General features: G+C 71.2%; 48 protein-coding genes and 1 riboswitch (1 of these 49 running past the window's edge). Of the genes, 20 read left to right on the top strand and 28 right to left on the bottom strand.

The features are described from left to right. Positions 1-513: 513 nt before the first annotated feature. The 3 genes from ACFO60_RS30270 to ACFO60_RS30280 all read right to left on the bottom strand — a co-directional run bounded on the left by ACFO60_RS30270 (position 514) and on the right by ACFO60_RS30280 (position 3,091). Positions 514-759, bottom strand: a complete 246-nt coding sequence (locus ACFO60_RS30270; RefSeq protein ID WP_380846952.1) for a hypothetical protein — start codon at positions 757-759, stop codon at positions 514-516. A gap of 361 nt (positions 760-1,120) precedes the next feature. After that, a complete protein-coding gene (locus tag ACFO60_RS30275) occupies positions 1,121-2,599 on the bottom strand; it encodes a phage major capsid protein (RefSeq protein WP_380846955.1) in 1,479 nt (492 codons plus the stop codon). Positions 2,600-2,848: 249 nt separating this feature from the next. Continuing rightward, positions 2,849-3,091 carry a GntR family transcriptional regulator gene (locus ACFO60_RS30280; RefSeq protein WP_380846958.1) on the bottom strand — a complete coding sequence of 81 codons (243 nt, stop codon included), beginning with the start codon at positions 3,089-3,091 and terminating at the stop codon, positions 2,849-2,851. A 94-nt stretch (positions 3,092-3,185) separates the two neighbouring features. Between ACFO60_RS30280 and ACFO60_RS30285 the strand changes: the two genes are divergently transcribed. Beyond that, positions 3,186-3,482 (top strand): hypothetical protein, encoded by a 297-nt coding sequence (locus ACFO60_RS30285; RefSeq protein ID WP_380846961.1) that lies wholly within the window; start codon positions 3,186-3,188, stop codon positions 3,480-3,482. 80 nt (positions 3,483-3,562) lie between these two features. Here the strand turns inward: ACFO60_RS30285 and ACFO60_RS30290 are convergent, their stop codons facing one another. Beyond that, positions 3,563-3,796: a hypothetical protein gene (locus tag ACFO60_RS30290; RefSeq protein WP_380846963.1), complete on the bottom strand. Its 234-nt coding sequence runs from the start codon at positions 3,794-3,796 to the stop codon at positions 3,563-3,565. A 30-nt stretch (positions 3,797-3,826) separates the two neighbouring features. Continuing rightward, positions 3,827-3,984, bottom strand: a riboswitch (cyclic di-AMP (ydaO/yuaA leader). Between the two features lie 202 nt (positions 3,985-4,186). On the opposite strand from ACFO60_RS30290, the gene ACFO60_RS30295 reads away from it, so the two are divergent. The 8 genes from ACFO60_RS30295 (at position 4,187) to ACFO60_RS30330 (ending at position 12,741) form a co-directional block, all read left to right on the top strand. Continuing rightward, positions 4,187-6,187 (top strand): PspC domain-containing protein, encoded by a 2,001-nt coding sequence (locus tag ACFO60_RS30295; RefSeq protein ID WP_380846966.1) that lies wholly within the window; start codon positions 4,187-4,189, stop codon positions 6,185-6,187. After that, on the top strand, positions 6,174-6,353 hold the full coding sequence (locus ACFO60_RS30300; RefSeq protein ID WP_380846969.1) for a hypothetical protein: 180 nt from the start codon (positions 6,174-6,176) through the stop codon (positions 6,351-6,353). Before ACFO60_RS30295 ends, ACFO60_RS30300 begins: the two co-directional genes overlap by 14 nt. A 375-nt stretch (positions 6,354-6,728) precedes the next feature. Further along, entirely contained in the window at positions 6,729-7,172 is a 444-nt protein-coding gene (locus ACFO60_RS30305) for a VOC family protein (protein WP_380846972.1), read from the top strand. Beyond that, complete coding sequence (locus ACFO60_RS30310) at positions 7,173-8,147, top strand: pyridoxamine 5'-phosphate oxidase family protein (protein ID WP_380846975.1); 975 nt, start codon at positions 7,173-7,175, stop codon at positions 8,145-8,147. Beyond that, positions 8,144-8,596: a nuclear transport factor 2 family protein gene (locus tag ACFO60_RS30315; protein WP_380846978.1), complete on the top strand. Its 453-nt coding sequence runs from the start codon at positions 8,144-8,146 to the stop codon at positions 8,594-8,596. The genes ACFO60_RS30310 and ACFO60_RS30315 overlap by 4 nt, the downstream gene beginning before the upstream one ends. Before the next feature lie 262 nt (positions 8,597-8,858). After that, positions 8,859-9,347: a (2Fe-2S)-binding protein gene (locus tag ACFO60_RS30320; protein WP_380846981.1), complete on the top strand. Its 489-nt coding sequence runs from the start codon at positions 8,859-8,861 to the stop codon at positions 9,345-9,347. A 50-nt stretch (positions 9,348-9,397) separates the two neighbouring features. Further along, positions 9,398-11,749, top strand: a complete 2,352-nt coding sequence (locus tag ACFO60_RS30325; protein ID WP_380847238.1) for a xanthine dehydrogenase family protein molybdopterin-binding subunit — start codon at positions 9,398-9,400, stop codon at positions 11,747-11,749. Further along, the gene (locus tag ACFO60_RS30330) at positions 11,746-12,741 is read left to right on the top strand and encodes an FAD binding domain-containing protein (protein WP_380846984.1); all 996 of its coding nucleotides are present in this window, start codon (positions 11,746-11,748) and stop codon (positions 12,739-12,741) included. The genes ACFO60_RS30325 and ACFO60_RS30330 overlap by 4 nt, the downstream gene beginning before the upstream one ends. A 160-nt stretch (positions 12,742-12,901) precedes the next feature. On the opposite strand, the gene ACFO60_RS30335 is transcribed toward ACFO60_RS30330, so the two are convergent. From ACFO60_RS30335 to ACFO60_RS30375, 9 genes are all read right to left on the bottom strand, one after another. Further along, positions 12,902-13,456: an RBBP9/YdeN family alpha/beta hydrolase gene (locus ACFO60_RS30335; protein ID WP_380846991.1), complete on the bottom strand. Its 555-nt coding sequence runs from the start codon at positions 13,454-13,456 to the stop codon at positions 12,902-12,904. Positions 13,457-13,459: 3 nt separating this feature from the next. Continuing rightward, on the bottom strand, positions 13,460-15,178 hold the full coding sequence (gene cmlS, locus ACFO60_RS30340; RefSeq protein ID WP_380846994.1) for a chloramphenicol-biosynthetic FADH2-dependent halogenase CmlS: 1,719 nt from the start codon (positions 15,176-15,178) through the stop codon (positions 13,460-13,462). A gap of 8 nt (positions 15,179-15,186) precedes the next feature. Continuing rightward, positions 15,187-15,831 carry an LbetaH domain-containing protein gene (locus ACFO60_RS30345; RefSeq protein WP_380846997.1) on the bottom strand — a complete coding sequence of 215 codons (645 nt, stop codon included), beginning with the start codon at positions 15,829-15,831 and terminating at the stop codon, positions 15,187-15,189. Continuing rightward, positions 15,828-17,189: a long-chain fatty acid--CoA ligase gene (locus ACFO60_RS30350; protein WP_380847000.1), complete on the bottom strand. Its 1,362-nt coding sequence runs from the start codon at positions 17,187-17,189 to the stop codon at positions 15,828-15,830. The genes ACFO60_RS30345 and ACFO60_RS30350 overlap by 4 nt, the downstream gene beginning before the upstream one ends. Continuing rightward, positions 17,190-17,876 (bottom strand): SDR family NAD(P)-dependent oxidoreductase, encoded by a 687-nt coding sequence (locus ACFO60_RS30355; RefSeq protein WP_380847003.1) that lies wholly within the window; start codon positions 17,874-17,876, stop codon positions 17,190-17,192. A gap of 75 nt (positions 17,877-17,951) precedes the next feature. Then, the gene (locus ACFO60_RS30360; protein ID WP_380847006.1) at positions 17,952-18,302 is read right to left on the bottom strand and encodes a hypothetical protein; all 351 of its coding nucleotides are present in this window, start codon (positions 18,300-18,302) and stop codon (positions 17,952-17,954) included. 79 nt (positions 18,303-18,381) lie between these two features. Continuing rightward, complete coding sequence (locus ACFO60_RS30365) at positions 18,382-19,662, bottom strand: MFS transporter (protein WP_380847009.1); 1,281 nt, start codon at positions 19,660-19,662, stop codon at positions 18,382-18,384. Beyond that, a complete protein-coding gene (locus ACFO60_RS30370) occupies positions 19,659-22,151 on the bottom strand; it encodes an ATP-grasp domain-containing protein (RefSeq protein WP_380847012.1) in 2,493 nt (830 codons plus the stop codon). The genes ACFO60_RS30365 and ACFO60_RS30370 overlap by 4 nt, the downstream gene beginning before the upstream one ends. 85 nt (positions 22,152-22,236) lie before the next feature. Then, the gene (locus tag ACFO60_RS30375; protein ID WP_380847015.1) at positions 22,237-23,583 is read right to left on the bottom strand and encodes a condensation domain-containing protein; all 1,347 of its coding nucleotides are present in this window, start codon (positions 23,581-23,583) and stop codon (positions 22,237-22,239) included. Positions 23,584-24,209: 626 nt separating this feature from the next. Here ACFO60_RS30375 and ACFO60_RS30380 point away from each other — a divergent pair. Continuing rightward, entirely contained in the window at positions 24,210-24,491 is a 282-nt protein-coding gene (locus tag ACFO60_RS30380) for a hypothetical protein (protein ID WP_380847018.1), read from the top strand. 327 nt (positions 24,492-24,818) lie between these two features. On the opposite strand, the gene ACFO60_RS30385 is transcribed toward ACFO60_RS30380, so the two are convergent. Continuing rightward, a complete protein-coding gene (locus ACFO60_RS30385; RefSeq protein WP_380847021.1) occupies positions 24,819-25,763 on the bottom strand; it encodes a hypothetical protein in 945 nt (314 codons plus the stop codon). Positions 25,764-26,166: 403 nt separating this feature from the next. On the opposite strand from ACFO60_RS30385, the gene ACFO60_RS30390 reads away from it, so the two are divergent. After that, entirely contained in the window at positions 26,167-27,207 is a 1,041-nt protein-coding gene (locus tag ACFO60_RS30390) for an SRPBCC domain-containing protein (protein WP_380847024.1), read from the top strand. A gap of 30 nt (positions 27,208-27,237) precedes the next feature. Here ACFO60_RS30390 and ACFO60_RS30395 read toward each other — a convergent pair whose 3' ends face one another. Further along, positions 27,238-28,920, bottom strand: coding sequence for an alkaline phosphatase D family protein (locus tag ACFO60_RS30395; RefSeq protein WP_380847027.1), 1,683 nt, complete (start codon positions 28,918-28,920; stop codon positions 27,238-27,240). Positions 28,921-29,200: 280 nt separating this feature from the next. On the opposite strand from ACFO60_RS30395, the gene ACFO60_RS30400 reads away from it, so the two are divergent. Both ACFO60_RS30400 and ACFO60_RS30405 read left to right on the top strand, forming a co-directional pair. Further along, positions 29,201-31,912, top strand: a complete 2,712-nt coding sequence (locus tag ACFO60_RS30400; RefSeq protein WP_380847030.1) for a bifunctional glycosyltransferase/CDP-glycerol:glycerophosphate glycerophosphotransferase — start codon at positions 29,201-29,203, stop codon at positions 31,910-31,912. Next, positions 31,909-32,985 (top strand): glycosyltransferase, encoded by a 1,077-nt coding sequence (locus tag ACFO60_RS30405; protein ID WP_380847033.1) that lies wholly within the window; start codon positions 31,909-31,911, stop codon positions 32,983-32,985. The genes ACFO60_RS30400 and ACFO60_RS30405 overlap by 4 nt, the downstream gene beginning before the upstream one ends. Before the next feature lie 66 nt (positions 32,986-33,051). Here the strand turns inward: ACFO60_RS30405 and ACFO60_RS30410 are convergent, their stop codons facing one another. Together ACFO60_RS30410 and ACFO60_RS30415 are read right to left on the bottom strand one after the other, a co-directional pair. After that, positions 33,052-34,098, bottom strand: coding sequence for a sulfotransferase family protein (locus ACFO60_RS30410; RefSeq protein WP_380847036.1), 1,047 nt, complete (start codon positions 34,096-34,098; stop codon positions 33,052-33,054). Positions 34,099-34,101: 3 nt separating this feature from the next. Next, positions 34,102-35,448 carry a CDP-alcohol phosphatidyltransferase family protein gene (locus ACFO60_RS30415; RefSeq protein ID WP_380847039.1) on the bottom strand — a complete coding sequence of 449 codons (1,347 nt, stop codon included), beginning with the start codon at positions 35,446-35,448 and terminating at the stop codon, positions 34,102-34,104. A 260-nt stretch (positions 35,449-35,708) separates the two neighbouring features. On the opposite strand from ACFO60_RS30415, the gene ACFO60_RS30420 reads away from it, so the two are divergent. Then, positions 35,709-36,524: a polysaccharide deacetylase family protein gene (locus tag ACFO60_RS30420; protein WP_380847042.1), complete on the top strand. Its 816-nt coding sequence runs from the start codon at positions 35,709-35,711 to the stop codon at positions 36,522-36,524. Between the two features lie 102 nt (positions 36,525-36,626). Then, a complete protein-coding gene (locus ACFO60_RS30425; RefSeq protein ID WP_380847045.1) occupies positions 36,627-36,857 on the top strand; it encodes a DUF397 domain-containing protein in 231 nt (76 codons plus the stop codon). Between the two features lie 3 nt (positions 36,858-36,860). Here the strand turns inward: ACFO60_RS30425 and ACFO60_RS30430 are convergent, their stop codons facing one another. The 4 genes from ACFO60_RS30430 to guaA all read right to left on the bottom strand — a co-directional run bounded on the left by ACFO60_RS30430 (position 36,861) and on the right by guaA (position 41,649). Beyond that, complete coding sequence (locus tag ACFO60_RS30430) at positions 36,861-37,382, bottom strand: GDYXXLXY domain-containing protein (protein WP_380847048.1); 522 nt, start codon at positions 37,380-37,382, stop codon at positions 36,861-36,863. Continuing rightward, a complete protein-coding gene (locus ACFO60_RS30435) occupies positions 37,379-38,698 on the bottom strand; it encodes a DUF2157 domain-containing protein (RefSeq protein ID WP_380847051.1) in 1,320 nt (439 codons plus the stop codon). The genes ACFO60_RS30430 and ACFO60_RS30435 overlap by 4 nt, the downstream gene beginning before the upstream one ends. A 29-nt stretch (positions 38,699-38,727) precedes the next feature. Then, positions 38,728-39,978 carry an acyltransferase family protein gene (locus tag ACFO60_RS30440; protein WP_380847054.1) on the bottom strand — a complete coding sequence of 417 codons (1,251 nt, stop codon included), beginning with the start codon at positions 39,976-39,978 and terminating at the stop codon, positions 38,728-38,730. Between the two features lie 105 nt (positions 39,979-40,083). Further along, complete coding sequence (guaA, locus tag ACFO60_RS30445) at positions 40,084-41,649, bottom strand: glutamine-hydrolyzing GMP synthase (protein ID WP_380847057.1); 1,566 nt, start codon at positions 41,647-41,649, stop codon at positions 40,084-40,086. A 95-nt stretch (positions 41,650-41,744) separates the two neighbouring features. Between guaA and ACFO60_RS30450 the strand changes: the two genes are divergently transcribed. Further along, on the top strand, positions 41,745-44,006 hold the full coding sequence (locus ACFO60_RS30450; RefSeq protein ID WP_380847060.1) for a beta-propeller domain-containing protein: 2,262 nt from the start codon (positions 41,745-41,747) through the stop codon (positions 44,004-44,006). A gap of 37 nt (positions 44,007-44,043) precedes the next feature. Here the strand turns inward: ACFO60_RS30450 and ACFO60_RS30455 are convergent, their stop codons facing one another. Next, positions 44,044-45,780 (bottom strand): glycerol-3-phosphate dehydrogenase/oxidase, encoded by a 1,737-nt coding sequence (locus tag ACFO60_RS30455; RefSeq protein ID WP_380847241.1) that lies wholly within the window; start codon positions 45,778-45,780, stop codon positions 44,044-44,046. Between the two features lie 698 nt (positions 45,781-46,478). On the opposite strand from ACFO60_RS30455, the gene ACFO60_RS30460 reads away from it, so the two are divergent. Together ACFO60_RS30460 and nagA are read left to right on the top strand one after the other, a co-directional pair. Next, the gene (locus ACFO60_RS30460) at positions 46,479-47,615 is read left to right on the top strand and encodes an SIS domain-containing protein (protein ID WP_380847063.1); all 1,137 of its coding nucleotides are present in this window, start codon (positions 46,479-46,481) and stop codon (positions 47,613-47,615) included. Next, a complete protein-coding gene (gene nagA / locus ACFO60_RS30465) occupies positions 47,612-48,748 on the top strand; it encodes an N-acetylglucosamine-6-phosphate deacetylase (RefSeq protein ID WP_380847066.1) in 1,137 nt (378 codons plus the stop codon). The genes ACFO60_RS30460 and nagA overlap by 4 nt, the downstream gene beginning before the upstream one ends. Positions 48,749-48,956: 208 nt before the next feature. Here nagA and ACFO60_RS30470 read toward each other — a convergent pair whose 3' ends face one another. Next, positions 48,957-50,075: a GuaB3 family IMP dehydrogenase-related protein gene (locus ACFO60_RS30470; protein WP_380847069.1), complete on the bottom strand. Its 1,119-nt coding sequence runs from the start codon at positions 50,073-50,075 to the stop codon at positions 48,957-48,959. A 207-nt stretch (positions 50,076-50,282) separates the two neighbouring features. Beyond that, positions 50,283-51,761, bottom strand: coding sequence for an IMP dehydrogenase (gene guaB / locus ACFO60_RS30475; protein ID WP_380847072.1), 1,479 nt, complete (start codon positions 51,759-51,761; stop codon positions 50,283-50,285). Between the two features lie 603 nt (positions 51,762-52,364). Here guaB and ACFO60_RS30480 point away from each other — a divergent pair. After that, a complete protein-coding gene (locus ACFO60_RS30480; RefSeq protein WP_380847075.1) occupies positions 52,365-52,742 on the top strand; it encodes a DUF5319 domain-containing protein in 378 nt (125 codons plus the stop codon). Here ACFO60_RS30480 and ACFO60_RS30485 read toward each other — a convergent pair. The 4 genes from ACFO60_RS30485 to groES all read right to left on the bottom strand — a co-directional run bounded on the left by ACFO60_RS30485 (position 52,703) and on the right by groES (position 55,880). Next, on the bottom strand, positions 52,703-52,909 hold the full coding sequence (locus ACFO60_RS30485; protein ID WP_380847078.1) for a hypothetical protein: 207 nt from the start codon (positions 52,907-52,909) through the stop codon (positions 52,703-52,705). The genes ACFO60_RS30480 and ACFO60_RS30485 overlap by 40 nt on opposite strands. After that, the gene (locus tag ACFO60_RS30490) at positions 52,906-53,532 is read right to left on the bottom strand and encodes a sigma-70 family RNA polymerase sigma factor (RefSeq protein ID WP_380847244.1); all 627 of its coding nucleotides are present in this window, start codon (positions 53,530-53,532) and stop codon (positions 52,906-52,908) included. The genes ACFO60_RS30485 and ACFO60_RS30490 overlap by 4 nt, the downstream gene beginning before the upstream one ends. A 307-nt stretch (positions 53,533-53,839) precedes the next feature. Next, positions 53,840-55,462, bottom strand: coding sequence for a chaperonin GroEL (gene groL / locus ACFO60_RS30495; RefSeq protein ID WP_380847081.1), 1,623 nt, complete (start codon positions 55,460-55,462; stop codon positions 53,840-53,842). A 106-nt stretch (positions 55,463-55,568) separates the two neighbouring features. Beyond that, the gene (gene groES, locus ACFO60_RS30500) at positions 55,569-55,880 is read right to left on the bottom strand and encodes a co-chaperone GroES (protein WP_055482820.1); all 312 of its coding nucleotides are present in this window, start codon (positions 55,878-55,880) and stop codon (positions 55,569-55,571) included. Between the two features lie 293 nt (positions 55,881-56,173). Here groES and ACFO60_RS30505 point away from each other — a divergent pair, with 293 nt between their 5' ends. Beyond that, positions 56,174-56,981, top strand: partial view of a class I SAM-dependent methyltransferase gene (locus ACFO60_RS30505; protein WP_380847084.1) — the 5' portion only. 395 nt of this gene lie beyond the right edge of the window; the window shows 808 of its 1,203 coding nt (coding positions 1-808); it begins with the start codon at positions 56,174-56,176; its stop codon lies beyond the right edge, outside the window.

The following is a 56,981-nucleotide window of genomic DNA, read 5'->3' on the forward strand; positions in this document are numbered from 1 at the left end:
CACGACCGTCGGTGGCGGGTAGCAACGGCTCGATCCGCTGCCAGGCCTTATCGGTCAGCTCACCACGTCTCACCACGAGGGATCATCTAACCCCAACCACCGTGATCATTTATCAGACATGCTCTAGGACCTAAGACCAATGTCACCAAGCCGTCCGGGGCTGTCCTCGGAGGCCCAATAGGGTCGGTGTGCAGCACCTGGAGTGGTTACCAGGTCTTGGGGTCACGTGACCTTGTGCTGTCGCCCTGTGCCGTCGTCCTGGTACCCAGTACAGCACAGGCTGCTGAGCGGCAAAAGATACTGCGCAGGCCTTGACACCCGGGCAAGCTCCCGTGACGAGATCGGCTTGTCGTGCCCGTTGCGGAGGACCGGTGGCATGGGTCTTGGCTTCGTACGGATCACGGGAAGTTGCGGCCGGCAAACGTGTCGTGATCCCCCCGGGGTCCGAAAAGAAAGAAGAAGAGTGCGGGGTCTGGCTTCCGGTCGGCGGAGACCCGTGCGCACCCCCTCCCCCTACTCCTCTGGGTCGCTGAGCGCTGCGACAGCCGTGTCCCAGTCGGGCGGCACTTCGGCTCCGTAGATGAACTGCATGAGCCGGAAGGCGCGTTCCTGCTCGACCCGCTGGAGCGCCTTCGCAAGCTCCGCCATGACCTCGCCGAACGGGGTGTCACGGGATGACGTCAGGGACCACCGCGCGGCCATTCGCCGCACCTGCGCCAGCTCGCCGTCCGTCAGGCCGTCCACGTCGACAAGCGCCATGCTCGACGCAGGCGGGAGCTTGGGTGCCGTGTTCCTACCGAACTGGATCAAGGCCGCGCGCTCTGCCGCTCGCTGCTGGGCTCGCTCGTGCTCGGACATGGGTGCGTCCGGGTCTTCGTGCCACATGGGAACGCCTCTGGGCTGCTGCCGGGGCCTGCGGGCGGGATTCTGCGATGGCGGGGTTTTCATGGTGTCTCCAGGCTTGGCTGGTGGCTTGGAGTGGGAGCAGGGTGGGGGCCAAGCCATCACCCACCCTGCTCCTTATAGAGGCACCCCCGTCTGATCGAGGTCCCCTCCTCAGGGGGGCACCACCCCCTGGCTGAATGGGGGACCCCTGTCCGCATCGGGATCCCCCACGTCCTTAGGCGGTGGTCGGCACGTCCAGCATCCGGAACGCGTTCGGCACGACGACGTTGCCACCGGTCCGGAACCACATGTACAGACCCCGCTGGCCGGTGGGTCGCCGGTTCGGACCCGTCACCATCGGCACCGGCTCGATCGTGGTCCCGATGCGGTCGGCGATCACGTAGTTGTTGAAGTCGCCGTAGATCATCACGAAGTTGCTCGCGGTCACGGCCGGGTTGATCGACCCGTCCATGTTGCTGTTCTCGTTCATCGCCCGACCCAGCAGGTTGCCGTTCGCCAGCTCGGGGAACTTGAGCGACCCGTTGCTGGTCTCGAACTGGCGGAGCTGGTTGATGATCGGCAGGGCCGCCATCCACTGCGCCCTCGGCGCGAACCTGGGCGGCAGCGCCTCCTGGAGCAGGAATGGGTGAGCGGAGGTCAGGGCCTCGCCAGTCGCGTTGATCTCTGCGACCGTGCCAGCCAGCGCTGTCACGATTCCGGTCGGCTGATTGATCCCGGTGCCGACGACGTAGGCCGTCGCGCGGAGCTGGTCCGCCGCGTCCACGAGCAGCCCGCCTAGCTCCTGGACCAGGTTGACCGCGTCCATCCCGACCTCGAAGGAGTACTGCACGTAGGCGTCGCCCTTGTGGACCGGGACGGACACCTGACCCACGGTCGGCGAGGCGTCGGTGGTCTCCTCCTCCTCGGGCCTCCAGCTCGCCGTGACGCCAGCGCTGGTCACCCCGTGCCACACGTCGCTGTTGGTCTGCACCACTCGGGCCAGCCGCCGCATCGGATCGACGCTGCCCCCGGACGTCAGCAGGATCGCCGGGTCCAGGTGGAAGGGCACCATGTAGCCGCCCTCGGCACCGGTCAGGCTCATGGACCGCATCTCGCCGCGCAGCTTCTCGACGGCCTTGAACGCGGCGCGCTCCTCCTCGTCCCACATCATGTGACCGCGCAGCGGGTCAGCGACGAGGTGAGCGAACGCCCGCTCGTACGCCGGGCTGCCCGTGGTCGTGATCCACCTCTCGGTGAGCCCCTGGTGCGTCTTCGCGCCCTGCCGGAGCAGGGCCTCGGCCTTCTCCTGGGCCTCGGCGGGGATCGCCGCCCGCTCGATGGTCCGCAACGCCTGGTCGCGCTGGGTGCCGCTGTTCGGCTCTTGGTTCGGAAGGACATACGCGCCGTGCTCGGTCTTGAGGTTGCCGCCGCCGCTGGCCGCGCTGCGGATGTGCTCCAGCTTGGCACGGATGTGGTCGCGCTCGGCTCCCACCACATCGCGCTGGAGCGCCTCCAGGGCCGACAGCTCGGCATCCTGGACGTTGGAACGTCGGTCGTAGCCGCGCAGCAGGCCGACACGACCGGAGATGTGGGCGCTCAGCCGCTCCCGCTCGGTCGAACTCATCGCCTGGAGTCGGCGGGAGACGTCGGAGACGCCATCGGACCGGGCGGAGGTGCCGAGCAGATCGTTGACGACCAGTTCAAGCTCATTCATTGGGGGATTCCCTTGTTCGGCGTGACAGGCGTGTCCACGCAACGGGCGGTTGCCTCGCGCCGCAGGACAACGGGACGACACACGACGGCAGTTGCCTGGCCCGTGAGCCGGAGTCATCGCCGAACCGGGCAGTTGCCCGACCATCCAGCGGGGTTGCGGATGCAGGGTGGGGAGTGAACACCCGGCGCTGCGCGCCGCTACCACTACCAGGGAATCAGCCCGCTAAATCGGGCCACAAGTCAGCGCAGGTCAGGCGTCTTCCGGCTCGGGTCCGACGAACGAGCCGATCTGCGGAACGGTGTAGATCAGACCCTCGTCGCGCAGCCAAGCGACGACCTTGCGAGCTGTGCCACGGGCAATGCCGAACTCCTGCACGATGGCGGTCTCGGACGGCAGCGGCACGCCACGCTTGTACTCGCCCGATTCGATCCGCTTGCGCAGGATATTCGCGACCTGCCGCCATTTCGGCTGGTCAGCCCGTAGTTCCGTCACAGCTCAACCGTAAACGTGCAGGTCAGAGCATCCTCATTCGACTACGAGCATGAACGAGCTTGAACGAGTATGTACAAGCGCCTACGCTGGGAGAATGCAGAAGCCGGTGACCCCCCAGGTCAAGATCGAGATCGAGGGCCAGACCCTCACCGTGGTTGAGTACCTCTACCCGCTCGCCTACCTGGCTCGGGTGTTCAAGGTCGGCTCCAACGACGTCCAGGATGCGTACCTGACGATCGACGTCGACGACGCCTACGACTGGCTCGGCGAGAACGTCGGCGAGGGCTTCTACGGCGACATCGCGGTCTATGACATCTCCTACGCGCGGACCCGCAAGCCCTGGCTGGTCAAGACACTGCCCGGCACCCGCAGGGCCGCGCCGCCCGGATAGCCACGGGAAGCCCTCGGGTGGGTCTCGGGCAGCACGAGAGCCCCGGCGGATACTCGGTGCCCCGCCGGGGCGTCTGTGCGTCACGAGCTGCTCTTGGGCCGCTTCTCCGGCAAGGCCGGACTAGCGCTTCCTTCGAGAACCGTCTTCGACCACTTCGTGAACTTCTCGATCAGGTCGAGGATGAACTTCCGACCGTCGCCCGTGAAGGGCAAGATCAGCCACACTGGGAAGCTGAGCACGACGATCACGAGCAGAATCACTGCATAGAGGGCGAACACGGCGACCCTCTGCGTACGAAACCACAGCACAAGCATCCGAATCCAGATAGTCAGCTCAGTCGCAATCCACTGAAGGACCTGCGCTTATCGGGTTAGCTGACGGATTCGGGCTAGGAAGTCGCCCTACGGCACCAGCGGCGCCGATTCACCCCTTGCCCCCGTAGGGGTCGATTGGTTCCCCGACTCCGTGCCCCCTATGGGCACAGACTCAGCAGTTCCGCGCCCTATCCGGCGCGGAGGTAGCAACCCGTAGTGTACCGAATGGGACGGGAGTGCGCGGGGTTTCGCCGGTCTAGACGGCCAGCGCGAACGGCACCCGCGCTACAACACCCCGAGTCGACTCCTGACTCCTGCCCTGAGTGGTCGGGGACGAGTCAGGGGTCTCCCGGATGGCAGGCGGCGCCGCGCGCGGCCACGATGGAACCTATGAACGACGCACGCGGTCCCGGCGCGACGATGGAGCCAGGTAGCTTCGCACCTGTGAACGAAGAGCGCGTGCTCATGCGCAGCGACGAGGGCCGCATGCTCACGGGCGTGTGCGCCGGGCTCGGCCGGTACACGGGGATGGACCCCGTGATCTTCCGCGTGGGGTTCGCCGCGCTGGTCATCGGCTCCGGCATCGGCATCATGCTGTACGTCGCGGCGTTCCTGCTGATGAGGAACAAGAACGGCGGGCCCGGATACGTCGAGCAGTGGAGCCGCAGGGTCTTCGACACCGAGACCGTGATGGCGCTGCTCGCGGCGATCTTCGCGCTCGGCCTGATCATCAACCTGGCGGCCGACGGCATCAGCACCGCGACCGTCGTGGTGGGCACGCTGCTCGCCATCACGCTGCTCGCGGCGCACGCCCGCGGCGTCGACCTGCCGGCGCTGGCGCGGAGCCTGCCCGAGCGGGCCAGAGGCAGGCGCGGCACCCGGCCGGCGCCCGACAACTGGCTCGGCCACCCGTTCGGCGGCGCCCAGCCCTACCCCTCACAGCCCTTCCCCTCACAGCCCTTCCCCTCACAGCCGTACCCCTCGCAGCCCTACCCCTCGTACTCGGACGCCGCGCCCGGCGCCCCCTTCACCGGGACTCCCGCCGCGTCCGCGCCGCCCGCCGGAGCCGCGTTCTCCGGCGCTCCCGCCGCCGCGCCGCCCACGACCGCCGCCCCGTTCCCTGACACGGCCGCCGCCCCGTTCCCCGAGGCGACCGCCGCCTCCGCGCGCCCGGCCGCTCCGTCCGCCGGAGCCCCGCAGGCGGGTAGGCCCTCGGACGCGGCGCGCACCGAGACGCTCTCCTTCGACGCGCCCGCCGACGTGACCCGCGTGCAGGCGCCTCCGGCGGACGCCCCCGCCGGCGCTCCGGGCGGCCAGGCTCCGCCCTCGGACGCCGTGCCCTCGGACGCCGTGCCCTCGGACGCAGTGCCCCCGTCCGCCGTGCCCCCGGCCGCCGCCGCGGCGTCCGCGCAGCCGGCCGCGGGCCTGCGGTCCGAGACGGGGGCGGCCCCGGCCTCCGGCTCCGCCACGGAGTCCCCGTACCGGCGCCTCGCCGACCTGGCGGAGGAGGCCCTCGCGGCCTCCAGGCGCGCCGGCCGCGCCCCCAGCGGGCCCGGCGTGGCCGCCGGCCACGGCTCCACCCCCTACGAGCCGGCGGCCACCCCCGCCGGCAGCCCCCGCTACGGGGACGGACGGCTCACGGGCGGCGGGTTCGACTCATCGGGCGAGCCGTTCGCGCCGCGCGGCCCCTACCGTCCGTACGACTCCAGCCGGCAGTACGAGCCGCCCGCCTGGGTCTACGGCCGGCCTCCGCGCACCGCCACGGCGAGGCGCGACCGGCCGAAGTCCTTCATCGGCGGGATCACGGTGTTCCTCGCCCTCATGGTCGGAGGGATCATGGTCGCCGCGCAGTCGTCCTCCAGCACGCTCAACCCGCCGGTGATCGGCGGGGCGATGCTCATCACGATCGGCGCGGGGCTGCTCATCGCGACCTGGTTCGGCCGGGGCGCGGGCCTGGTGGCCACCGGGACGATCGTCTCCCTTCTCCTGGTGGCGGGAACGACGATGAACGGAATTCCGAAGAAGATCGGCACCTACACCTGGGAGCCGCTGGACAGCGCGCAGGCGGTGCGGACCTACTCGGTGGGCATCGGCGACGGCACGCTCGACCTGCGGAGCACCAAGTTCGTCCCGGGCTCGCTCACCCGGTTCGACGCCTCGGTGTCGGTGGGCGAGCTCAAGGTCATCGTGCCGCGCACGGCGCGTGTGAAGGTCTTCGGCTACGCCCGGCTCGGCGACGTCACGATCGAGCACGTGGTGCAGGGCGGCGCCGACGTTCACCACGACAAGGTGCTCGAACCGGACGTCAAGCCCTCAGGGGCCGTGCCGGTCATCGAACTGCACGTCAAAGCCGGCATCGGAGATGTGGAGGTCAGCCGTGCGGCGGCATAGGACCGACTGGCTGTCGTTGCTCGCCGGGCTGCTGTTCATCGGCATCGGCGTCCGCTTCGTGACCGCCCCCATGCCCGACATGATGGTGATGGCGCCGATCCTGATCTTCGGCCTGGGCCTGGCCGGCTTCGTCGGCATCATCACCAAGGCCGTCCGCAAGCGCTGAGCGGCGGCACGCCCCCTCGTCCGGTCGCGGATCTCCCGCCCTCGCCCTCGACGGGCGGGGGCTTCGTCGCGCCACTTCCCTCACCGCCGGTCACCCTCATCGTTCGGCGGCCCCGTCACCGCCGGTCTCTCACCTCCCGGCGCCGCCCCTTCAGGGCCGGGTTCCTCACCTCCCGGCGCCGCCCCCTTCAGGCCGGGCGCCGTCCACCCCTCGCCTGCCGGTGCGTCCCGCGTCCAGCGCTTCGAGCGGGCGGACATCCGCGGATCTCCTAACGGTTGAATCGATGTTTCCCGTTAGGTAGGCTGCGACGTGGCCTCTAACGGATATCTCCGTTTTATCCGTTGGCCACGATTCGCGAGTGAAAGGCGGAGGGGCATGACCTTCCAGATCGGGCATGTGGGGCTCAACGTGACCGACCTTGAGCGCAGCAAGCGGTTCTACCTGCGCATCCTCGGGTTCGACGTGCTCAGGGAGTCCACCGAGGGCGACCGGCGGTACGCGTCGCTGGGCCATGACGGCCGGCCGGCGCTGACGCTCTGGCAGCAGAGCGAGGGCCGCTTCCCCACGGCCTCACCGGGGCTTCACCACCTGGCCTTCCAGGTGCCCGACATGGACGCGGTGCGGCAGGCGGAGGCCACGCTCAAGGAGATCGGCGTGCGGTTCGCCTACGACGGGCCGGTGGCCCACGGCACGGGCAGGAGCTCCGGCGGGGTGTTCTTCGAGGACCCCGACGGCATCCGCGTGGAGATCTCCTCCCTCACCGGCGCCGAGGACCTCACCGCCCCCGTGCCGGACGCTCCGACCTGCGGGTTCTTCTAAATGGAACACCCCGGCGAGCTGTTCCTCCAGCGTCAGGCCGGCGTCCCCAGGCCGATGGGCTCGGCACGGGCGCAGGCCGGGATTCCCGCCGTGGCCGCCGCCTTCCTGCGCGCCCAGCGCATGCTCGTGATCGCCACCCCGGACGACCGCGGGCGGGTGTGGGCGAGCGCGCTCACCGGGCCCGAGGGCTTCGCCGTCGCCCTGGACGATCGGCACGTCGCGATCGACGCCCTGCCCACCGGCCCCCTGGCGGAGCTGTTCGGCGAGGAGGAGGGGGAGGACGAGGCCGGACGCGATATCGGGATCATCGCCATCGACCTCGCCACGCGCCGCCGCATGCGCGTGAACGGCCGGGCCCGGCGCGAGGGAGACCGGCTGCTCGTCCGCACCGAGCAGGTGTACTCCAACTGCCCGAAGTACATCCAGCGGCGCGAGCCCGCGTCCGGCCTCGCCTCGCCGTCCACGCCGTCCACCCAGGCCGCGCCGTCCACCCAGGCCGCGCCGTCCACGCCCGCCGGGCCGGCCGCTCAGGCCGGGCCGTCCCGTCACCTCGGCGGCGGACGGGCGCTCACGCCCGAACAGCGCCGCCGGATCGGCGAGGCGGACACCTTCTTCATCGCCACCCACGTGGACGGCCTCGGCGCCGACGCCTCGCACCGGGGCGGCGCCCCGGGGTTCGTCCGCGTGCTGGACGAGCGGCGGCTGGCGTGGCCCGAGTACCCCGGCAACCTCATGTTCATGACGCTCGGCAACCTGCGGCTCAACCCTGCCTGCGGCCTGCTGTTCCCCGACTGGGAGAGTGGAAATGGACTGCGCCTCACCGGCCGCGCCGCGGTCGATGGCGGCGAGGTCGTCTTCGAGGCGGAGGAGATCGTGGAGATGGCCGGCGAGGTGCCCGCGCCGTGGCGGCTCGTCGAACCCTCCCCGTTCAACCCTCCGCTCCACGGCGGGCACGAGGAAGGATCCTTCCGATGAGACCTCCCACACCACCGTTCGACGAGGAGAGCGCGCGGATCAAGGTCCAGGGCGCGGAGGACGCCTGGAACACCTGTGACCCGCGAAAGGTCGCCCTCGCGTACTCGGAGGACTCGGTCTGGCGCAACCGATCGGAGTTCGTGACCGGACGCGAGGCGATCGTCGGGTTCCTCACCCGCAAGTGGGAAAGGGAACTGGACTACGCGCTGCGCAAGGAGCTGTGGTCGTTCACCGCCGACCGCATCGCCGTGCGCTTCCAGTACGAGTGCCACGACGCCGACGGGCGGTGGTGGCGCAGCTACGGCAACGAGTTGTGGGAGTTCGACGCGGAGGGCCTGATGCGCCGCCGCGAGGCCAGCATCAACGACCTGGCGATCACCGAGGGCGAGCGCCGCATCTTCGGTCCCCGGCCGAAGGAGGAGTACGGCCGCCCGTTCCCCCTGGCCTGAGGGTCGCGCCGGCAGAGGGGGCGAGCAAGCGAGCGGTGTTCTGCCGCCGCGGGGGGTTGACCGGCAAGTTCAGGGGCGTACGTTCGCATTTGTCGGTTCTCACTCCATCCACTTCCCTCACCGTTAGTGCGCTCGCCACCTCCCCGCAGGGGGGCGCCTCCGGCCCTCCGCCGGGGACGGCACCTCCAGCGAGGCCGAATTGAGGTTCGCACTGGTAGCGCACGGCAATAGATCAACTGGCCAGCGCGCGCTTGGAGGACCAATGACCCGTATCAGCGTCACCGTCGACGGCGTCACATACGAGGAGGAGGTCGAGCCTCGCCTGCTCCTGGTCCACCTCCTGCGCGACCGGCTGGGAAAGACCGGCACACCGATCGGCTGCGACACCGGCAACTGCGGCGCCTGCACGGTCATGCTCGACGGCAGGAGCGTGAAGAGCTGCTCGGTGCTCGCCGTGCAGGCCGAGGGGTGCGACGTCCTCACCGTCGAGGGGTTGTCGGAGGGCGAGCGCTGGCACCCCATGCAGCGGGCCTTCCACGAGGAGCACGCCCTCCAGTGCGGTTACTGCACCCCCGGCATGATCATGGCCGCCCTCGACCTGCTGAAGGACGACCCCGACCCCTCCGACGAGGCGATCCGCCACGGCCTCGAGGGCAACCTGTGCCGCTGCACCGGCTACTGCAACATCGTCCGCGCCGTGCGGCGGGGCGCGCAGAGCATGAGCGCCCCGGAAGCGGTGAGCGGCAGATGACCGAGGAGATCGACGCCGGATTCGTCGCCCGGCAGATCGCCGAGAGCGACATGCTCAGCGAGCCCGCCCCCGGCAGGCACGAGGTCGGCGCCGCCCGCAGGCGCAAGGAGGACGCGCGGCTGGTCACCGGGCGCACCCAGTGGACCGACAACATCCAGCTCCCCGGCATGCTGCACGTGGCGTTCCTGCGCAGCCCGATGGCGCACGCGCGCATCACCGGCGTGGACGTCTCGGCGGCGCGGAACATGCCGGGAGTGGTCGCCGCCTTCAGCGGGCGCGACTTCGCCGGCGAGCAGGGCAGCCTGCCGTGCGCCTGGCCCGTCACCGAGGACATCGTCATCCCCGACCACCCGCCGATGGCCGTCACGGAGGTGCGGTACGCCGGCGAGGCCGTGGCCTGCGTCGTCGCCACCGACCGGTACAAGGCGAACGACGCGCTCGAGGCCATCGAGATCGACTACGAGCCGCTGCCCCCCGTCCTGGACATGACCGAGGCCCTCAAGGGTGACAGCCCGAAGGTCCACGAGGCCGGCAACCGCGCGTACACCTGGAAGTACGCCGAGGGCGACATCGACGCGGCGTTCCGCGACGCGCCCGTGGTGATCGAGCGGACCTACGTCCAGCAGCGGCTCATCCCGGCCGCCATGGAGCCCCGGGCCGTCGTCGCCCAGAGCGACGGCGACCACTTCACCCTGCACTCGGCCACGCAGATCCCGCACATCCTGCGCATCATGCTGGCGCAGGTGACGGGCATCCCCGAGCACAAGCTGCGCGTGGTCGCCCCCGACGTGGGCGGCGGGTTCGGCTCCAAGCTGCAGGTCACCGCCGAGGAGGTGCTGGCGCTCCTGCTCACCAGGCGCCTCGGCAAGCCCGTCAAGTGGACCGAGTCGCGCTCCGAGGGCAACCTGACCGTGCACCACGGCCGCGACCAGCTCCAGCGCCTCGCGCTGGCCGCCGACGCCGACGGCCGCGTCCGGGGCCTGAAGGTCGACCTGCTCGCCGACATGGGCGCGTACCTGATGCTGGTCACGCCGGGCATCCCGATCCTGGGCGCGTTCATGTTCAACGGCATCTACAAGATGGACGCCTACGACTTCACCTGCACCGGCGTGTTCACCACCAAGATGCCGACCGACGCCTACCGCGGCGCGGGCAGGCCCGAGGCGACGTTCGCCATCGAGCGGCTCATGGACGAGCTGGCCGCCGAGCTGTCCCTCGACCCTGTCGAGGTGCGGCGGCGCAACTGGATCGCCCACGAGGAGTTCCCCTACACGACGATCGCCGGCCTCACCTACGACTCCGGCAACTACGAGGCGGCCACCGACAGGGCGCTCGCCCTGTTCGGCTACGACAAGCTGCGCGCCGAGCAGGCCGACCGGCGCGACCGCGGCGACCCGGTGCAGCTCGGCATCGGCGTCTCCACCTTCACCGAGATGTGCGGCCTGGCGCCGAGCCGCGTTCTCGGCTCCCTCAGCTACGGCGCGGGCGGATGGGAGCACGCCTCCGTGCGCATGCTGCCGACCGGCAAGGTGGAGGTCATCACGGGCGTCAGCCCGCACGGGCAGGGGCACGAGACGGCCTGGAGCCAGATCGTCGCCGACGCCCTCGGCGTGCCCTTCGACGACGTCTCGGTGCTGCACGGGGACACGGCGATCTCCCACAAGGGCATGGACACCTACGGCTCGCGCTCGCTGGCCGTCGGCGGCATCGCCGTCGTGCGGGCGTGCGACAAGGTCAAGGAGAAGGCCAGGCACATCGCCGCCCACATGCTCGAGGCCTCCGCCGACGACGTCGAGTTCGACGGCGGGACGTTCAAGGTGCGCGGCACCGAGTCGGGCAAGACGATCCAGGAGGTGGCGCTGGCGGCGTTCGCCGCCCACGACCTGCCCGACGGCGTCGAGCCCACCCTCGACTCCGACGCGACCTTCGACCCGGAGAACTTCTCCTTCCCGCACGGGACGCACCTGTGCGCGATGGAGGTCGACATCGAGACCGGCGCCACGAAGATCCGGTCCTACGTCGCCGTCGACGACGTGGGCAAGGTCGTCAACCCGATGATCGTCGAGGGGCAGGTCCACGGCGGCCTGGCCCAGGGCATCGCGCAGGCGCTGTTCGAGGAGGCCGTCTACGACACCGAGGGCAACCTGCTCACGACCACGTTCGCGGACTACCTGCTGCCGTCGGCGGCCGACCTGCCCGACTTCGTCACCGAGCGGACCGAGACGCCGGCCACGACGAACCCGCTCGGCGTCAAGGGCGTCGGCGAGGCCGGGACGATCGCCTCGACACCGGCCGTGGTCAACGCCATCGTCGACGCGCTCCGGCCGTACGGCGTCGTCGACGTGCCGATGCCGTGCACCCCCGAACGGGTATGGCGAGCGGTACAGGAAGGCACCTCATGATCCCCGCGCCCTTCGACTACATCCGCCCGTCGTCGCTCGGCGACGCCGTCTCGGCGCTCGCGGACGCCGGCGAGGACGCCAAGGTCCTGTCGGGAGGGCAGTCGCTGCTGCCGCTGCTGCGGCTGCGGCTGGCCTACCCGAGCGTGCTCGTCGACGTCGGCCGCCTCGCCGAGCTGCACGGCGTCCGCGACGAGGACGGCCACGTGCTGATCGGCGCCGCCACGACCCACGACGAGGTGGTCCGCTCGCCGATCGTGAACGCCGAATGCCCCCTGCTGGCGCTCGCGGCGGCCACCGTGGCCGACCCCGCCGTGCGGCACCGCGGCACGTTCGGCGGCTCCCTCGCCCACGGGGACCCGGCCGGCGACCTGCCCGCCGTGGCGCTGGCCCTCGACATGGAGTTCCTGGTCCGGTCGGCGTCGGGCGAGCGGGTGGTGGCGGCCCGCGACTTCTTCCTCGACTACCTGGAGACGGCCCTCGAACCGGGCGACATCCTGACCGCGGTCCGGGTGCCCAAGCTGGGCGCGGGGTGGGGCTTCCACTACGAGAAGTTCCACCGCACCGCCCAGTCGTGGGCCATCGTCGGCGTCGCGGCGGCCGTACGGGTCTCCGGCGGCACGGACGGCGAGCCCCGCCGCGTCGAGGAGGCCAGGGTGGGCCTGACCAACATGGGCCCCACCCCCGTACGCGCCACCCAGGTGGAGTCGGCGGTCCGGGGCGTCGAGCTGAACGGCTCGTCCGCCCCGTACGGCTCCGCGGCGAACGGCACCGCGGCCGCGAACGGCTCAGGACTGGCCCCCGGCGGTCCCGCGGCCGCCAACGGCTCCGGCCGGCACGGCGCCCACCTGCCCGGCGCCCTCCGCGAGGCCGCCTCGGCGGCGGCCGACGACACCTCTCCCCCGACCGACCTCCACGCCACCCCCGACTACCGCAGGCACCTGGCCGGGGTCCTCACCTACCGCGCCCTGTACGCGGCGGCGTCGGCCGTCTGACCCGTGACCGCGAGCGCCGCGTCCGCCACCCGGCCGGACGCGGCGCTCCGCCGCGGGTCAGGCGGCGCGAGGGTCTCGCCCTGGCGCTCCACGCTCCTCTGCCGGCGGATGTTCCTGCGCGCGCCAGATCGGTCGATCTCGCGCGCGGGCGGGAACGCGGTCAGCCGGTGAACGACCGGGTGAGCAGGGCCCAGCCCTCGGGCCAGTCGCCGAGGCCCGAGTCCGCGTTGATGTGCCCCCTGCGCCCGATGGTCACCAGGTCCGCGCCGATGATCCCGGCGACGTCGGCGGCGTGCTCCACCGAGCCGTAGGGGTCGTCCTCGCTGGCGACCACGACCGTCTTGAACGGCAGCCGCCGATGCTTCGGGGCGTCGAAACCCACGGCCTGCGCGGGGAAGCCGGGCCCGTGCACATCCGGCACGGCGACCAGGAGGGCGCCGGCCACCTCCTCGTTCTTGTGCTCCGCGGCCCACTCCGTCACCAGCGTGCAGCCGAGGCTGTGCGCGACGAGGACCTTGGGGCCCTCGGTCGCGCGCAGGGCCTCGTCGAGCTCGCGCACCCACACGTCGCGGACCGGGGCGTCCCAGGAGGTGTGCTCCACCCAGACGCCGCCCGGCACCCGGGCGTGCCACATGGCCTGCCAGTGGCCGGGGCCCGAGTTGTCGATGCCGGCGAGGAACACCAGAGCAGGGCCGGGGCCGTGCGTGACCTCCATGGCTCAGACCTCGTACTCGACGCCGACGCCGTCGAAGCGCAGGCGGTCCTGGACGACGACCCGGTCGTCGTTCTTGTCGTAGCCGGACAGCAGGCCCGCCTCCATCAGCCGGATGACGATCTGCGAGCTCAACTCCCCGAGGCCGGAGTCGTGCAGCTGCTTGATCAGCGTCTTGTAGCTCACCGTCTCCTTGAGGACGCGTCGGAAGATCTCGCGCTGCTCCTCCTCCACCGGGAACTTGATCATGTCGGCGCCGTCCTCGTTGGCCAGCACCTGCTTGCGCTCAAGCCGGAAGCTCAGCGGCTCGACCTTGTAGTAGGGCGTGAGCCGCACCTCGTCACCGGTCCACTTCAGCCGCGTGATGCGGTTCAGCTGCTTGGTGAGACCGCTGATCCAGCGCACCCGGGCGAAGTTGAGCTCGCTCTCGGAGAACTCGTCGCTCAGCTCCTTGCGCTGGTGCCGGCCGATGGCGATCATCGTCGAGGCCCGGTCGCGGAAGTCCGCCACCGACGTCGTCGGGTTCTCGGGGTCGTCCTGGACCAGCCGGTCGAACCACCGCAGGCGGTTGAGCCGGGCGTCGTCGGACTCGCTGATCCGGCGCTTGCGCCAGAACTCCGACTCGGGCTCGGTGAAGGAGGCGAAGGTGTAGAACGAGGCGAGGAACTCGTGGTACTGCTCGTAGGTCTCGCGGTAACTGCGGTTGTACCAGGCGTGGACCTCCTCGCGCTCGTCCTCGTGCCGGGTGATCCGGTCGATCGCGGACGCCGCGCTGACCGCCGACTGCGTGGCCAGGTGGACGCCCTGCGAGAACAGCGGGTCGGTGAAGCAGGCGGCGTCGCCGCACAGGAAGTAGGCGCCGCCGGAGAAATGCTCGGAGTCGTAGGACCAGTCGTGGACGATGCGCACCTCGTCGATCATCTCCGCGTCCCCGAGGATGGCCGTGGCCCGGACGGCCTGGGCCAGGGTCTCGCGGTAGAAGCGCTCCGGGCCGAGCTCCTTGACCTCGCTCGCCTTGGAGCGGTCTACCACCAGGCCGACGCTGTAGATGTCGCCCTTGAGGGGGATCATCCAGACCCAGCCGTCCTGGAAGGTGATCGAGAAGGTGGTGCCCTTGAGGTCGCCCTCGAACGGCTCCTTGCACCTGAAGTAGGACCACACCGCGAAGTTCTTGTAGAACTCGTCGTAGCGGCGGACCTTGAGCTGCCGCGCCAGCGGGCTGCCCGCGCCGCCGGCGTCGATGACGAAGTCGCACTCGACCACGCGGGAGGCGTCGCCGTCCCGCACCGTCAGCGTGGCGCGGCCGGGGTCGGCGATGTCCACGTCGGTCACGGGAGTGCCCTCGAAGACGGAGATCCCGCGCTCGCGGACCTCGTCGAGCAGGAGGGCGTCGAACTCCTCGCGCTTGACCTGGATGGCGTGGTCGAAGACCCACGGGGCCGTCTTGGGAGTGGCGAAGGAGAAGGTCCAAGGCGCCTGGTCCTGGCCCCACAGGAAGGTCGCCGACGGCTTCTCCACGAAGCCCGCCGCGTCGATCTTCTTCTGCAGGCCCAGCCGGTTGAGGATCGACAGCGTTCCGGGCAGGAACGACTCGCCGATGCGGTATCGGGGGAAGTGGCCCTTCTCGTAGACCTCGACCTCGTGGCCGAGCTTGTGCAGGCTCAGGGCGGCCACGCAGCCGGCGGGACCGGCGCCGATCACGGTGACCTTCGCTCGCTTCATCATTGCCTTCCTCAGGACGTCTTGATCGACTTGATGCGGCTGGGAACGAGGTGGGAGTGGCCGCTCGCCGCGTTCTCGAACAGGGTGATGCCGGCCTGGAACCTGCTGCCGCTGCCCGCGTCCACTCCTGGGGCGACGGTGCAGCTCAGGCCGAAGAAGTTGTCATCGCCGATCTCGACGCCGCTTCCGCAGTGGAAGTTCGGCGCGAAGAAGTTGTTCGAGCCGATGCGCGAGTGGTGACCCACGGAGCAGTGGTAATGGATGATGTTGAAGCCGCCCAGGACGGCGTCCGCGCCGATGTAGCAGTCCGGCCCGATGATGTTGCCGGCGCCGGCGATCTGCGCGGGGTCGACCCGGGCGGCCGGATGCACGACGTTGACCGCGTCGAGCCCGTGATCGGCGATGAGACCGTCGATCAGCGGGCGCCGCCGGGCCGGGTCGGCGAGGGCGAGCACGACGCGGGCGCCCGGCTCGGGCGCGAACTCCTCCAGCGCCGTGCAACGCTCGGCGGGCGCGTACACCGGCTCCCCGGCCACGGCCAGGTAGCGCTCCACGCGGTGGTCGTCGTGGCCGGCCGCCACGAGGTCGTCGAGGTAGCGGGTGACCTCGACCGCGAACGTCCCCGCTCCGATCACGACGAGACCGGCGTCCGTCATGGCAGTGCCCTCTTCTTCTTGAACCGCTCGGAGACGGTGACCGAGTCGATCAGGTTGACCTTGGTGGGCATCTTGAACGCGTCGACCTTGCCGGTCAGGAAGTCGGCCACGTGCCTGCGCAGCTCCGCCCGGGTCATCTCGCCGCGCGGCCTGACGTCCGCGCACACCGACTGCCCGGTGATGGCGTTGGGCCTGCCGTAGACCACGCAGTCGTCGATGAGCGGGCTGCCGAGCAGGATCGACTCCAGTTCCAGCGGCAGCACCTTCTCGCCGCCGACGTTGATGACCTCCGTGGCACGGCCCTTGACGGTCATGAAGCCGTCCGCGTTCTGCTCGACGAGGTCGCCGGTGCGGAACCAGCCGTCCTCGGTGAGCGCGTCGCTCGGGTAGTTGAGGTAGCCGAGGAACTGGGTCCGGCTCTTGAGCTGGAGTTCGCCCTCCACGACGCGGTACTGGACGTTCGCGTCGTCGATCCGGAAGTAGGTGCTGCGCGAGGACTCGCTGGTGGTGGTCGAGATGCCGGTCTCGCTGGTGCCGAACGTCTGCAGCAGCCTGACGCCGGGGAAGGCGGCGTTGACCCGGGCCAGCAGTTCCTGCGGCATCGGCTCGGTTCCGTAGGTGATCAGGCGCAGGCTGCTCAGGTCGTACTCGCGGTGGTAGCCGCCGATCAGGATCAGGTTCAGGAACGTCGGGCTGGTGGGCAGCAGCCTGATGCGGTGCTTCTCGATGAGCGCGCAGATCTCGTCCGGGGTGCGGCGCCGGGGGACGATCGCGGCCCCGCCCATGCGCAGGGCGCCGAGCAGCGAGTTGAGCCCGCCGATGTGGTCGAAGAGCAGGAACATCAGGATGTTGGCGGGGCGGCCCGCCGCCCGCGCCCGGGTGCCGAGCTTCTCCGCCACGATCGCGTCGAGGTCGTGCAGGATCGCCTTGGGCTCGCCGGTGCTGCCACTGCTCAGGAGGACCAGGCCGGACGCGCCGGTCGCGACGAGAGCGTCGTAGGCGCCGGCGGCGACCGGCGCCGAGGGGATCGCCTCGATCTCCACGTCCGCGCCCACCCGCATCAGGTGCCGCGGCGCGCAGGATCTCGTGACCGTGGCGAGCACCGCCTCGCTGAGGGTCACCACCGGCACCAGGATGTTCCGGTTGAGGTAGAGCGCCAGCAGAGCCGCGATCGACGGGAAGGAGAAGTCACCGTTGAGCACCACGACGTCGTGGGGCCGCACCCGGTGCTCCGCGAGGACCGTTCCGAGCCGGCGCGTCTCCTCCGACAGGTCCCGGTAGCTGTACGCCGCGTCCGCGTCGACGACCGCGGTGCGGTCACCGAGTTCGTCGAACCTCGCGAGAATCGCGTCCCGCATTCAGTGAACACCCCCAAGAAAGAGCGTCTCCCCGGTGACGAACGAGGACTCCGGAGAGATCAGGAACTCGACCGGCCCGGTGATGTCGGACATCGTGCACATGCGTTTCAGGGTCTGCCGCCCGATGAGGTCGTCGATCTTCTCCCGGGGCACGGTGCGGGTGAGGACGGTGTGCACCGGCGGCAGGCCGATGCCGTTCACCCGGATGCCGAGGTCGGCGACCTCCTTGCTCATCACCCTCGTGAGCTGCTCGACCGCGCTCTTGCTGGCCGAGTAGACCAGTTGCCCCGCCAGCGCCCAGGGCACGGCGACCGAGGAGACGTTCAGGATGGCCGGGGAGCCGCTGCTCTTCTGGAGCAGCTTGGCGCTCTCCCGGCAGCAGTTGAGCACCGCGAAGAAGTTGACGTCGAAGATCTTCCGGGCGACCTCTTCCGGGGTCATCATGAAGTGGTTCATGTTCGCGACCCCGGCGTTGTTGACGACCGCGTCGAGGTAGCCGTGCTCGGCCCGGACGGCCCGGCACATCGCCTTGATCCCTTTGCCGTCGGTGAGGTCCACCTCGTGGTGACGGTAGCCGGGATGCTCGATGGCGGACGGCCTGCGGCTGCACCCCACCACCTGGTGACCGCGGTCGAGGAAGTGCTCGGCCAGGGCCCTGCCGATACCGGTGCGCGTGCCGGTGATCATGATGATCATGATGCGGTGCGGCCCGCCCCGTCCATCCGGCCCATCCGGTCCGTCCGGTTCGTCGCGATCATCGGCTCAGCCGCCCAGCCGCACCGGCTCGGCGTCCGCGCCCGGCGCGTCGCCGATATCGCTCCCGGCCAGCCGCATCTCCTCCTCGATGAAGTCGACGAGCCGCTTGACGCTGCTGAACGGGCTCATCCGGCGGGAGACGGCCTTCTCGGAGGTCAGCGAGATCTCGACGTCGTACTCGTCCTCCAGTTCCTCCTCCACCCGCGCCAGGAAGTTGACCAGGTGCATGGAGTCGAACACGCCCTCGTCGCCGTAGAGCACCACGCCGGGCAGGTTCTCGGTCGGGATCTTCTCGCTCCTGCGCTCGTTGAGCTCCTCGACGACGCCCGTGATCAACGCGAACAGTTGGTCTTGCATGACGGTGGCCTTTCGTTGTCGGCTGGACGATCGGGCTTCCTGCGGCCGGTTCCGGCTTCGCCCCGTGGCGGGTCCGGGGCTACGCCACGGCCGTCTCACCGGGTTCCGGTTCCAGCGCGTCGTCCCGCTCCGCGTGCCTGAGCCTCGCGCCCACCAGCGTCGCGGCGGCCGCGGTGACCAGGAACAGCGCGGCGAGGACGATCATCCCTGTGGTCTGCCAGCTCAGGACCACGGCCACGAGCACCGGGCCCGCGATGCCCACGGCCGCCCCGCCGAGGCTGAACACCGAGAGGTACTCCGTGCGCAGGTCCCGGGGCGCGTGCCGGTAGGACATCTCCCAGCCGCCGACCGCCTGGAGCATCTCACCGCAGGTCAGCAAGACGGTGGCGACCACCAGCAGGCCGATCGTCAGCCAGGTCCGGGAGTACGACGAGGTGACCAGGACCAGGCTGGAGGCGGCCAGCATGACGCCGGCGCCGCGCAGCGCCCGGGTGCCGCCGCGCGAGTCGCTGACGCGCTTGGCGAAGTGCACCTGCAAGACGATCGCCAGCACCGTGTTCACCGTGATCAGGGCGCTCAGCAGGCCGGGAGGGGCGTCGGTCGACTGCACCAGCCAGAGCGGCAGGCCGATGCCGAGCAGCACGGTGTGCAGGAACAGCACGCCGTTCACGGTGGTCAGCGCGAGGTAGCGGCGGTCGCGCAGGACCGGCAGCAGGCCGCTGTGCCAGCGGGCGGGCCGGTCCGCTGGGGCCGCCACCTTGACGTGGAGCAGGCCGAAGAGTCCGGCGGCGGCGACGCAGCACAGGCCGCCGAGCAGCAGGATCGACCGGAGCATCCAGATGTCGCCGAGGCTCAGGAACGGCGCGGCGGCCAGGGCGCCCAGGCACATGCCCACGTTCGAGACCGAGCCGATGACCCCGAGCGACTTGGTCTGGTCGCGCTCGCCGACGACGGCGCTCACCACGAGCTGGACCATGGGGAGCACCGGTCCCTGCGAGATCATGAACAGGGAGGCGAAGAGGGTGAAGGTCCAGACGTTGTCCGCGAAGGCCAGGGCGACGAGCCAGGCCCCCCGCCACACCTGCACCATGCGCAGCAGTTGCAGCGGCCCGAAGCGCCTGGCCAGCATGCTCACCGGCACCGTGGTGAGAAAGCCGGCAAGTCCCGCGACGGTGAGGCCGGTGCCGACCTGAGCGGTGCTCAGCCCGATGCCCTTGAGGAAGAAGACGGTGCTGCCGGCCAGGAAGAGACCGCTGCCGGTGGCGTAGACCACGACGGCGGCCACGATGACGCGCCCGTCCCGGTTCGGCAGGATGTAGCTGCTGAGCAGGCGCCGCAGCGCGTTCGCCGCGCCGCTCACCGGGCACCTCCGGCCACCAGCGGCTCGACCTCGGCGCGCACGAGCTCCGACGCGCGGTCCAGCGCCCGGCGGCAGTCCTCGGGGGTGTCCCCGGTGACGATCACGGCGGCCAGGCGCGGCACCACGCCGCGCGGCGGCAGCAGCAGCCGGGCCCCCGGCTCCGCGAGCCGGACCACCTCCACCACGCCGGGCACGGCCGCGGCGCAGGACACGTCGAGCGAGCGGACCACGCCGTCCTGCGGCGGGTAGAGGAAGCTCACCTCCGCGCAGATGTCGCGGGACTGCCCGAGGTCGGGCGTAAGGCCCAGGGCCAGGTCCACCGCGGCGGCGGTCAGGTCGACACCGGTCGCCAGCTTGCCGAGGTAGGGGATGAAGTCGCCGCCGAGGCGCCCGTTGAGCTCGATCAGACGCGGACCGGCCGCGGTGAGCCGCACCTCCGCGTGGGTGACGCCGGTCTGGACGCCCAGCGCCCGGTGCGCCTCGACCAGCAGGTCGGTGAGGTCGTCCGCCCACGGCTCCCGCCGCCAGGGCGAGACGAGGTGCCCGACCTCCTCGAAGAAGGGGTCGAAGCCGAGCCGCTTGCGGGCCACGTTCGCCGGCCGCACGTCCCCGTCGCGGACGACGGAGTCGACGCTGATCTCCGGCCCGGAAAGGAACTCCTCCAGCAGCAGGCCGTCCAGGGGGTCCAGGCCCGGGTAGGCCGCCTCGACCGCGTGGTGGTAGAGACCGCGCAGGTCCTCGGCGTCGTGCACGATCACCACGCCGACGCTGCCCGCGAGCGATCGCGGCTTGACCACCACCGGGTAGCCGATGGCGTCCGCCGCGCGCAGAGCCTCCTCCTGGTCGCGCACGTGGGCGAACGCGACCCCGGGAAGCCCGGACTCGCGCAGCAGCCGGCGGGTCGCCAGCTTGTCGCGGCAGTTGCGCGCCGCGGCCGGGGACATGTGCGGCAGGCCGAGCCGAGCCGCCGCGGCGGCGGTCACCTCCAGCAGCACCTCGTCCCAGGTGAAGACGCCGGCCGGGCCCGGGGCGCCGGCGACGCACTCGCCCACCGCCCGGGTCAGCGCGTCCACCCCCGGGTCCGCCACGCTGCGGTGCCCGGCGAGGTACCCCGACTGCCAGGTGGGCTCGACGGGGCCGGCCAGCGCCACCTCGCAACGGGCCGCGGCGTCGGCGAACGCGTACTCGCGATAGGCCCTGCCGCCGCTGCCGACGAGCACGACCCGCTCGGGCGCGTCCGGATCGATCGGGGTGCAGCGGAAGTCGAAGTCCTGGATCGTCCGGCGGATCGCGGCCTCCACCTCGTCGGCGCTCCGGCCGCGGAACCGGAACCGGGCGCCGGAGTGCTCGTACCCGGCCAGGTCGGTCAGCGTCTGACCCACCACGGGCACACGCTGGGCATAAGGACCGCCGCTCCCCCCGTCCACCGGCCCGCCGGTCTCGTCCCCGGCGCCCGCGCGCGACCCGGCCGCCACGACCCGGCACGGCCGGGCGACCGGGGTCGGCACGAGCAGCCAGCCGCCGCGCTCGGCTCCGAGCTCGATGCGGCCGGCGTCGGGCAGGGGCTCGCCCATCTGGAGCGCGAAGGCGGCCGCCATCAGGTCGACGCCGTGCACCTCCTTCCACACGAAGGGCACCTCGGCGCCGCCGGGGCGCGCTCCCACCTCCAGCACCTGCAACCGCGGCGCCGAAGGCGTCCCCGACAGGAACAACTCCAGGTGGAACACCCATGGGCCGGCGGACAGCGCGCGCACCACGCGGGTGGTGAACTCGCCCACCGCCTTGGTCAGCAGCGGATCGTCCAGTTCCACCGAGCCGAGCGCCGCCCCCTCGGTGAACTCAAGGCAGGTGTTGACGTAGCGCGACGCCCGCCATGCCCCGAGGCCCGTTCCGGTGGCCACGCCGTCGACGTGCAGGATGACGTCCGGCAGGTAGGGCTGTACCAGCATCGGCATGTCGCGCGGGAAGACGTACGCCGCGAGCTCGGCGGGCGAGCCGAGGCGGGTCACTCCGGCACTCGCGGTGCCACGGACCGGCTTGACCAGCACCGGCCAGCCGTGGACGGCGGCGAAGGCGCTGACCGCCGCGTGGTCCGCCGCGGGCTCGGTGGCCGGGACGGGGACCCCGGCCGCAGCCAGGCGCCGCGCCATGACCAGCTTGTCGCGGAAGGGCGCGAGCTCGCCCGGGGTCTCTCCGGGGACGCCCAGCTCGCCGCGCAGTTCGGCCACGATGTCGAGGTCGACCTCGTGCAGCGCGATGATCCGTGCCGGCCTGCCGAACTCCTCGACCAGGGAGGCGACGGCGGCCCGCACCTCCTTGCCGTCCTCCGTGCTGCGCACGGTCCGCACCGCCGCGGCCCGCTCCGGCAGTGACCCGGCGGCGCGCCCGGTCGTCACGTAACTGACGCGACGGGCGCCGTGGTCGACGTAGGACTCGTAGTCGGCGTAACGGTCGCTCCATCGATGGATGACGATGATCTGGTCGGGCACTGACCCTCCCTGTGGTGTGCGAACGACGATCGTCTGCGGACGGCTCTGGGCGCCCTGCGGCCGAGCGGGAGCGGCGGCCCGCGGCCTACTCCGGGCCCGCGGCGGCCACCAGGATGTCCCGCAGGAGCAACAGCAGGCCGGTGACGTCGTCGAAACCGGTGCCGGGCGAGTTCTCGCGCAGGGTGCAGGTGAGTGCCGCCCCGTCCTGCACCTGGAGGTAGAGGGGAGCCCCGATGTTGCGCCCCGCGGTGCCGGTCTGGATCTCCTCCTGGACGAAGGTGTGCTCCTGCTGGTACTGGCCGAGGTAGTTGAAGAAGTAGCGGAAGAAGCCGCTGACCGATCCGTCGAAGGTGCCGTTCACCGAGCCGCTGTAGCCGTGGACGCGTCCCAGCTCGAGCACGTCGTCCACGTTGTACGCGCTGTGCCGGTAGGAGCGGAGGGAGTCCCAGTGGACCCGGCGGACCAGCTCGTCGAAGTCCTCCCCCGGCTCCGGCGCGACCAGCAGCGGGACGATCTGGTTCTGGGCGGCGACCAGAGTCTCCCAGCGGGGGTCGCTCCGGTTGTGGGCGTAGACCGCCACCAGCAGCCGTTCGCGGCCGGTGCGGCGGTGCACGGCCAGGCAGAAGGCGGCGAGCACCACCGAGGGCAGCGAGATCTGCAGGCGCTCGGCGATGCGGTGGGCGGCGTCGGCCGCCTCCTTGGAACCGAGCCGCGCCCAGCGGGTGGAAAGGGCCGCCGCGTCCTCGGCACCGTCGGTCGCGTCGGTCCCGGGCTCCCGCTCCATCGCGGGGGCGGCCTCGAAGATGCCCGTCCAGAACTTCCGCGCCGCCTTCCGCCGGCGCTCCCGTTCGGCCGACCACTGCTCGGCGGCGAGCTCTCGGCCGTTGGGCGCCGGCTCGGGGATGCTCAGCCCGTCCACCAGCCCCAGGAACTCCTGGTGCAGCTGGTTGATGGCCCACGCGTCGACGGCGATGTGGTGGAAGCAGATGACGAGGCGGACGGGGGCTCCCTGGGCGGTGACCACACAGGCGCGCCAGGAACGGTCCACGGCGAGGTCGAAAGGCTCGGCCCCGGCCTTCGCGGCGGCCTCCTCCGCCACCAGGGCGGGGTCGTCGCCTCCTTCCATCGTGTCCAGGCGGACCGGCGCGGGCGGCCACACCGCCTGGATGAGGTCGCCCTCGCCCTCGGGCTCGTAACGGGTGCGCAAGGTCTCGTGACGTTCCTCCAGTGCCTCCAGCGCCTGCTCGACCGAGGCGAGGCTCACGCCGTCCGGCAGCGTCCATGTCTGTGGCAGATTGCAGGCCTCCGGGGGAAGTCTCTGGATCGACCGCCATAAGGAAAGCTGACCGAACGTCAACGGTGCGCGAATGACCGACAGCTGCTCCACGACCTGAAACCTCACCGAAACAAATGGGTTTTTTGAGGAGCGCACAGGCAGCGTCCCGGCTGCCCGAATCCCTCACCGGGGGCATCACCGTCGACGCCCAAGGAGAACCGAAGAAAGGGAAATAGTCGCCGAGGCAAACGGGCTCACCGTCTTGCTTCCGCGAAGACGCTAACGCAGCGAACCCGCCGAGGAACAGAATCTTCTCAGCAGTTGAGACGGACAGATCATCAGCTTCGACTCAGATTATGACAATTCTACCAATGGTGGGTGCTCGCCACTGCCGGCAAGCGAGCATTTCTGGATCGCACCAACGCCATTGCGGCATTCCGGCCGCCCGGTATCCAGGCCTTCGCTTGCACCTAAACCGGCGAATCAACCTCAATAACAATAGTTCGACGTCACATGCAACTTCTCTCACACGTGAGCTCGCGGCCGAGGTTGATCGATCACCACCGGGTCCAGGCCTTCCGCATGAAACATTCACAAGCGGTGACACGTGACCGGAAAGGTCCCGCACCCTCTCCTCATACCCCTGGCGCACTCCCATCCGAGGCGGGCCGACGGCGAAGGAGAGGATCAGACAGGCGGAGAAGCGGTGAGAGCCGCCGGTATGAGACGGCTCACCGTCCGCCCTGGAGTTGTACGGTGTGACAGAGGAGGGCAGACACTTTATGGCAGACGACCAGATCACGACAATCGGCAAATGTCATGTGTGCAAGCGCGCCTTCGGCTTCACCCCCGCGACCGTGATGACGGTCATGATGGATCCCGGCACCGGCCTTCCGCTCGGCATGACGGTGGCGGGCACTTTCCGTGAGCCGACACCGGAAGCCGTCGCCAGATCGGTCGAGGAACACATCTGCCCCGCCTGCGTGGACAGGGCGAAGGAACTCCACAAATCGATGAACGCGGCGCCCGTCCAATTCGACACCTGGCCGAGGAGCACACCTTGACCACGGCCCAGGCATCCCACGCGCGTTGATCTCCGCTCTCGGCCGAGCCTCCCCGGCGGCCGAGCCGCGAACGCTCGGCGGCCGAGAAGTGGATGCCCGATGCCGAGCCCCGGATGCCCGGATGCCCGGATGCCGAGCGGCAGAGGCGCCCCGACGGCTCTGCCGCCACCGCCCGTACGGTGTGGGTCAGGCGCGGGCTGTACACCGCTTCGACGATCGCGGGCCGGTTCGGGTCACGTCCGGCAGGGCTGACGACGGAGACCGCAAGATCGCTCGGCGTCACCGGCGAACGTTCAGACGACGCCGCCCCGCCGCTGTGGCCAGGTGTCAGCGGAACAGGTCGTCGACGACCCGAGCGGTCGCGGCCCGCTGAATCCACTCGTCGAGCCGGGCGGCCTCAGCGCATCCGAGAATGCGCTGCCGAACCTCCTCGGAGACCGCGACGCCTCGAGCACCCAGCAAGATCAGGACAGCCTCGGCCTTCCCCTCCGCCTTCCCTTCGGCGACATATTTCTGCGCGAAATCGCTTTGGTACTCGTATGTCCCGGTAGCCATTAATACCTCCATATGCTTTCGAGCCGCCTCAGGGAGCATCATCAGCACGAAATCAGCGTACAACCGGGCCTGCTCGTCGTCGATGACGGACAAGGCGGCGATCAACGCCGCAAGAACCGACTCGACCTCGAGATCACCACCATGAGCCACCGCTGAGAGCACCGCCAGTTCCGGCGCACGGACGGCTGCCGCGCGGTCGGTCACCACCGGGACCGCCTTCGGACCGGCGACCATCGGGATCAGCCGCCAGCCAGGATGGCCCATGTCGATCGGAGTCGCGCACCACCGCGCGATGCCGGTGTCGGTGCAGACGACCAGCAGGACGGCAGGACAGCGCTTGCGCGCGCGAACCGACGCCAGGTACATCGGCCAGCTCCACCGCTTGTGCGGATCGCGGCCGCGCTGAACCTCCACCACCACCGCCAGCACCGGCTTGTCACCCGACGACAGCACCACCACCGCATCGGCGCGATACTCCGCCGGCGAGCACTCCGTCAGGTCCCCCGGCTCGATCTCAGCCAGGCTGTACTGGGGGAGCGCCACAGCCAACGCCTCGCCCAAGAGTTCAGCGGCCAAAGCGGGACGATTCTTGAAAAGAAGAATCAAAGCCTCGTGTTCCAGATAGGGCATGGCGGCGACATTACAGGAATGGCAAAGGTCGAACAAAACTTCGCCAGAATCAGCGATAAAACCTTCGGAGCCGGTGGCATTACGCATTTATCGTGGGAAAAGTCAGATACAGGGGGTATACGGCCTCACGTATGGCCGGTAATCGAGTCCGGGACACCACGGGGGCCTCCGGCCGCTTCGCCTCCTTCGGACCGCCCGCCTTCCCCACCCCTGAGCGATGGAGGGTCGTCGTGTGACCTGTGCCTTCCTGGAATCGAGACGGCACGAGACGCGTCGTGTCCCTCATTCGGGCCGGGCTCGCGTGCGTGCGCCGGTGAATCGCCGAGGCGGCCCGCCGCGCCCGAACCGAGGCGCGGATGGGATGGGGATGGGTGATGGGTGGTGAATCACTGGGGTAGCAAGGTAGGTGTGGGCGGTCATAATCTCGCAAGAGCGACAAGGGCCGTCGACTGTGCACCGGCTGGGCGGCACCTGGATGAGGAGCGGGTCGATGACGATGCGGTTCGAGCACGAGTTCACGGTCCCCGTACCCCTCGAGCAGGCGTGGTCGGTCCTCCTCGACGTCGAGCGGGTCGCCCCCTGCCTGCCGGGAGCGGCGCTCGACACCGCGGAAGGCGACGTCTTCACCGGCCGGATGAAGGTCAAGGTGGGCCCGATCACGGTGACCTACCGGGGCGAGGCCCGCTTCGAGGCGGTCGACAAGGACTCCCACGCGCTCACCCTCAAGGCGACGGGCAAGGAGGCGCGCGGCACCGGCACGGCAAGCGCCACGGTGAGCGCGGCGCTGTCCGGTGAAGGCGCCCGGACGCGGGTCAAGGTCGAGACCTCCTTCAACGTGACCGGCCGTCCCGCGCAGTTCGGCCGCGGGGTGATGGCCGAGGTCGGAGCCAAACTGCTCGACCGGTTCGCGGCGAATCTGGCCGCGCTGCTGAACGAGGCGCCCGGAGAGGCCGCCGGTGTCACGGCGCCACAGGCCACCGCGCCGGACACACCGACCGCGGAGGCCCCGGCGCCGGAGACGACCATGGAGACGACCGCGGGGACCCCTGCGCCGGAGACGGCCACGACGTCCGGCGAGAGCGCCGCGGCGACGGCGGAGCCCGTTGAAGGCGCGGCTCCGGCGGCCGAGGCCGCGGAGGCCGCCGGCATCGGGGTGAGCGCCCCGCCGCTGTCCGGCGAGCCCGCCACGACCCCGTTCAACCAGCCCGCCGCCCTGGAGGGCGAGGGCGAGACGCTCTCCGAGGTGATCCCCGTGGGAGGGGATCAGCCCGCCGTTTCCGAGCAGCAGCCCGCGCGGCACCTCACCGCGGTGCCCGACTCCTACGAGCCGCCGTACGCCGAAGAGGCCGCGGGCCGTCAGGTGCACCCCGCCGGGACCGCCCGCACGTCCCGCACCGCCGAGGAGGAGGCGCTGGACCTGCTGGAGATCGCCGGAGTGCCGGTGCTCAAGCGCGTCGCCCCGGTGGTCGCCGGCCTGGCCCTCGTCGTCTTCATCGCCTGGCTGCTACGCCGGATGATCAAGGCGCGGTAGTCCCCGGCGATCGCCGGGCGGACGGAGGGGTCAGGGGCGCTCGGTCTCCCAGTCGACGGTGTCCTGGACGGTCATCTGGCGGGTGCGCAGCGAGGTGCCGTCGAGCGGGCGCAGGTAGGTCTGCTGGACGCCCGGGACCCGGTCCTCGATGACGAAGGTGGCGCGGGTGTAGGCCTCCGAGCCCGGGACCCGCACCTGGGGCAGGACCTTGAAGTCGGCGGTCATCAGGTCGCGCTCGATCTTCGTCAGCACGTAGCCGCGCTGGTTGTTGTAGAACCTGAGGTGCGGGTTGATGGCCAGGTAGGGGTGGGTGGCGGGGTCTGAGTCCACGCCGTCGCCGCCGGTGCTGATCGAGGTGGCGACCAGCTCGGAGCCGACGGAGGGGCCGGTCGGGTCGTCGTAGTCCAGCTTGAGGTCCGAGGCCCAGTGCGCGTGCACGTCGCCGGTGAGCACGACGGGGTTGCGCACCTTGGCGTCCACCCAGCCCTCGGTGATGCGCTGCCGGGAGGCGACGTAGCCGTCCCAGGCGTCCATGCTGGTCACCTTGGCGGGGCCGGCGTTGTTGTCGCGCTGGGCGAAGAAGACCTGCTGGCCGATGACGTCCCACTGGGCGCGGGACTTGCGGAAGCCGTCCAGCAGCCACGCCTCCTGCTCGGCGCCGGTGATCGAGCGGGCCGGGTCGACGGCGGCGGGGCAGTCGCTGTAGCCGTCGCCGCAGCCCTGGTCGTCGCGGTACTGCCGGGTGTCGAGCATGTGGAAGGTGGCCATGCGGCCCCACCGGACCCGCCGGTAGAGCTGCATGTCGATGCCGCGCGGGATGGAGGTGCGGCGCAGCGGCATGTTCTCGTAGTAGGCCCGGAACGCGGCCTCGCGGCGGGCGAGGAAGTTCGGCTGCGGCACTTCGGGCTTCTCGGGCACCTCGTCGGCCCAGTTGTTGTCGACCTCGTGGTCGTCGAACACCACCAGCCACGGCGCGGCGGCGTGCGCGGCCTGCAGGTCGGGGTCGGCCTTGTACTGGGCGTGCCGCTGGCGGTAGTTCGCCAGCGTCTCGGTCTCGGGGCCCTCGTGGTCGCGGACGTTGCCGCCGGGGATGGTGTAGGTGTCCTTCGTGTACTCGTACTGGTAGTCGCCGAGGTGCAGGATCAGGTCGGGGTGCTCCTCGGCTAGGCGCCGGTAGGAGGTGAAGTAGCCGTGCTCGTACTGGGCGCAGGAGACGAAGGCCATGGACAGCGCCCCGCCGTAGGACATCAGGTGCGGCGCGGTGAGGGCACGGCCGACGGGTGACAGGTAGGGGCCGACGCGGAAGCGGTACCAGTACTCGCGGCCGGAGGGCAGGCCGTCCACCTCGACGTGGATGCTGTGCCCCCATTCGGGGGCGGCGGTGGCCACGCCCGAGCGCACGACGCGACGGCACCGTTCGTCGGAGTACACCTGCCACAGGACGGGGAACGGCCGCGCGGGCATGCCGCCCATGCCGTCCTCGGCGAGCGGCGTGGTGGCGAGGCGGGTCCAGATGACGAAGCCGCTGTGGTCGGGGTCGCCGCAGGCCACGCCCAGCGTGAAGGGATCGGAGCGCAGTCCTCTGCTCGCGAGGCTCTGCGCGGTCTCGGCGGCGGGGTCGGGGGCGGCCAGCGCGGCGGACGCCGGGATGGTGGCGATCGCGCCCGCGGCCAGGCCGGTCACGAGGAAGGATCGTCGGTCGAGGTGCGGCATGCGGGGCTCCCGGGGGGTCAAGGGGCGACATCCGCAGCCTTGCCGAAGATCATGACTCCCCCGTTAACGGGAATCGTCATGAAGTAGGCGATATATGCCACTCAAACCACCGAATCCGTGACGAAGGTGATATCGCGCCGCCGCCACGGCCGTCCCGCCGTGCGCCCCAGGGTGACAAAGGTCGAGGCAAGCGCCGGTCAGCACTCCGCCGCGGCGGACGGCAGGGGCATCCGTCCGGGAATACCCCGGTCAGGGTCAATGCCGACTCGGGAGACCAACCATGCAGCCGGACGTCAGCGTTGTGCTCATCACCTTCAACGACTCCGCCCGCCTGCCGCGCGCCATCGCGTCCGTGCTGGGCCAGTCGCTTCGCAACCTCGAACTCATCGTCGTCGACGACGCGAGCACCGACGACACCTCCGCCGTGGTCGCCGGGCTGGACGACGCGCGGATCAGGTACATCCGCAGGCAGGTCAACAGCGGCCACTGCGGGGCGCCGCGCAACACCGGCCTGGACGCCGCGCGCGCGCCGCACGTCATGTTCCTCGACAGCGACGACGAGCTGACCAGGCACGCCTGCAAGAGCCTGCTGCTGGAGGTGCGGCGCACCGGCGCCGACTTCGCGGCGGGGCAGATCTCGCGGCTGGTGGAGGCCACCGGCCGCACGCAGCGGTACCGCCCCGAGCTCTACCGGCCGCGCCGGGTGGTGGACGGCGTCCGCGCCGAGCCGCGCCTGTTCCTGGACGGGTTCGCCACCAACAAGCTCTACCGCACCGCGTTCCTGCGCGAGCACGGGCTGCGCTTCGCCGAGAACATCCACTACGAGGACCATGTCTTCACCGCCGCGCTGTTCTGCGCGGCCCGCCGTTTCGCGATCGTGCCGTGGGTGGTCTACCTGTGGCGCCGTGCAGCCGACCAGACCTCCATCTCCCTCTCCACCGGCGACATGGACAACGTCCGCCACCGGGTGCGCGCCGCGCAGATCAGCGACGCGATCTTGCGCGACAACGGCTGCTCGGATCTCGTCGGGCACCGCCAGCAGCGCTTCCTCTCCCAGGATCTGCGCGTCTACCTCAACAAGCTGCCGCGCCACGGCAAGGTGTGGATCAAGGAGTTCACCTCGGTCGTGCGCCCCTACCTCGACGAACTGGAGCCGGGGGCGCTCCAGCGAGCCGAGCCGATGACCAGGGTGTGCTGCCACCTGATCGGCCTCGACCGCGCCGAGGACCTGCGGGTCGCGGCCCGTTCGCTGACCGGCCCGAAGGCCGCCCCCCGCCACGCCCTGCGGGTGGACGGCCGGACGTACTGGGGCACGCGCGCCGACCCCGGCCTGGACATCACGCCGCTGCGGCTGGCCGAACTCCCGTTCACCGCGTCCCGGATCCGGCACGAGGCCGGCGAGATCTCCTGCCGGGGGACGGTCGTGTCGATGACCGTCCGCACCTACGACCCCTTCGCCGTGCTGCGCCGCTGGGAGACCGTCGCCGAGCTCACCGTCAAGGGCCTGCGGGTGCCTCTGGAGCCGCGGCGCCAGCCGGACGGCAGCTATCTCACGCGGGTGGAGATGGACCTGGCCGGCGCCAGGCTCGGCCGCCTGGGCTTCGACGGCGGACGGGACGTGCGCATCGCCTACGTCCGCCCGGACGGCCATCGCACGAGCGACCGCCTGCTGGTCGACCCCGCCACCCCGCCCCTGACCCTCACGGTGGGGATGCACGAGGTCACGCTCGCCCCCTCCGGCGACAGCGCCGTCCTGCGCGTCTCCTGGCGCCCGTCGGACACGCTGCGCCGCGCCGCGCGCCTGCGCTCGCTGCGCGCCCTGGCCGGGGACGCGAGGCTGAAGCTGTGGGTGTACCGGCGGCTGATCAAGGTGGTGCCGCGCCGCCGCGACCTCGCCCTGTTCGAGTCCGACGTCGGCGCCGCCTACACCGGCAATCCTCGCTACATCCACGAGGAGATCCGCCGCCGGGGGCTGCGGTTGAGGGTGCGCTGGTCGGCGCGCGCCGACGCGGCGGGATTTCCCGGCGGCGTGCCCCTCGTACGGCGGATGAGCTGGCGGTACGTCTGGACCATGGCCCGGGCGGGCTACTGGGTGGACAGCCACGGGTTCCCGCTGGACTTCCCCAAGCCCAAGGGCACCCGCTACCTGCAGACCTGGCACGGCCAGGCGCTGAAGACGGTCGGGTTCGAGTCACCCGACCTGCGCGGGGACTTCCCCGGCCCCCGCGAGCGGTGGCGGGCGGGCGTGGCACGCTGGGACGCGCTGGTCTCCCCCGGCCCGGAGTTCGAGCGCGTCTTCGTGCCGTCGAACGAGTACACCGGCGCCGTCCTCGGCTTCGGCTCGCCGCGGTGCGACGTGCTGGTGAACGGGGACCCCTCGGCGGGGCCGCGCGTGCGCGAGGCGCTGGAGATCCCCGGCGACCGCCGGGTGCTGCTTTACGCGCCGACCTACCGCGACCTGGCCAAGCGGAGCGGCGCGTCGGTGCGGCTCGACCTGGACGCGCTGGCGGACGCGCTCGCCGACCAGTGGGTGCTGGTGCTGCGCACCCATCCGGCCGAGTGCTTCAAGGTGCCTGAGCGGGTGCGGCGCCTCGTGCGGCCGGCCGGGTCGTATCCCGAGGTGAACGACCTCATCCTGGCCTCCGACGTGCTCGTGAGCGACTATTCCTCGATCATCTGCGACTACGCCTGCACCGGGCGGCCGATCCTGCTCTACGCCGACGACCACGACGACTACGTGCGGATGGAGCGCGGCCTCAACTACGACCTGCGCGAGATCGCCCCCGGCCCCGTCCTGACGTCCACCTCTGAGCTGATCTCCGCGCTGCGCGACCTTCCGGCGGTCCAGGCGGAGTACGCCGAGCGGTACGCGGACTTCGCCGCCCTGTTCTGCTCGGAGGAGACCGGCAAGGCGACCCCGCGCGTGGTGGACGCCTTCTTCTCCGGCCTGCCGGCGGAGACCGGGGAACTGCCCGGGGATAGAGGCGCATGAGCGCGGTCGTGTTCGCCTGCATGGACGCCGACACGCTCGGCGGCGTCCAGCAGGTGACCCACACGGTCGCCCAGGGGCTGGCCATGCGGGGACACGAAGTGCACGTGATCGGCCTGCACCGGGCGTCCGACCCGTTCCGGTACGTCGAGCGGCCGCTGTACGAGCGGCACGTCGTGCAACGGCGGCCGGTGGGCGAGGGCGCGCGGTGGGTGGCGCGGGGCCGGGTGGCCCGGCTGCTGTCCACCGTCGGCCCCGGGTACGCGGTGCTGACCTCGCCGGGAGCGGTGGTCTGGCTGGCCGGCCTGCTGCCGCCCCGGCTGCGCTCCATCGGGCAGTACCACGGCTCGTTCGAGCACGCCCGGGGCACCGCGCACTTCGCCTCGGTCCGGCGGGACTACGGCGCCCTGGACCAGGCCGTCTTCCTCAGTCCCGAGGACGCCCGCCGGTTCTCCGAGGAGGCGCTGCTGCCCAACACCGCTCACCTGCCCAACCCGCTGCGCGCCTGGCCGGACAAGACCTCCTTCCTGGACGTGCCGCGGGTGCTGGGCATGGGCCGCCTGGCCCCCGTCAAGCGTTTCGACCGGCTCATCACGGCGTTCGCGCGCGCCGGGCGCACGCGGGGCCGCTGGGAGCTGCATCTGATCGGCGACGGGCCCGAGCTCGCGAGACTGCGAGCGCACGCCGCCTCGCTCGGGGTCGCCGACCGCGTGGTGTTCCGGGGACGGGTGCCGGCCTCGGAGATCGGCAGGGAGTTCCTCAACGGGGCGGTCCTCGGACTCTCCAGCGAGCACGAAGGGCTCCCGCTGGTCGTGGGCGAGGCGGCCTCGTACGGCATGCCGTCGGTGGCCTTCGACGTCTCGGGCGGGGTGCGGTCGCTGGTGCTCGACGGCACGACCGGGGTGCTGGTGCCGCCCGCGGACGTCGACGCGTTCACCGCCGCGCTGAGCGCGCTCATGGCCGATCCCGCACGGCGGCGCCGTCTGGGCGCCGCGGCGCGGGCGCACGCGGCGGCGTTCCGGCTGGAGAACGTCCTTGACCGCTGGGAGATCCTGTTCGCCCACGTCCGCCGCTGAAAGCCCGGCGCGGGCGCCTGATGCCGGCCGGGCCTCACCGAAAGGCGCCCGCCTCCACCGGCTCTGTCAGCGGTCGATGAGGGTATGCGCCGAGAGGCGGGGTGCGGGGACGGTCACCGACGACAGCTGCCCCGAGGTGAGCATGGCCGCCACCGGGCCCGGTTCGCGGCGCCGGTTCACCTGGTCGCGGGCGAGCTTGTCGCACCGGGACAGCCACCGCCTGGTGACCGTCTTGCGGTAGGCGAGCAGCTGCGCCGCCGACGGGCGCGGGCCGCCCGCCGGCTCGTACCCCCGGTCGCGCAGGCGGCCGCCGAGCACCCGCTCGCACAGCGCGAGCTCCCACGGCTCCAGCCGGGTGGCCCAGCTGCCCACCCTGGCCTGGGTGACCTCCCGGTGGGTGTTGCTGTGCCACACCTTGTGGGCGGGCACCGCCGTCGTCGCCATGCGCCGGGGCTCGCACATCGCCGGGTCGAAGTCCTCGCCGAGGAAACGGCACAGCTTGACCAGCTCCTCCTGCGGGCCGGCGGTCAGGTCCTCGTACCGCAGCTCGTAGTAGGACCCGGCGGGCAGCCGCTCGGCGCACCGGCGCCCGAGGTCGACCGCCTCGGCCCAGGTGGCGATCGCGTGGAAGACGTCGAGGTTGTACCACGGCATCTCCTTGAGCGAGGCGACGCAGTCGCGCCCGTCCCTGACCAGGTGGACGAACTGGGCGTCGGGGAAGAGCCGCAGCAGCACGTCCACGTGCTTGATGTAGCACGGCCGCTTCTCGCCCCAGCGCGGCTTGCCGAACCGCTCGGCGTACGCGCGGAACGCCTCGCCGATCACCGAGCCCAGCGACCCGGGGCCCTCGACGGCCCTGCGGACGTAGGCCGCGCGGTCCAGGCCCAGCTCGCCGAACCTGGTGCTCTTGTCGGTGGCGATCCATTTGGCCAGCGCGCGGCGGTTCTCCGCGTCGCGCATGTCCCCGTGCAGGCGCCGGTGGAAGTAGGCCGGCAGCAGGAAACGGGTCTCCGGCGGCACCGCGATGCGCTCGTGCGAGTGCAGCATGAGCTGCAGCATCGTGGTGCCGGAGCGCGGGCAGCCGATGACGAAGATCGGACGGTCGGATCGCATGATCTACACCCCCGTGAAGAACGGATCGGTCCGTACGTGCCGTTCGTCGTCCGGGCCGGGAGCCGTGTGCGCGGACCCCGCCGCGAGCGCCCGGGTGGACTGCCACATGCGGTAGACCAGGAAGATCTCGTTGAGGACGAGCAGGCCGCCGGCGCCGGCGGTGACCGGCAGCAGCGCCCAGGGCCCGAGCACCGGGCCGAGGACGAACACGGCCGCGTGGAACTCGATGCCGCTCATCAGGTGCGTGCGCACGCGGTGGCGGGCGAGGAAGCCGCCGAGGCGCCGGCGCAGATCGGCCGGCGGCTCGTCGGCCTCCGGCGGCTGCGGCATCTGGTGGTAGAGCCCCGCATGCGAGTGGACCGCCGCCCGGGCGTCCGGCGTCCCCTGGCCGGACGCGCCGCCGGGGCCGTGCGAGCCTGCCCGGTCATACGGTGACGCCCGGTCATACGGTGACACCCGGTCGAACGGGGAGGTCTGCCCGTACGGGGACGCCTGGTCGAACGGCGCCGCGCGGTCGTAGCGGTACGCCTGGCCGTACTCGCTGGACGGGGAGGCCTGCCGGGGGATGACCGGCCCGGCGTAGGGCTCGGTGGGGTGGTCGCCGGACCCGGACGGCTCATCCTCGAGCGCCTGTGGCGGGTACGGCCCGGGCGGCGCGTCCTCGAACCGGTACGACGGGTCGGTGAGCTGGTCGTACGGCTCGTAGATCTCGCAGGTGCCGCAGGCGTCGCGGCAGCACGGGTCGTGCGGCTCACCGGCGCGGGCGCCGGCGGCGTAGAGCCTGTCGTATTCGGGGTCCTGCGCCAGCGACTCCACGGCCATGGCGTCGCGGACGGCGTCGAGCTCCTCGCGGCGGGCGGCGCGCCTGCGCGCCTTCACCGTCTGGCGCACCCGTTTCATCTGCGGGGCGTTGACGTAGCGGAACAGGTCCAAGATGGCGATGCCCGCGCCGAGCAGCACGTACGCGAGCCGGCCGGTCGCGGCGTACTGGCCGTAGGCGAGGCCCGCGGCACAGCAGACCACCCGGATGCGGTCGCCGACATAGTCGAGCCAGAGTCCGAACGGGGTCCCGGTGCCCTTGAGCCGCGCGATCTTGCCGTCGACGCAGTCGACCATGAAGCTCACGTAGAACAGCGCCGCGCCGAGCACCAGCTGGTTCGCGGCGAAGCAGGCCGCGGAGACCATGCCGAGGACCAGCGAGAAGCGCGTCAGTGCGTTCGGGGTGATCTCGGTGCGATTCGCTACGAACAGTGCCACCCGGCAGGCCACCGGGTCGACCATGAACACCGTCCACCATGAGTCTCTGCGTTTGCGCGTCGCGAGGACGTCATCGAGCGAATAGGACCTCATGACTGCCAGCATGGCCACGTGAAGTCACCTGAAACTCACCGCCTGTAACTAACATGAGATCTCTAGATGGTTTCTTGACCGGCACCGGCGACTGCTCCTGAGGCCTTGACCCCGCCTCGCACGAGGCCGTGCCGCGCCTCGCCGGGAGCGTTCCCGGCGCTCCACCCCTGGTGCCGGACCCATGCCGATATAGAGCGACTTATCCGGTTAGTAGTACGGCTGGGATATGGTGACGCGCGCACAGCCAAGGAGGACATTCGATGCGGAGTTGGACACCGATCGTGGTCGCGACCACCCTGGCACTGGCGGCGGGACCCGCCGCCATGGCCGCCACCGGCGACGCGACCACCGGCACGAAAGCCACCGGCACGAAGGCCACCGGCACGGCCGCCCATGCCACGGTCGCCGGCTCGACGGCCACGGGCGCCGCCGCGTCCTTCGCCGCGGGCGCCAAGGTGAACTGCGCCAAGGTCAAGTGCATCGCGCTGACCTTCGACGACGGCCCCGGCCGCTACACCTCCAAGCTGCTGGACGTGCTCAGGCGGCATCACACGAAGGTGACCTTCTTCCTGGTCGGCGGCCAGGTCGTCAAGTACCCGTCGGTCGCGCGCAAGATGGCCCGCGCGGGCCACGAGATCGGCGACCACACCTACGACCACCCGCACCTGCCGTCCCTGCCCGACGACGACATCAGGGACGAGCTGACCCGCACCCAGGACGTCATCGAGAAGGCCACCGGCAGGTCGCCCGACCTCATGCGCCCGCCGTACGGCGACACCGACGAGCGGGTGGGCGGCATCGCGGCCGAGCTGGGGCTGTCGCAGATCCTGTGGAACGGCAGCAGCCGCGACTGGGAGCTGCGCGACACCGCCGCCATCACCAAGAAGGTCCTCGGCCTCGCGAAACGCGACCGCGTCGTCCTCATGCACGACGTCTGGCCAGAGACGGTGAAGGCCATGCCGAAGATCCTGACGACGCTGGAGAAGAAGGGCTACCACGTCGTCCCGGTCACGGCTCTGCTCCGCGGCAGGTCGCTCACCGCCGGCGAGCTCTACCCCATGGGCGGCTGGAAGTGACATGCCGCCCACCGGGTGGCTCCGATGCCCGGTCCTGCGGCCCGGACGGCTGCTAACGTTGCCCGCGTGACCCAACCCTCGGTGACGAAGGCAGGTCGGACGATGAGCGACGGGCATGAGAAGGCCGAGCTGTACGCGATGGACATCTCGGACGCCACCTGGCTCAGCGCCCCCGGAAGCACGTCCGACGACCGCATCGAGATCGCGTACCTCTCCGGTGGCGCGGTCGCGCTGCGCAACCCCGCCGACCCCAACGGCACGGTGCTGCGGTTCACGCCGGCCGAGTGGGACGCCTTCGTCCTCGGCGTCCGCGACGGCGAGTTCGACGACTAGCGGCTAACGGGCCACCACGTCGACGAGCGCGGCGTTACCCGCGCCGTCGATCTTCAGTACGGCCGCCGCGCGGTCGCCCCTGAGCTCCGACTCGACGCTGCGCGCCTTGTCCTCGGGCAGGAACAGGCTGTCGACGCCGCACTTCAGATCGCCGTAGCCGCTCGTGCGGCAGGCCAGATACGGCTGGGTGGCCGGGCGCAGCCGCTCGACGCCGGCGCCCTTCCACAGGGCGCCGTCACGGACGAGCGGCACGTACACCTGTCCCGCCGCCTGGCCCTCGGCCGATGGCAGCCCGGGGTAGGTCAGCATCACGTACGCGCCTCTGAACGGGTCGACCGGGTCCACCGGGCCCGCGGCCAGGCGGTACTCCGCGCCGGCGACCCTGGCCGACAGCTGCGGTCGCAGCACCGCGGCCAGCAGCGCGGCCTGGAGCAGCAGCGCGGCGGCCACCAGGATCAAGGCTCGGCGGGAACCACGCGTGGGCCGGGTGCTCATCCGCTCTTCCGGTGACGGTGAGGTGCTCATCGGGTCGCCTCCATCAGACGGCGGCGCCCGTACTCGACCAGTATGCCGGTGACGATGAAGATCACGCCGAGCGCCAGGAACAGGGCGGCGCCCGACAGCAGAGGCTGGAACACCGCGAAGCTCTGCGCCGTGACGAACACCACCAGGGCGACCGTCGCGAGCACCACGAGGTGCGCGGCGTCGCGCCGCGCCGCGACGACGGCGGACCAGCTCGCCACGAGGATGTACACCAGCGTGCCCGCCACGGCCCGGGCCGTCTGCTCCGCGGTGAATCCGCTGAGCCGCGTGTCCATGCCGCCGGGGGCCCAGGCGACCAGGCACAGCGCGGCGACGACCACGACCGGAACGGCGAGGACCTCGCGGCGGCCCTCCGGGTCACCGAAGGCGAGCGCGGCGCCGACGGCCACGGCGGCGGCCACGAATGCCGCCCAGAAGGCAACGGAGCCGTACATCTGCTGTCGGCTCACTCCGGGGAAGGCCGCGACGAACAGCCCGGTCAGGATCAGCACATACCCGGTGAGCCGCCACACTCCTGCGAACCGCGCCGACCACGGCCCGGCGCCGGCCCACCGAGACCCGCCACCGGCGGCGCCCCCACCCGTGGCACCCTCACCGGCGGCGCCCTCACCGGTGGCGCCTTCACCGGCGGCACCGCCGTCCGCGGCGCCTTCACGGGCGGATCGCTCACCGGACGCCGGCCCTGCCGGCCGGCGCTCGTGCAGGACGGCGAGGGAGATCGCCGCCGCGCCCGCCGCCACCAGGGACGCCGCGATGCCGCCCGCCGCGTCCGTCTGCTCGCCGACCCACCAGCCGTACCAGACCGACCCGATGGCCACGGCCGCGACCAGCGGCCCGGCGGCGCGGGTCGCGTACGCGTACGCCAGCGCGCCGCCCGCCCAGACGCCCAGCAGGCTGGAGCTGTAGGCGGGGACCTGCAGGCTCTGCGCCGCCTGGAAGATCACTCCCCCGGCGGCCGACACCGCGACCAGCCTGGCCGCCGACCTGGCCGCGGGCCCGGCGAGCACCTCGCCGAGGACGGCGGCGGCGATCCAGACCAGCGTGATGCCGGCGAACCGCGTCAGCGGCGACAGCCGGTCCAGGTTGGCCGCCACGATCCAGATGAGCCCGACGCCGAGGAAACCGCCGCCGAGCGACAGGACGACGCGTTCGAGGCTCAGCCGCCTGCCGGCCACGTAGCGGCCGGAGACGCGCTGCGCCGTCGCCGTGTCGATGACGCCCTCCGCCTGCCATCGGGCCAGCTCGCCGTGCAGCCACGCCAGCCGCCTGGCCGGGACGCGAACCCGCGTCGGTTCCATGCCGCGTTCCTCCTTAGCCCCATGTTCGCTCATCCCCCGGAACCGAGCGCCTCGCGCGGGCGCGGGGCCGCCCACGCCTTGGCCAGCCGCCGTCCGGCGCCCTGCATGGGACGTTCGACGAACCGGTAGGTCAGCCGGCTCAGCGCGAGCACGGCGGCGAGGAAGGCGACGGCCAGCAGCGCCTGGACGCCGGGAGGCCGCTCTCTGGGGTCGCCGAACAGGGCGAGGAACAGCTTCAGCAGCGGATGGTGCAGCAGATACACCGAGTAGCTGATCACCCCCAGCCAGACGAGCACGCGTGGCACGGTGCGGCGCCGAAGGGCCATGCCGCCCGCGAAGGTCGCGGCGACCAGCGCCAGCGTGGTGATCCAGACTCTCGGGTACGCCCATGCCCCTGACGGGAAGGCGAAGAACGGGACGACCGCCAGCACGAGCGCCACCGCGGCGACCGCGCGCGGGCCGGTGATCGCGCGAGAGCCGGCCGACCGCCCGCGCTCCCAGCGGTGGATCACCGTGCCGGTGAACATCACCGCGAGGATCGCCGGGCCGAGCCACGGCGTGCGGCTGCCGAGCAGCACCAGCGTCACGGCGAGGCCGCCGAGGACGAGGGCGCCGGCCCGCCGCACCCGGCCGGGCGCCGCGGTGACGCACGCCAGCCCGGCCACGAAGACGCCGAGCGCGACGAGGGCCGCCGGGCCGCGGGCGAGGACGGGAGCCGCCAGCAGCAGGCCGGCGACGAGCGCGGCGAGCGCGAACGCCACGGCCCACACGCCGCTCTGGCGGTGCAGGCCCGTCACGAACAGCGCGGTCACCAGCAGGTAGAAGACCATCTCGTACGAGAGCGTCCACATCGTGTCGGCGACGCCGGCCGAGCCGACCACGTCCATGAGCATGGTGGCGTGCGCGGCCGCCGTGGCCGCGTCGGGCACGACCGGCCCGCGCAGCGGCACGAGAGGAAGCGACACCAGCACCAGCCCGACGACCAGGAGGTACAGCGGGTAGAGCCGGAAGAACCTGCCGACCCAGAACGCCCGCACATCACCCTTGTGCTCCAGCGAGGCGGGAATGATGTAGCCGCTCACCAGGAAGAACACCAGCACGCCGTACATGCCGAGGTTGAACCAGCCCGGACGCAGCCCCGGCAGGAAGCGGTAGAACATGTGCTCCAGCAGCACGGCCGTGGCTCCGACGCCTCTGATCGCGTCCAGCCACGCCAGCCGCGGACCGGGGAGACCCGGACCGGAGGGGGACGGCGCGGTGCGCGGCTGGGCCGTAAGCATTTGCCAGAATTTACTCGGTCAGCGGCCTTCTAAACCCCTGACCCCGTCATCCATTCCGCTTTGCCCCGATATATCGCTTATGCGGCGGTCATTCCCGGGAAAGCCTCACTCCCACTCGATGGTGCCCGGGGGCTTGCTGGTGACGTCGAGGACGACGCGGTTGATCTCGCGCACCTCGTTGGTGATGCGGGTGGAGATGCGGGCCAGCACGTCGTACGGGACGCGAGACCAGTCGGCCGTCATGGCGTCCTCGCTGGTCACCGGCCTCAGCACGACCGGGTGCCCGTACGTGCGCCCGTCACCCTGGACACCGACCGAGCGCACGTCGGCGAGCAGTACCACCGGGCACTGCCAGATCTCGCGGTCGAGGCCCGCCCGGGACAGCTCTTCGCGGGCGATCGCGTCGGCCTCGCGCAGGATCGCCAGCCGGTCGAACGTCACCTCGCCGACGATGCGGATGCCGAGGCCGGGGCCCGGGAAGGGCTGGCGCCACACCATCGCCGGCGGCAGCCCGAGCTCTTCGCCCGCGCGGCGCACCTCGTCCTTGAACAGCGTGCGCAGCGGCTCCACCAGGGTGAACCGCAGATCGTCCGGCAGCCCCCCCACGTTGTGGTGGGACTTGATGTTGGCCGTGCCCGTGCCGCCGCCCGACTCGACCACGTCGGGGTAGAGCGTGCCCTGGACGAGGAAGTCGACCGGCCCGTCGGCCAGGATGGCCCGCTGCTCGTCCTCGAAGACCCGGATGAACTCACGGCCGATGATCTTGCGCTTCTCTTCGGGGTCGGACACCCCGGACAGGGCCTTCAGGAACCGCTCGGAGGCGTCCACCACCCGCAGCTTCACCCCGGTGGCGGCCACGAAGTCGCGCTCGACCTGCTCGGCCTCCCCCTTGCGCAGCAGCCCGTGGTCGACGAACACGCAGGTCAGGCGGTCGCCGATGGCTCGCTGGACGATCGCGGCGGCCACCGCGGAGTCGACCCCGCCCGACAGCCCGCAGATCGCCCGCCCTTCGGGGCCGACCTGCGCGCGGACGGCCTCGACGGCGTCCTCGACGATGTTGAGCATGGTCCAGGACGGCCGGCAGCCCGCCGCGTCGAGGAAGTGCTTCATCACGGCCTGGCCGTGCTCGGAGTGCAGCACCTCGGGGTGGAACTGGACGCCGTACAGGCCCCGCGCGGGGTCCTCCATGGCCGCGACCGGGGTGTCGGGCGTCCACGCCGTGACCTCGAAGCCCTCGGGGGCCGCGGCGACGCTGTCGCCGTGCGACATCCACACCGACTGGACGGCGGGGAGACCGGCGAACAGCACGCCCTCGCTGCCCACGGTCAGCGGCGTGCCGCCGTACTCGGCGACGCCGGTCTGCGCCACCTCGCCGCCGAGGACGCGGGCCATCTCCTGGAAGCCGTAGCAGATGCCGAACGTCGGCACGCCGGTCTCGAACAACCCCTCGGGCGCGGCGGGGGCGTCCTCGGCGTACACCGACGCAGGGCCGCCGGACAGGATGATCGCCTTCGGATTCTTCGCGAGCATCTCGCTCACCGGCATCGTCGAAGGCACGATCTCTGAGTACACATGGCACTCGCGGACCCGGCGCGCGATCAGCTGCGCGTACTGCGCGCCGAAGTCGACGACAAGGACCGTGTCGAACTCAGACACCGGAAAGACCCCCAAGGAAAGACGCCGCGGTGCACACAGTCTATCGGCGCCCGTCGCTGCCCAGACGTCCCGATCCTGAACCGCACCTGGTCCGGATGCGTCGTAGGGGCATGAGGACTTCGATCGGCACGGCTGCCGCCGTCGCGGTCGCCACCGGGCTCCTGATGGCGGCGTGCACGGACGGCGGGAGCGTTACGGCCCCCCAGGGCGGGCCGGCGGTGACGCTGGGCGACATCCGCCTCGTCGCCTACTCGGGCTGCGACGACATGCTCGCCTCCCTGCGCGAGGCGACCGCGAAGAACGTCGGCCCCTGGGGCATCGGCCCCGGCCAGATCTTCACCGCCACCGGCAGGTCATCCGACGCGCGGGCGACCGCCGACGCGAAGTCCGCCGTCCCCAGCCACTCCACGACGAACGTGCACGAGGCGGGCGTCGACGAGCCCGACCTGGTGAAGACCGACGGCGAGCGGATCATCATCTACGCGCGGGGGGTGCTCCGCGTCGTGGACGCCGCCTCCCAGAAGGTCACCGGCAGCCTGCGGCTCGTCCCCGCCGACCAGGGGTGGGCGCCGGGCGACCTGCTCGTCCACGGCGACCGCGCGCTCGTCCTGTTCTCCGGCGGCGGGATGGTGCCGTTCGGGGCCATGGACAGGCGCTCCGCCCGCGCGGACTTCACGGGCCCCGAGTACATGCTGGTCGACCTTGCGGCCATGAAGATCCTCGGGTCGATCGCCACCTCCGGGTCGCACGTGGACGCCCGGATGGTCGGCTCCACCGTGCGCGTCGTCGTCCGCTCCCAGCCGGAGATCGACTTCACCCACCAGCCCCGCCCGGACGAGACCGAGGCCGAGCGGACCGAGCGCAACCGGCAGATCGTGCGAGCGGCGCCGGTCGATGCGTGGCTGCCGGCGTACGAGGTCACCGGCCCCGACGGCCGGGCCCGCAAGCGGAAGGTCACCTGCGAGCAGGTCAGCCACCCCAGGCAGTACACCGGGACGTCGATGATGACCCTGCACACGATCGACCTCGCGGGGCCCGGTCTCGACGGCGTCGAGCCGGTCAGCGTGGCCGCCGACGGCGACACCGTGTACGGCACCGCCACCAGCCTGTACGTCACCAGCAACCCCCGCTGGTGGTCCCGGGCCATGATCGACGACACGCCCGCGCCGCCCCCGGTGGAGGTCACACCGGGCCAGAGCGGCACGACGGCGGCGCCAAGCCAGAGCGGCACGACGGCGGCGCCGGACGAGAACGGCGCGACCGTCGCGCCCAAGGACCAGCCGGGCACGCCGCCCGCGGAGAAGATCGAGCCGAGCAACGACCCGTCGATGCCCTCGCTGCTGCCCGACCCGGAGGCGACCGGGACCGTGACCGGCAGCCCGCCGCCGAGCCCGGGCAGCCCGGCGCCTCCCCTGACCGCGACGCCGGCGCCTGCGCCGACCTCGGCGACGCCGAGCGTGGACCCGACCGGCTCGCCCGGCGGGACGGCCGAGCAGGAGCCGCCCGAGCTGACCGAGGTGCACCGGTTCGACATCAGCGGGACCGGGGCGCCCGAGTACGCCGCCTCCGGCGCGGTGCCCGGGCGGCTGCTCAACCAGTACTCGCTGTCGGAGTACGAGGGGAACCTGCGCGTCGCCACCACCTCGTCCGGCGGCCTGAACAAGGCCGCGGCCGACGACTTCAGCGGGGTCTACGTCCTCGACGCCCGCACGCTGGCCAAGATCGGCGAGGTCACCGGCCTGGGCAAGGGCGAGCGCATCTATTCGGTGCGCTTCATCGGCCCCGCCGGGTACGTCGTGACCTTCCGGCAGGTGGACCCGCTGTACACCCTGGACCTGCGCGACCCCGCGCGGCCCGCGGTCACCGGCGAACTGAAGATCACCGGGTACTCGGCCTACCTGCACCCGGCCGGCGACGGACGGCTGATCGGCGTCGGGCAGGAGGCGAGCGCGCAGGGCAGGACGCTGGGCACCCAGGTCTCCCTGTTCGACGTCAGCGACCCGTCCAAGCCCGCCGGTCTCGCGCGGTTCCACCAGAAGAACTCCGGCTCGGAGGCCGAGTGGGACCCCCACGCGTTCCTGTACTGGCCCGCGACCGGGCTGGCCATGCTCCCGCTCAGCAACTGGGGCGGCCGGATCGGCGACTACAGCACCGCGGCCCTGGTGCTGAAGGTCGGGGACGACGCGATCACCAGCCGCGGCACGATCACCCACCCGAAGGAGAAGAGCCCGAAGGGCTTCGCGCCCTCCACCCCGACGATCCGGCGCTGCCTGATCATCGGCGACACCCTGTGGACCCTGTCGGACGCGGGACTCAAGGCCAGCGACGCCGGCACTCTGGCCGACCAGGCCTGGATCCCCTTCACCGGCTGACCGGCGCCACCCGCGCCGGCGGCGCCGGGGGAAGGGATCAGACGGGCTTGGTCTCCGGTTCGGAGACCGGGACGATGTCGGGGGCGCCCAGGCGGATGGCGTCGGCCTCCTGGTCGGTGTCCTGCTCCTGCGAGGCCCGCTCGGCCTCGACGCGCTTGGCGTAGTACTCCACCTCGCGCTTGACCTGGTCGGCGTCCCACCCGAGCGGCCCGGCCAGCAGTTCGGCCGCCTCCTGGGCGACGGCGGTGCCCCGGTGGAAGGTCTCGATCGAGATGCGCGTGCGGCGCGCGAGCACGTCGTTCAGGTGGCGGGCGCCCTCGTGCGTCGCCGCGTACACGATCTCGGCGCGGAGGTAGTCGTCGGCCCCCGAGAGCGGCCGGGCCAGCGACGGATCCTGCTCGATCAGGGCCAGGACCTCGTCGATCATCGAGCCGTACCGCTGCAGCAGGTGCTCGATGCGCGCCACGTGCAGCCGGGAGGAGCGCGCGAGCCGGTGGCGCGAGTTCCACAGCGCCTGATAGCCCTCGGCCCCCACGAGCGGGATCGTGTCGGTGCACGACGCCGGCACCCGCTGGTCGAGCCCGTGGACCACCGCGTCCACCGCGTCCTTGGCCATGACCCGGTACGTCGTGTACTTCCCGCCGGCGATCATCACCAGGCCGGGGACCGGATGGGTCACCACGTGCTCACGCGACAGCTTGGAGGTCTCCTCCGACTCCCCGGCGAGCAGCGGGCGCAGCCCCGCGTACACGCCCTCGACGTCGTCGCGGCTGAGCGGCACCGAGAGCACCTCGTTGACGTGGTCGAGCACATAGTCGATGTCCTCGCGGGAGGCGGCCGGATGGGCCTTGTCCAGGGACCACTGGGTGTCGGTGGTGCCCACGATCCAGTGGCGTCCCCAGGGGATCACGAACAGCACGGACTTCTCCGTGCGCAGGATGATGCCGGTCAGCGCGTGGATGCGGTCGCGCGGCACCACCAGGTGCACGCCCTTGGACGCGCGGACGTGGATCTGACCGCGCCCGCCGACCATCTCCTGGATCTCGTCGGTCCACACGCCCGTCGCGTTGACCACCTGCCGGGCGCGGATGTTCAGCTCCGCGCCGGACTCGAGGTCGCGCACCCGGACGCCGGTGACCCGCTCTCCCTCGCGCAGGAACCCGACCACCTTGGTGCGCGACGCCACATGCGCCCCGTACGAGGCGGCCGTGCGCAGCATCGTCGTGACGTACCGCGCGTCGTCCACCTGGGCGTCCCAGTATTGGACCGCGCCCGTGAGCGAGGTCTTGCGCAACGCGGGCGCGAGCCGGAGCGCCCGGCGCCGCGACAGATGGCGGTGCCCCGGCATACCCCGGTTCAGCCCGGTGGAGAACCCGAGCGTGTCGTACAGGGTCAGGCCGGCGCCGACGTAGGGCCGTTCCCAGACATGGTGGGTGAGGGGGAACAGGAACGGCACCGGACGGACCAGGTGGGGGGCGAGGCGTTGCAGGAGCAGCGCCCGCTCCTGCAACGCCTCGCGCACCAGGTCGAAGTTGAGCTGTTCCAGGTAGCGCACCCCGCCATGGATGAGCTTGGAGGAGCGCGACGAGGTGCCGGAGGCGAAGTCACGCGCCTCGGCCAGTCCGACCGTGAGCCCGCGGGTCACGGCGTCCAGCGCCACCCCTGAGCCGACCACACCGCCGCCGACCACGAACACGTCCAGCTCGTGGTCGGGGTCGGCCATGCGGGTCAGCGCCGCCGACCGCTCGGCCGGTCCCATGCGCGCCGAATGCATGCCGCCGCCGCGGATCTCCACCTGAGCACCCTCCCGCCGGATCTGCGAGTCGGCGCGCTCGGCGCCCGCGCCCGCCTTCTCGGCCGCGTCCGGCGCGGCGCTCATCTCGGCGCCGGCGTCGGAGGCTCCGGCCGTGTGCGCTGTCATCTGCGACCCCCTGGGGTGCGGCTCGTCGCGTCGTGTCCCGATTTCTACCCGTGAGTAGATACCAGCATGCGGTAGGCGTACTCCACCGGGGTCGGCGTGGGCCGTCACCGGACCGGCTCACGGCTGTCCTGCTTCACCAGCGGTCACACCCGCCCCGCGTCCCGCCCGGTAGATTTTTTCGCACAGGCCGCCCTCTCCCGCCCGGCCTCTGTGCCCGCCGCCTGAGCATCTACCCCCTTCCAGCGGACGCCACCGGCACCCGCCCCACAACCCGCTCCAAAACCCCCACCACCGGTCCCGCCCACCGGCGCCCATCCACCAACCCACTCCGGAACCGCACCACCGGCGCCAACCACCAACCCGGTCCAGACCCGCACCACCGGCCCCCGCCCACCAACCCACTCCGGAACCGCACCACCGGCGCGCCACCCACCTACCCGGTCCAGACCCGCACCACCGGCGCCGTCCGCCTCCCCGTCCGCGTATCGTCCAGACCCGCACCCCCAAGGCGCCCCGCCGTGAGGCCGATGCCGTGGGCGCCGAGGAGGGCGATGTCCGAAGTGATAAGAACGGCGGAAGAGATCGAGCATGAGGAAGCGGACCCCGTGACGACGCACACCGAGATCGAGATCGCCTCTCAGCCGGCCTGCTGGCTCCGGGGGGCCGAGATGGCCGCCACCGCCGCCCTGCCCCGGCCCGGCGAGCGCGTGGCCGTCGTCGGCTGCGGCACCTCCTGGTTCATCGCCCAGGCGTACGCCGTGCTGCGCGAGCGTGCCGGCCATGGCGAGACCGACGCCTTCGCCGCCTCCGAGGCCCCTCTCGCCCCCGGTTCCTCCGCCAGGACCCGCGCCTCCGGTTTCTCCGGCAGAACCCGCACCCCCGATCCCTCCCTCGGGATACGCACCTCCGACTCCTCCGGCGGGATACGCACCTCCGATCCCTCCGGCGGAACCCGCACCTCAGCCCCCTCGACCGGCCGTGCCGGGAACGGCCCCGCCGCAGGTCGCGCACCCGTGCACGCCACGGCCGGCCGGGCCTATGACCGTGTCCTCGCGCTGACCCGGTCCGGCACCACGACCGAGGTGCTCGACCTGCTGCGCCGCCTCGACGGCACCGCGACGACCGTCGTCACCGCCGACCCCCGCACCCCCGTGATGGCGCTTGCGGACGAGGTCGTCGTGCTCGACTTCGCCGACGAACGGTCCGTCGTCCAGACCCGCTTCGCCACCACCCAGCTCGCCCTGCTCCGCGCCCACCTCGGCGAGGACCTCACCCAGGCGGTAGCCGACGCCGAGCGCGCGATCGCCGAACCTGTCGCCGACGCCCTCGTCGCCGCCGAGCAGTTCACCTTCCTCGGCCGGGGCTGGACCTACGGGCTCGCGCAGGAAGCTGCGCTCAAGATGCGCGAGGCGTCCCGCTCTTGGACCGAGGCCTACCCGGCGATGGAGTACCGCCACGGCCCGATCAGCATCGCCGGCCCCGGCCGGGTGACCTGGATGCTCGGCCCGGCTCCGGAAGGCCTCGCCGAGGACGTGCGCGAGACGGGCGGCGCCTTCGTGAGCCGCGACACCGACCCGATGGCCGAACTGGTCCGCATCCAGCGCGTCGCGGTGGCCCGCGCCCAGGCCCTCGGACTGGACCCCGACCAGCCGCTTCACCTGAGCCGATCTGTGATCCTGTCCTCATGAGCATCACACTCGCCGACGCCCGCGTCGTGACCCCCGCAGGTGTGCACGACGGCTGGATCACCATCGAGGACGGGCGCGTCACCCATATCGGCCGCGGACACGCCCCGCACGGCGACGGCCACGGTCTGGCCGGGCGGTACGTCGTCCCCGGGTTCGTCGACATCCACACCCACGGCGGCGCCGGCGGGTCGTTCCCGTCCGGCGACCCGGACGAGGCGCGGCGCATCGCGGCCTTCCACGCCGCCCACGGCACCACGACGATCATGGCGAGCCTGGTGACCGCCTCGCTCGCCGACATCGCGCGCGCCACGGCCGCCCTGGCCGATCTGTGCGACGACGGGCTGCTCGCGGGCATCCACTTCGAGGGGCCCTACATCGCCCGGTCGCGCTGCGGCGCGCACGACCCCGCGCTGCTGCGGGAGCCGTCGCCCGGCGAGCTCGCCGACCTGCTCAAGGCCGGGCGGGGGCACGTCCGCATGCTCACCATCGCGCCCGAGCTGCCCGGCGGGCTCGACACCATCCGCGCGGCGGCCTCGGACGGCGTGATCGCCGCTCTCGGGCACAGTGACGCCACCTACGACCAGGCGATCGCCGGCATCGAGGCCGGCTGCACCGTCGCCACCCACCTGTTCAACGCCCTGCCGTCACTGCACCACCGCGAGCCGGGCCCGGTCGCCGCGCTGCTGGAGGACGAGCGGGTCACGGTCGAGCTGATCAACGACGGCCTGCACGTCCACCCGGCGATGCTGCGGCTGGCCGCCCGGGCGGCGGGCACCGGCCGCGCGGTTCTGATCACCGACGCGATGGCGGCCGCCGGCATGGGCGACGGCGCCTACCGGCTCGGCTCGATGGAGGTCGAGGTCTCCGGCGGCGCCGCCCGGCTGGTCGAGGGCGGCTCCATCGCCGGCAGCACGCTGACCATGGACGTCGCCTTCCGCCGCACGGTGCGGGAGGCCGGGCTGCCGGTGGCCGACGCCGCCGTGATGGCCTCGCTCACGCCGGCCCGCGTGCTCGGGATCGACGACCGCGTCGGCTCCATCGCCGTCGGCAAGGACGCCGACCTCGTCGTGCTCGACGACGACCTCACCGTCCACCGCGTCATGAAGCGCGGCGCCTGGGTCACCTCCCCCTGACCCTCCCCCTCCGCGCCCAGAAGGCACGAGCGGGAGACGCCACGGCCGGGGGCCGAGACCAGGAGCCGAAACCGGGGGCCGGGGGCTGCCGGCGACACGGCTTCACCCGGTCAGACGCCGGGTCAGGGTCGGCTTGGCGGCCCGATCCTCCACCGGGCCCCCTGCCGTCCGAGACGGCAGGGCGAAGACGCCCGAGGACGGTTCGGGCTCAGGAGACGTGGGGAGCGACCACGACCTCCACGCGCTGGAACTCTTTGAGGTCGGAGTAGCCGGCGGTGGCCATGGTGCGGCGGAGGGCGCCCATCAGGTTCATCGAGCCGTCGGCGACGGTGGAGGGGCCGTGCAGGATCTGCTCCAGGGTGCCGATGGTGCCGACCTCGACCCGGGCGCCGCGCGGCAGCTCGCCGTGGTGGGCCTCAGAGCCCCAGTGGTGACCGCGTCCCGGAGCCTCGGCGGCCCTGGCCAGCGGCGAGCCGACCATGACGGCGTCGGAGCCGCAGGCGATGGCCTTGGCGATGTCGCCGGAGCTGGTCATGCCGCCGTCGGCGATGACGTGGACGTAGCGGCCGCCGGACTCGTCGAGGTAGTCGCGGCGTGCCGCCGCGACGTCGCCGATCGCGGTCGCCATCGGCACCGCCACGCCGAGCACGGTGTGGGTGGTGTGGCCTGAGCCGCCGCCGAACCCGACCAGCACGCCCGCGGCGCCGGTGCGCATCAGGTGGAGGGCGGCGGTGTAGGTGGCGCAGCCGCCGACGATGACCGGAACGTCCAGCTCGTAGATGAACTGCTTGAGGTTGAGCGGCTCGGCCCGGCCCGAGACGTGCTCGGCCGAGACCGTGGTGCCGCGGATGACGAAGATGTCGGCGCCGGCGTCGATCACCGCCTTGTAGTGCTGGGCGGTGCGCTGAGGGGACAGCCGCGCCGCGGTGGTGACGCCCGCGGACCTGATCTCTTCGATGCGGCGGCCGATCAGCTCGTCGCTGATCGGCGCGTTGTAGATCTCTTGGAGGCGCTTGGTCGCGGCCTCGCCGCGCAGCTCGGCGACCTCCGACAGCAGCGGCGCCGGGTCTTCGTACCGGGTCCACAGGCCTTCGAGGTCGAGGACGGCGAGCCCGCCGAGGCGCCCGATCTCGATGGCCGTCTTGGGCGAGACGACGCTGTCCATGGGGCTCACCACGACGGGCAGGTCGAAGCGGTAGGCGTCGATCTGCCAGGCGATGGAGACCTCCTCGGGATCGCGCGTGCGCCGTGAGGGCACGATGCCGATCTCGTCAAGCGCGTAACCGCGGCGACCGCTCTTGCCACGCCCGATCTCTACCTGACTCATGCTCTTGTCGTTCCCGTCCCTCGGTGAAGCCGCTGTGGTCGTAGGTCGATACCCTCGCGCGCCGCGCAACCCATGCGCGCCGCACCCTTCATGAGACGCGCCCCGTCACCGATACGCGCCACGCCCTTCGTGCGGCGCGCCGCGTCACCGGTGCGCGCCGCATCTTTCGTGCCCCCGTCCGGCCTGCGGGCCGGGGCGGTGGCGCGGTCAGCGGCCGTGGTAGTTGGGGGCCTCGACCGTCATCTGGATGTCGTGGGGGTGGCTCTCGCTGAGCCCGGCCGAGGTGATGGGCATCAGCTGGCCGTTCGCGTGGAGATCGTCGACGGTGCGGGACCCGGTGTACCACATGCCCTGGCGCAGGCCGCCGACGAGCTGGTGGGCCACCGCCGCCACCGGGCCGCGGTAGGGCACCTGGCCCTCGATGCCCTCGGGGATGTACTTGTCCTCGCTGGTGACGTTCTCCTGCGAGTAGCGGTCTTTGCTGAAGGAGCCGCCGCGCTCGCGGTTGCGGACGGCGCCGAGCGAGCCCATGCCGCGGTAGGACTTGAACTGCTTGCCGTTGATGAAGATCAGCTCACCGGGAGACTCTTCGCAGCCGGCGAGCAGAGAGCCGAGCATGACGGTGTTGGCTCCGGCGGCCAGGGCCTTGACGATGTCGCCGGAGTACTGCAGGCCGCCGTCGCCGATCACCGGCACGCCGGCGGGGACGCACGCGAGCGACGCCTCGTGGATGGCCGTGACCTGCGGGGCGCCCACCCCGGCCACCACGCGGGTCGTGCAGATGGAGCCCGGGCCCACGCCGACCTTGACGGCGTCGGCGCCGGCGTCGATGAGCGCCTGGGCGCCGGCGCGGGTGGCGACGTTGCCGCCGACGACGTCGACCCGGCCGTTGGCCTTGATCTTGGCGATCATGTCGCACACCCCGCGGGAGTGGCCGTGGGCGGTGTCGACGATGATCACGTCGACGCCCGCCTCGATGAGCGCCATGGCGCGCTGCTCGGCGTCACCGGCGACGCCGACCGCCGCGCCGACGACCAGACGGCCGCCCGCGTCTTTGGTGGCGAGTGGATATTGCTCGCTCTTGGTGAAGTCTTTGACCGTGATGAGGCCGCGCAGCCTGCCGTCGGTGTCGACGAGGGGGAGCTTCTCGACCTTGTTCTGCCACAGCAGGCGGAACGCCTCGTCACGCGACACCCCGACCGGCGCGGTGACCAGGGGCATCGGGGTCATGACCTCGCGCACGGAGCGGCTCTGATCGGTCTCGAACCGCATGTCGCGGTTGGTGACGATGCCGACGAGGACGCCGCTGCGGTCGGTGACCGGCACACCGGAGATGCGGTATCGGGCGCAGAGCTGCTCGACGTCGGCGAGGGTGGCGTCGGGCGAGCAGGTCACCGGGTTGGTGACCATGCCGGCCTCGGAGCGCTTGACGAGGTCGGCCTGTGAGGCCTGCTCTTCGATGGACAGGTTGCGGTGCAGGATGCCGATGCCGCCCTGACGCGCCATGGCCACGGCCATGCGCGCCTCGGTGACGGTGTCCATCGCGGCCGACACCAGGGGGATGCGCAAAGTGATCGACCGTGACAGGCGGGTGGTGGTGTCGGCGTCGCCCGGTTGCAGATCGGAATACGCGGGCACCAGAAGCACGTCGTCGAACGTGAGCCCCGGCTCGGTGAACTTGGCCATCTGCAACCCTCCTGCCATGGCGCTCTCAAGATGGGGAAAGGCGCCGGCCCCCTGCGGTCAGTTTAGTGGTCCGCTCATCTCCGGCTCCGCAGGCCTGTGGACGACCAGCGGAGATCTCCCGGAGATCGACCGCGGCCGGGGGAATCCGGCCGGCGCGGCTGTGGACGGCCGGGAGGTCCCGACGCCCTCCGTTGCCGTGAACGATCTCCGGCACCGGTGGAACCGGGCGGATCCGGCGGCGAATCGCATGGAGATGCCGGATTTCCGGTACCCCCTACGGAGGAACCGGCCGAAATCATGTGCCAGGTGACTCTTGCGGACTAATCAGGGCAGAATTTTCTGACCCCGTGACCGCTGTGGACAACGCGCCACGAGGCGCCGTGCTTCCCGGCGGCCGCGAAAGCCGTGGCCGGCGGAGGAAAGCGTCCCCCCGCTGGAGGAGCCCGGTTTCCGGACGGCCGGGCCGCAGCCCTCGCCGTCGTCCCCCGCCATGTGGCGGCAGGGACACGGGAGCAGGCAGAGGCGTGCCGAGATCCGCGGGCGCGCTGGGCATCCCCGCCACTTGCCCTCATCAAGGTAGGTGGGGGTCATAAGGTGGAATGCGTGCTGGAAGACGTCCCCCGCGACCCCTTCGCGGAAGACCCCAACGACCCTGCCTCGGTTCTCGGCGATCTCGACGACTCCGAGCCGCTGACCATGGCCGAGCGCGACGAGGCGCTCACTGACCTCGCCGACGTAGAGGTCTTCCGCTCGCTTCTTGAGCCTCAGGGAGTGCTCGGGCTGGTCCTCGACTGCCCCGAGTGCGGTGAACGGCACTACTTCGACTGGGATCTGCTGCGAGGCAACCTGCGGCAGATGATCGACCACGGCCGCCCTCAGGTGCACGAGCCGGCCTTCGCCCCCGACCCTGCCGACTACGTGAGCTGGGAGTACGCCAGAGGCTACGTCGACGGGGTGATCGACACCGAAGAGAGCCGCTGATCGACGTCGCGGGCGAGCGCCCGCAGCAGGCTCACCACAGGGTCGTCATGATCGCCGAGGGGCCGCCGCCCGGCGAGCGCGTCGATGATCGCGTCCGTCCTGAGCACGTCCGGGTCGATGTCGGACCCGCGTTTTCGAAGGGAACGGGCCGGATGGAGGGCGGTCAAGCTATCGACTCCATGTCGGCCATCGCCCGCAACCTGGCCAGCGCCCGATGCTGGGCGACGCGAACCGCACCTGGTGACATACCGAGTACGTTACCGGTCTCCTCGGCGGAGAGTCCCGACACCACCCGCAGAATGATCAGCTCGCGCTGGTTGTCCGGAAGGCGCGAGAGCAGCGCGCGGGCGTGCTCGGCCTCGATGTAGCGCACCACGGTCTCTTCGGGCCCCGGTCCCTGGTCGGGACCGTCCGGCAGGTCCTGAGTGGGCACGGCGGAACGCACCGAACTGCGAAGCGCGTCCGCCACCTTGTGCGATGCGATGCCGAAGACGAACGACGCGAACGGACGCCCCATGTCGCGGTAGCGCGGCAGAGCGGCGAGCACCGCGATGCACACTTCCTGGGCCACGTCGTCGGCTATGTGATAGTGGCCGGACACCCGGCCCAGTCGAGCACGGCAATAGCGCACCACCATCGGGCGCAGTTGCCCGAGCAGTGATTCGATCGCGGCGCGATCCCCTTGCACGGCAAGGATCGTCAGATCCCTGAGGTCGGACTCGTCCGATCTCGTCGCAAGCCTTACCCCAGTTTTGGCGTCGGCGACGCGTCCCTCGGTCACGTTAGGCATGATGCCCGCCGCGATCGCGCATGTCGTCATAGTGAACGGATACGGATTGGTCACATTGACGCGTCGATAACGCAGAGTAATCGAGCGAACACAGTGGTGTTTGTATATTTCACTCGCGACCCGAATTCGCTGGATATTCGTTAGATGTCGCACCAGCTCCGCAGGCCCGCGGGGCGGCGCGTCTGACGCCTCGCCGCACCGGTCGGTTTACCTTCCCGGTCGAATCAGCGGCGGCAAAATCGTTTCGATACAAAAAAACACGGCCCCCGCCCTGCGGCGGGGGCCGTGCTTCGATCGAATGGTCGGGTCAGTGGCCGTGACCGTGACCGTGACCCTGCCCCCCGGCGGCCGGAGCCTCCTCCTCGGGCTTGTCGACCACGAGGACCTCGGTTGTGAGCAGCATGCCGGCGATGGACGCGGCGTTCTGCACGGCCGAGCGGGTGACCTTGACCGGGTCGATGACGCCGTCGGCGATCAGATCGCCGTAGGAGCCGGTCGCGGCGTTGAGGCCGTGGCCGACGGGCAGCTCACCGGTCTTCGCCGTGACGACGTACCCCTCGAGGCCGGCGTTCTCGGCGATCCAGCGGGCCGGCTCGACGAGCGCACGGCGGACGATGGAGACGCCGGTCGCCTCGTCGCCGGTCAGGCCGAGGTCGTCGAGGTCCTTGGCGAGGTGCACGAGCGCGGAGCCACCGCCGGAGACGATGCCCTCCTCGATCGCGGCGCGGGTCGCGGAGATGGCGTCCTCAAGGCGGTGCTTCTTCTCCTTGAGCTCCACCTCGGTGGCCGCGCCGACGCGCAGGATGCAGATGCCGCCGGACAGCTTGGCGAGGCGCTCCTGGAGCTTCTCGCGGTCCCAGTCGGAGTCGGTCTGCTCGATGGCGTGCTGGATCTCGCGGACGCGGTCCTGGATCGCCTGAGCGTCACCGGCGCCGTCGACGATGGTCGCGCTGTCCTTGGTGACGACGATGCGGCGGGCCGTGCCGAGCACCTCGGTGCCGGCGTTGGCGAGCGTGAGGCCGAGCTCCTCGGAGATCAGCTGGCCACCGGTCAGGATCGCGATGTCCTGCAGCATGGCCTTGCGGCGGTCACCGAAGCCGGGCGCCTTGACGGCGACCGAGGTGAACGTGCCGCGGATCTTGTTGGTGACCAGGACGGCCAGGGCCTCGCCCTCGACGTCCTCCGCGACCACGAACAGCGGCTTCTTGGTCTGGGCGACCTTCTCGAGCAGCGGCAGGAAGTCGGCGATCGAGGAGATCTTGCTCTGGGTGAGCAGGACGTAGGCGTCCTCGAGGACCGCTTCCATGCGCTCCTGGTCGGTCACCATGTACGGCGACAGGTAACCCTTGTCGAACTGGAGGCCTTCGGTGAACTCCAGCTCCAGGCCCATGGTGTTGGACTCTTCGACGGTGATCACACCGTCCTTGCCCACCTTGTCGAACGCCTCGGCGATCAGCTCGCCGATCTTGGCGTCCTGCGCGGAGATCGTCGCCACATTGGCGATCTCCTGCTTGTCCTCGACGGGGCGGGACAGCTCGAGGAGGCGGTCGCTGACGGCGCGGGCCGCCAGGTCGATGCCACGCTTGAGCGACAGCGGCGAGGCGCCGGCGGCGACGTTGCGCAGGCCCTCGCGGACCATCGCCTGGGCGAGCACGGTGGCGGTCGTGGTGCCGTCACCCGCGATGTCGTTGGTCTTCGTCGCCACTTCTTTGGCGAGCTGGGCGCCGAGGTTCTCGTACGGCCTGTCGAGCTCGACCTCACGGGCGATGGTGACGCCGTCGTTGGTGATGGTCGGCGCACCGAACTTCTTGTCGATGACGACGTTGCGGCCTCGCGGCCCGAGGGTCACCTTCACGGCGTCCGCGAGGGCGTTCACGCCGCGCTCAAGAGCGCGCCGCGCGTCCTCCTCGAACTCCAAGATCTTGGGCATTTAAGTCCTCCCAGCATCAAGGCCCCGGGCCTCAGCTAAGGGCCCGGGGCTTGACACGCATTTTCGGTAAGGCTCCGTACAGGTGGTCGCTTACGCGCCCGGGGTCTTACTTCTCGATGATCGCGAGAACGTCACGGGCGGAGAGCACGAGGTACTCCTCGCCGCCGTACTTGACCTCGGTACCGCCGTACTTGCTGTAGAGGACGACGTCCCCTTCCTTGACGTCGAGCGGGATGCGCTTCTCGCCGTCCTCGTCCCAGTTGCCGGGGCCCACCGCGAGGACCTTGCCCTCCTGCGGCTTCTCCTTTGCGGTGTCCGGGATGACCAGACCGGAAGCGGTCGTCTGCTCGGCCTCAAGCGGCTGGACCACAATGCGGTCGCCGAGCGGCTTAACGGGAACCTTGGTGGCGGTCGTCACGATCGGACCTCCCCTTCAGATTGTGATGATGAGCTGAAGAGGCGACCAGCGGCCTGCCGTCGCGGGTGTCAGACCTGCCTCGTCGCATTTTTAGTTGGCACTCTCACTAGGCGAGTGCCAACACTGAACAGTATGCAAGGCCGCCGACGCAGTCAACACGGACAGGCCGTCCCAGGTCAGTACGGCCGTCGACCACCGTGCGACTCGCCCGAATTGTCCGCCTATGGGGGTGGCCTCGCGTGATGGCGGAGTGGTGCGTCACGGCCGCGGCGCCCGCGATAGCGTCGGGAGACGTGGACCTCTACGCCTTCCGCGAATTGCTGACCCCTCGCGGGCAGAAGGCCCTCGGCGAGGCCGTGGGCGCTGTGACGGACGGCACAGACCCGGTGGCGGCGGCGACCCGGCTCAGGAAGACCTACGACGCCCCGCTCGCCGCGGCCGCGCTCACCCAGGCCCGCCTCCGGGCGCGAGGCGCCGTCAAGTTCGGGCAGGACGCCGCGCGCATGTACTTCACCCCCGACGGGCTGGAGCAGGCCACGCGCACGGAGGTGGCCGCCCACCGCGCCCGCCGGTTCGCCCCCGGCGCGCGCGTCGTGGACGCCTGCTGCGGCATCGGCGGCGACCTGATCGCCCTGGCCCGCGCCGGGTGCGAAGTCGACGCCGTGGACCTCGACCCGCTCACCGTCGAGGTCGCGCGGGCGAACGCCGTGGCGCTGGACCTCGGCGGCCGCGTCACCGTGCGCGCCGCCGACGCGGCCGAGACCGGCCCTGAGGCCTACGACGTGCTGTTCGCCGACCCGGGCCGTCGGTCCACCGGCAGGCGGGTCTTCGACCCGATGGCCTACTCGCCGCCGTGGCCGACGGTGCTCGACATGGTGGCGCGGGCCCGCGCCGCCTGCCTGAAGGTCGCGCCGGGCATCCCGTACGAGTTCATCCCCGCGGGCGCCGAAGCCGAATGGGTGTCCTACCGCGGCGAGGTCAAGGAGGCCGTTCTGTGGACGGGCGCCTTCACCGAGGGCGGCCCCGCGGAGGGCGGCGCGGCGGGGGCGCCGCGCCGCAGCGCCACGTTGCTGCCTTCGGGGCACACGTTGACCGCCGACC

Origin of the sequence: Sphaerisporangium dianthi (assembly GCF_042654065.1) — a bacterium.
GTDB lineage: Bacteria > Actinomycetota > Actinomycetes > Streptosporangiales > Streptosporangiaceae > Sphaerisporangium > Sphaerisporangium dianthi.

What these genes read in the sequence shown, in the direction of transcription:
- ACFO60_RS30270 (WP_380846952.1), bottom strand. Translation starts at nt 759, where the DNA reads ATGGCGCTTGTCGACGTGGACGGCCTGACGGACGGCGAGCTGGCGCAG.
- ACFO60_RS30275 (WP_380846955.1), bottom strand. Translation starts at nt 2,599, where the DNA reads ATGAATGAGCTTGAACTGGTCGTCAACGATCTGCTCGGCACCTCCGCC.
- ACFO60_RS30285 (WP_380846961.1), top strand. Translation starts at nt 3,186, where the DNA reads ATGCAGAAGCCGGTGACCCCCCAGGTCAAGATCGAGATCGAGGGCCAG.
- ACFO60_RS30290 (WP_380846963.1), bottom strand. Translation starts at nt 3,796, where the DNA reads ATGCTTGTGCTGTGGTTTCGTACGCAGAGGGTCGCCGTGTTCGCCCTC.
- ACFO60_RS30295 (WP_380846966.1), top strand. Translation starts at nt 4,187, where the DNA reads ATGAACGACGCACGCGGTCCCGGCGCGACGATGGAGCCAGGTAGCTTC.
- ACFO60_RS30305 (WP_380846972.1), top strand. Translation starts at nt 6,729, where the DNA reads ATGACCTTCCAGATCGGGCATGTGGGGCTCAACGTGACCGACCTTGAG.
- ACFO60_RS30310 (WP_380846975.1), top strand. Translation starts at nt 7,173, where the DNA reads ATGGAACACCCCGGCGAGCTGTTCCTCCAGCGTCAGGCCGGCGTCCCC.
- ACFO60_RS30315 (WP_380846978.1), top strand. Translation starts at nt 8,144, where the DNA reads ATGAGACCTCCCACACCACCGTTCGACGAGGAGAGCGCGCGGATCAAG.
- ACFO60_RS30320 (WP_380846981.1), top strand. Translation starts at nt 8,859, where the DNA reads ATGACCCGTATCAGCGTCACCGTCGACGGCGTCACATACGAGGAGGAG.
- ACFO60_RS30325 (WP_380847238.1), top strand. Translation starts at nt 9,398, where the DNA reads ATGCTCAGCGAGCCCGCCCCCGGCAGGCACGAGGTCGGCGCCGCCCGC.
- ACFO60_RS30330 (WP_380846984.1), top strand. Translation starts at nt 11,746, where the DNA reads ATGATCCCCGCGCCCTTCGACTACATCCGCCCGTCGTCGCTCGGCGAC.
- ACFO60_RS30335 (WP_380846991.1), bottom strand. Translation starts at nt 13,456, where the DNA reads ATGGAGGTCACGCACGGCCCCGGCCCTGCTCTGGTGTTCCTCGCCGGC.
- cmlS (WP_380846994.1), bottom strand. Translation starts at nt 15,178, where the DNA reads ATGATGAAGCGAGCGAAGGTCACCGTGATCGGCGCCGGTCCCGCCGGC.
- ACFO60_RS30345 (WP_380846997.1), bottom strand. Translation starts at nt 15,831, where the DNA reads ATGACGGACGCCGGTCTCGTCGTGATCGGAGCGGGGACGTTCGCGGTC.
- ACFO60_RS30350 (WP_380847000.1), bottom strand. Translation starts at nt 17,189, where the DNA reads ATGCGGGACGCGATTCTCGCGAGGTTCGACGAACTCGGTGACCGCACC.
- ACFO60_RS30355 (WP_380847003.1), bottom strand. Translation starts at nt 17,876, where the DNA reads ATGATCACCGGCACGCGCACCGGTATCGGCAGGGCCCTGGCCGAGCAC.
- ACFO60_RS30360 (WP_380847006.1), bottom strand. Translation starts at nt 18,302, where the DNA reads ATGCAAGACCAACTGTTCGCGTTGATCACGGGCGTCGTCGAGGAGCTC.
- ACFO60_RS30380 (WP_380847018.1), top strand. Translation starts at nt 24,210, where the DNA reads ATGGCAGACGACCAGATCACGACAATCGGCAAATGTCATGTGTGCAAG.
- ACFO60_RS30385 (WP_380847021.1), bottom strand. Translation starts at nt 25,763, where the DNA reads ATGCGTAATGCCACCGGCTCCGAAGGTTTTATCGCTGATTCTGGCGAA.
- ACFO60_RS30390 (WP_380847024.1), top strand. Translation starts at nt 26,167, where the DNA reads ATGACGATGCGGTTCGAGCACGAGTTCACGGTCCCCGTACCCCTCGAG.
- ACFO60_RS30395 (WP_380847027.1), bottom strand. Translation starts at nt 28,920, where the DNA reads ATGCCGCACCTCGACCGACGATCCTTCCTCGTGACCGGCCTGGCCGCG.
- ACFO60_RS30400 (WP_380847030.1), top strand. Translation starts at nt 29,201, where the DNA reads ATGCAGCCGGACGTCAGCGTTGTGCTCATCACCTTCAACGACTCCGCC.
- ACFO60_RS30405 (WP_380847033.1), top strand. Translation starts at nt 31,909, where the DNA reads ATGAGCGCGGTCGTGTTCGCCTGCATGGACGCCGACACGCTCGGCGGC.
- ACFO60_RS30410 (WP_380847036.1), bottom strand. Translation starts at nt 34,098, where the DNA reads ATGCGATCCGACCGTCCGATCTTCGTCATCGGCTGCCCGCGCTCCGGC.
- ACFO60_RS30415 (WP_380847039.1), bottom strand. Translation starts at nt 35,448, where the DNA reads ATGAGGTCCTATTCGCTCGATGACGTCCTCGCGACGCGCAAACGCAGA.
- ACFO60_RS30420 (WP_380847042.1), top strand. Translation starts at nt 35,709, where the DNA reads ATGCGGAGTTGGACACCGATCGTGGTCGCGACCACCCTGGCACTGGCG.
- ACFO60_RS30425 (WP_380847045.1), top strand. Translation starts at nt 36,627, where the DNA reads ATGAGCGACGGGCATGAGAAGGCCGAGCTGTACGCGATGGACATCTCG.
- ACFO60_RS30430 (WP_380847048.1), bottom strand. Translation starts at nt 37,382, where the DNA reads ATGAGCACCTCACCGTCACCGGAAGAGCGGATGAGCACCCGGCCCACG.
- ACFO60_RS30435 (WP_380847051.1), bottom strand. Translation starts at nt 38,698, where the DNA reads ATGGAACCGACGCGGGTTCGCGTCCCGGCCAGGCGGCTGGCGTGGCTG.
- ACFO60_RS30440 (WP_380847054.1), bottom strand. Translation starts at nt 39,978, where the DNA reads ATGCTTACGGCCCAGCCGCGCACCGCGCCGTCCCCCTCCGGTCCGGGT.
- ACFO60_RS30450 (WP_380847060.1), top strand. Translation starts at nt 41,745, where the DNA reads ATGAGGACTTCGATCGGCACGGCTGCCGCCGTCGCGGTCGCCACCGGG.
- ACFO60_RS30455 (WP_380847241.1), bottom strand. Translation starts at nt 45,780, where the DNA reads ATGCATTCGGCGCGCATGGGACCGGCCGAGCGGTCGGCGGCGCTGACC.
- ACFO60_RS30460 (WP_380847063.1), top strand. Translation starts at nt 46,479, where the DNA reads ATGTCCGAAGTGATAAGAACGGCGGAAGAGATCGAGCATGAGGAAGCG.
- nagA (WP_380847066.1), top strand. Translation starts at nt 47,612, where the DNA reads ATGAGCATCACACTCGCCGACGCCCGCGTCGTGACCCCCGCAGGTGTG.
- ACFO60_RS30470 (WP_380847069.1), bottom strand. Translation starts at nt 50,075, where the DNA reads ATGAGTCAGGTAGAGATCGGGCGTGGCAAGAGCGGTCGCCGCGGTTAC.
- guaB (WP_380847072.1), bottom strand. Translation starts at nt 51,761, where the DNA reads ATGGCCAAGTTCACCGAGCCGGGGCTCACGTTCGACGACGTGCTTCTG.
- ACFO60_RS30490 (WP_380847244.1), bottom strand. Translation starts at nt 53,532, where the DNA reads ATGCCTAACGTGACCGAGGGACGCGTCGCCGACGCCAAAACTGGGGTA.
- groL (WP_380847081.1), bottom strand. Translation starts at nt 55,462, where the DNA reads ATGCCCAAGATCTTGGAGTTCGAGGAGGACGCGCGGCGCGCTCTTGAG.